The organism is Spirillospora sp. CA-142024, assembly GCF_050942325.1.
Lineage (GTDB): Bacteria > Actinomycetota > Actinomycetes > Streptosporangiales > Streptosporangiaceae > Spirillospora.
This window is the reverse complement of sequence record NZ_CP192077.1, coordinates 7,092,303-7,148,686: the sequence shown is the minus strand read 5'-3', so window position 1 is coordinate 7,148,686 and position 56,384 is coordinate 7,092,303. Positions and strand designations below refer to the sequence as shown.

The window sequence follows — 56,384 nt, the reverse complement described above, 5'->3', positions numbered from 1 at the left end:
GCCCCACATGAGGCGGCGGACGATCACGCGCTGGTAGTCGCTCAGCGACCGGTGCGGGAGGGCCCTCCGGGTCTTCAGCCTCGCGAAGAGCGAGATTCCCAGAGCGCCGACCGTAGCCATGATCAGCCCGCCCGCGAGCGGATCGATCACGGCGGTGAAGAGGTAACCGATCGTTTGGATGATCAGTTCCAACACCACAACCGCGTAGAACATCGGTTGCTCCTTTGGACACCCCCCCGCCCCGAGGACGGAGGGTGGTTGTGATCCCGTGGATCACGGCGTGCCCTGGCCGATCGCGCCAGGACACGCCGAAATCCAGTGGAATCCGGACATGTCCTGGCGCTGGGGCCAGAACAGTCAGGACCGTGTCGAGGCGCGCGCCATGCGCCGTACGACCGGTGAAGAAAAGACGAAGGTCACACGCGGGGCGGGCCGCTACCTTCGGTGTGCCGAGTGGACTGTGGTAGGAGACGTCACTGTCAGCGGGGGCAGGCGTGTGAGAGCCGTGACGGGCGGGGGCGCGAAGCCCCCGCCCGTCGATGACCTGCGGCTACGCCACCACAGATCCGCCTGCCGCCTGGGAGCCGCCGGTTCAGAGGCGGCGGGACTCCAGGACGCGGCTGAGGAACTCGCGGGTGCGCGGCTCGGTGGGCTCCTCGAAGATCTGCTCCGCCGGGCCGTGTTCCAGGAGGACGCCGTCGTGGAGGAAGCAGACCGTGTCGGCGATGTCGCGGGCGAATCCCATCTCGTGGGTCGCCAGGATCATCGTCATGCCGGAGTCCTTGAGCTCCCGGATGATGCCCATGACCTCGGTGACCAGTTCGGGGTCGAGCGCGGAGGTCACCTCGTCCAGCAGGAGCAGGCTCGGCCGGGTGGCCATGGCCCGGATGATCGCGACCCGTTGCTGCTGGCCGCCCGACAGCCGGTCGGGGTACTCGCCCGCCTTGTCGGACAGGCCGAACCGTTTCAGCAGTTCGTGCGCCTGTTCGGTGGCCTCCGCCTTCGGCCGCTTGTGCACCCGGAGGGGGGCGAGGGTGATGTTGTCCAGCACCGACATGTGCGGGAACAGGTTGTAGGACTGGAACACCATCCCGATCCGTTTGCGGACCTGGTCAGGGTCGGCGCCCGGGTCGGTGATGTCGTCGTCCTCCAGGAAGATCGCGCCGTCGTCGACGGTCTCCAGGACGTTCACGCAACGCAGCAGCGTCGACTTGCCCGATCCGGAGGCGCCGATGAGGCAGACGACCTCGTGCGGTGCGACGTCCAGGTCGACGCCGCGCAGCACCGGATGGGCGTGATAGGTCTTCCACACGCCCTCGATGCGCAGCAGAGGTTCGCTCATCGGCCGCCTCCAGGGGCGCGGCGGCGTTCGGCGCGCGCCGCGAGATGGTCGGTGAACCGGGCCATCGGCACCGTCAGCGCGACGAACAGCACCGCCGTGGCCAGGTAGGGGGTGTAATTGAAGGTGTCGGCCGAGTGGATCTGCGCCTGCCGCAGCGCCTCCAGCGGGCCGAGCACCGCGACCAGTGCGGTGTCCTTCTGCAGCGAGGCGAAGTCGTTGAGCAGCGGCGGGACGACCCGGCGCACGGCCTGCGGCAGCACCACGTACCGCAGACTCTGCGCCTTGCTGAGCCCCAGCGAGCGGGCCGCGGCGCGCTGGCTGGGGTGGATGGACTCGATGCCGGCCCGGAACACCTCCGCGACGTACGCCCCGTAGGAGAGGACGAGCGCGAACCCGCCCAGCACCGCCGGGCTCTCGGGGATGCCCTGCAACCGCAGCGCCGGGAGCCCGAACCCGACCAGGTACACCAGCAGGATCGTCGGGATGCCGCGGAACACGTCGGTGTAGGCGACGGCGAGCGCCCGTACCGGGAACAGCAGCGGGGTCCTCAGCCCCCGCGCGAGCGCGACCAGCAGCCCCAGCGCCAGGATCGCCACTTCGGCGATCAGGAAGATCCGCACGTTCAACCAGAAGCCGCGCAGCACGTCGGGGAACGACCCGGTGAGCTCGCCCCAGTTGAAGAACGTCTCGTGCACGCGCGGCCAGCCCGGCGAACCCACCACGACGACGACCACGATCGCGGCGCACAGCACCGTCGACGCGGCGGCCACCGATCCGGACCGGACGTCGGCGCGGCGCCGCCGGCGCTCCCGTTCGAGCTGCCGCTCGCTCTTGACCCAGGCGGTCTTCCCGCCCGCAGGCGCGGTCACTTCAGGACGGGCGCGCCGGCCGACGAGGTCAGCCATTGCTGCTGGATCTTCGCCAGCTCACCGGACGACTTCAGCTGCCCGATCGCCTGGTTCAGGCACCCGGCGAGCCCGCTGCCGCGCTCCATCAGCAACCCGAAATGCTCGGCGGCGCCGCCCTGGGACTGCGGCAGCTGACCGACGATCTTCGAGCCGTCGATCTGCGCGGCGGTGACGTAGAAGGCGGTCGGCAGGTCCACCACCAGCACGTCCACCTGCTTGTTCTTCAGCGCGTTCACCGCGTCGATCTGCGTGTTGAAGATCTTCGGCTCGTCCGCGGGCTTGATCTGGTTCTTCACCGCCTGCAGCGCCGTCGTCCCGACCTGCACCGCGATACGCGCCTTGCTCAACTCCGCGACGGTCGCCGCGTTCTCGTACTTGCCGCCCTTGAGCGTCACGACGCCCTGCTGCACGTCGTAGTAGCCGTCGCTGAACGCCACCGCCTTCTCACGCGCTGGGGTGACCGAGATCTGGTTGATGTCGAAGTCGAAGGTCTTCGGCCCCGGGGCGTACGACGACTCGAACGACTGGGTCTTCCACACCACCTGGTCCTTGCCGAATCCAAGCCGGCCGGCGACCGCGTAGGCGACGGCGCCCTCGAAACCCTGCCCGTTGGACGGGTCGTCGTTCTTGAACCACGGTTCGAACGCGGGCTTGTCGGTCGCGATCGTGAGCTTGCCGGCCGACTTCAGCGGCAGCTTGTCCTTGGCGCAGGAGGCGGGACTCTTGCTCGCCGAGGCGTTGGAGTCCTCATCCTGCGGGGCGCAGGCCGAGACTGCGAGGGCGAGCGCGGCGACACCGGCAAGCGTGGCCACGAGGGGACGGCGGATCACAGGAGATGCCTCCAGCAGTGAGGGTTTAGGAATCATGACCGCGGGACTGCGCGCAGGGTGAGACTCCGCGCTCCGGCCAGGCCGAGGACATCGGTGGCCCGTCCCTGATTGACGCCCAGGCCTAGCCAGCCGGACGAGTCGATCCACAGCAGGGGCTCTCCCACGGCGACGCTGCCGAAGGTGAGCTGGAACGGGACGCGGGCCGTGCGGGACGACCCGTCCGCACCGCTCCATTCCACATCGAGCGGAGTGCCCGGCTCCAGGGAGCCGAACGCCGCCGCCAGGTCGCCGCGCTCGGCGCCCAGCACTTGACTACCGAACCGGTCGGTGTAGAGCACCGGAACGGTCAACTTGTCATCCTCCGCCACCGCGGCCGGGACGTTCAACGGCAGCGGGTCGACGGCCGCACCGAGGTCCGCCACGTCCACACCGGCCGCGACGTGCGCGGCGGCGGGGGAGAAGACATCACGTCCATGGAAGGACGTCGAGACCCCCGGCAACCGGAAGGCGGGATTTTCCAGCGCATGGGCACCGACGATCCCGCCCAGCATTTCCGCCGCCGGCACCAGGAGCCCGTTGTCCGGCCCGACCAGTACGTCACCGCGCCCGGTAGCGATCGCCACCGGCCGGCGTGAGGTCCCCACCCCCGGATCCACGATCCCGACGTGCACCCCCACCGGCAGATACGGCAGTGCCTGCCGCAGCAGCATCGCCCCTTCACGCACGTCGAACGGGGTGATCTCGTCGCTGAGCACCAGCACGTTCGCGCTCGGCGCGATCGTGTACACCACCCCCGCGCAGATCGCCGTATAGGCCGCGCCGAAGTCGGTCGCCAGGCTGACGAACGGGCGACTTTCAGACATGGGCGACCTCGGCGGGAAACGACGGGGATGCGGAGAGTGAAGCAGAATCCTACCAAAACGATAGAGTAGCCAGGCCCCGCGGGTCGACCACTCTGGCGTCGGCGTCGGACGGCCCCCGCTGCCGGTACGGCGTTCTTGGCTGCCGCGGGGACGTGTGCACGTTCGCCTTGCCTGCCGATGAGGCTGAGGTACTCGACGGGACCGGCGCCGGTGGCGCCGAACCAATGCGGGGTGCGGGTGTCAGGGTGCGCAGGTCGGGTCCGGCGTCGTCGTCTCCTCTGGGGAGGACGAACTTGTAGGCCTGGATGCCTCCGGGTCTGCGGGGGCAACGGCAGGATGGTCGATCCGTCGCAGCCCGGCGTCGAGCGTGCGGTCCACCTCGTCCGCCGAATCCCCACCTCGCTCGTGAGATCGGTGAGCTGGTGCCGGGCACGGCGCTGGACGCCGGGTGCGGTGCCGGGGCCGAGGCGATCTGGCCGGCCGTTTCTGGAGGCTGAAGAAACGTCGAAGCCACGCGGTGACGTGGGAGAGAGACCGTAGTGTTCGGGGCGGTGACGTCCGGGATGGAGGCGGTCGATGTTACGCAAGGGGGAGAACGCCACGCTGGACGGCGGGCGCGTCACGGTCGCTGTGACTGCCGCGGGCGGGGCGATCGACGTGTCGGCGGTGCTGCTGGGCGATGACCGGCGAGTGCGGTCGGACGAGGATCTGGTCTTCTTCAACCACCCTGCCCAGGACGGGGTGCGGCTGGAGGGTGCGGAAGTCGTCATCGACCTGGACGCGGTGCCCGGTGACGTTTCGACCGTTGCGCTTGTCGCCAGCGTTGACGGGCCCGGGACGTTCGACGGCGTCACGGTGCGCGCCGATGTACACCGCGGTCCCGCGTTCGAGACCCCTGCGATGGCGGCGGGGGAGACGGTGGTCGTCATCGTCGAGGTGTACCGGCGCGCGCAGGCGTGGAAGATCCGGGCGGTGGGGCAGGGATGGGCGAGCGGCCTCGCCGGCCTGGCCACCGATTTCGGCGTGGACGTGACCGACGAGCGGCCCGCCGACGTGGACCTGCGGAAGCGGATCTCGTTGCGGAAGGAGGCCGTCCGCGTCTCGCTGGACAAGAAGGGCATCCGCGGGGTGCGGGCGAGGGTGGCCGTGGCGCTGGACGCCTCCGGCTCGATGCGCAGGCTGTACAAGGAAGGAGTGGTCGCCGAGATCGTGGAGCGGATGGCGGCGGTCGCGCTGCAGGTGGACGACGACGAGGCGCTGGACGCGTGGATCTTCGCGACGGAGTTCGCGCGGCTGCCGCCGCTGCGGGTCGCCGAGATCGAGGCGTGGACGCGGGACAACGTGCGCATGCACGAGGCCGTCGCCGCCGACGGGAGCCGGGTCGGCCTCGGTGGCCGCAACAACGAACCGCAGGTGATCGCGGACATCCTCGCGTACTACGACGCCCGCCCCGGAGAACCGGTCCTCGTGCTGTTCTTCTCCGACGGCGGCGTGGCCAAGGACGCCCAGATCGCCCGCCTGCTACGTGACGCGTCGAACCGTCCCGTCTTCTGGCAGTTCATCGGCCTCGGCCACGGCCGGTACGGCATTCTGGAGAAGCTCGACACCCTCGATGGACGCCTCGTCGACAATGCCGGGTTCTTCGCCGTGGACGACATCGGCCACATCACCGACACCGAGTTGTATGAGCGCATCCTCTCGGAGTTTCCCGATTGGCTGAGGTCTGCCAGAGCTCAAGGAATACCTCTCGGCTCGAACTGAAAGGCCGGTGGCGGAAGTGCACGTCCTTTCCGGGCACCGAACTTTTGGCTGCTTCAGGCCGGCGTCACTGCTGATCACGCCCGGCCCGGCGGCTCCCGAGCAGGGATGAAGCTCATCTGAAGCCGTTATGAAGCCGCCGGCTGTTTGGCTGAGTGCGGGTCCGGCGGAGGGGAGATCTCTCAGCGATCCGGGCCTCTCGTGTCAGGGCTCACCGAATCGGAGGCCAGGTAATGATCAAGACGGCCCGGAAGTCGAAGGGAAGATCGGCGGCGGTTCTCGTCGGAGCACTCGCCATGCTGCTGTCGACGGTCGCGTTCGCGCCGAGCGCTTTCGCCGACCCCTACATCGGTCCTTACGGCGAGCCGCGAGTCGAGGACATCAGCGGCCCGTGGCAGAAGATCGACCGGCCGCGCGGCGAGGAGTCGAGGAACTACCTGCCCGGATGCCCCAGGTACTACGTCTGCCTGTACGTTCTGTCGAACCAGACCAGCTCGCGGAACTACTGGTACGTCTTCCGGCTGTACGACGAGCGCGGCTACACCGTCTCCGACTTCAACTACAACACCAGCCTGCAGTGGATCATCAACAACCAGGTCGGCGGCTCAGACGGCAAGGTGGGCGCGGAAACGCTCGACTCGGGCATCATCATGGACAGGATCGCGTGCTATCCGGCCCCCGACACGGTGGTCGACCCTTCGCGGCAGTTCAGGTCCGCCAACTGGTACGACGTCTGGAACATAAGGACGAACGCCTACTGCTGAGCCATGGGCCGGTCCAGGGGATCGAGGACGGCGGAGGCGTGCCCCGCGGCGCTCTCGATCGGGCGCCGGCGCTGCGAGTGCGGTACGCCCTGGATCTGGGCGTACCGCCTGGCCGGTTCCCGGACGTCCCGATCACTCGGTGCCGGTGGCCGGACCGGTGGCGTGCCCCGGCGGGGTACCCGGCACGGTCGTCCAGGAGGGCGCGCACGAGGGCGCATGGCAGGCCGCGCCGAAGGGCGGGGACCGCTTCAGCTTCCGGTGGGTGTTCCGCAGGTGCCGACCGTTCCGGTGCGGGGATTGCGGTTGCACACGCGGAAGTGCACGTCGTCGTACCAGGCGTCGTCGACGGCGCTGAAACCGGCGCTGCCGTTGTCTTCGTTCCTCCGCAGCTCAGACCAGCCGACCGTCTCCCACACGAAACCGCCGCTGTGTTGGTACCTGATCTGAATGACACCGCCGTATCCGTCGCTGTAACAGGACGGCGAATCGTAGACGGTCCCGCTGTAGGTGATGGTGTAGCCGTACTTGCCTGCGACCAAGGTGCGGTTGCCGTAGGTGTAGCTGAACCGGGCCTGGGTGCAGCCGTTGGCGCTGGAGATGCTGAACGAGGTGGCGGACGCGGCGGGGGCGGTCGCGACCAGACCGCCGGTCAGCATGGCGGCCGCGGCGAGGACGGTGGGGACACGGCGGAGACTCATCGGCGGCTCCTTCGCGGAGTGAGCGGAGGACCTCAAGATCCGCGATCTTGAGGTCCTCGGCAAGCGCCGTCCCCGCGGGTGACCTGATCTGGTCATCGGCCGCACATTCCAGTACGCAGCCACACCTACCGAGATCAACTTCTCTCGGCGCATTCCCGGGTTATTTCGCTCTGGCTGACGGACGTATGTCAATCTCCGAATTTTCGCGATTCACGCCGCGCGTTACGGCGGACCAGTAACGACGCCGACGTCAACGCTCATCACGGGGGAGTGGCGAACAGCCGACGGCCGTGAAGTGACCGGGGATCGCGAGGCGGCGGGGCGGCTGGAGAAGCGGATGTTCTCGCTGACCCGGAGCCCGGACGATGAGCGCCGGAAGTGGTGCGGCCCCTTCGTCCACGCCAAGACGTGCCTCATCGACGACGAGTTCGCCGTTATCGGCACCGTCAACGTCGACGACCGCGGCTACACCTTCGACAGCGAGATCGTCGCGGGCATCACCGATGACATGGTCGGGAGGATGAGCGGTCGGCGCTTCGCCCGCGACTTGCGAGTGAACCTATGGCACAAGCATCTGGCCGTTCCGCGGCGCCCGGCTCGCCACCTGGGAGTCCGGCCTGAAGGTCTGGCAGAAGCCGCCTCCCGAGGCGATGGTCTTCGACAACAGCGCGTTGGAATACAGCCCGCTCCTCGGAGCGAAGGGGCTGGTGCGGGACGACTCCGTCACGGACAGGATGTGGGGGGCCATCGACCCGGACGCCGACCGGCTGCCGTGACCTCGCCGATGCCATCACCCGCTCTCTTTCAAGCACGGATCGCGACCCGCCGAGGTTCCGTCATGGCGAAGGCGTGGCCGCTTGATGGGGTGCCACGCATTCTTGTAATGATCTGATCTGATTACTGCTATGAGAGTGGCAATGCGTGGCGCCCGTCGTGGGATTCGTGTTCAAATGAATTCGGCAGGGAGATCACTTAGAATCCGAAAAGGGAGCGTCGAGATTGGGACGTGTGGCGCCTTGTTTCATCGCGCTGGTCGGAGTCGTGGCGGCCGTCGTGCCGGCCGGGTATGCCTCAGCGGCCCACCGGCGTCCGGGATCGGTACTGGTCAACGAGTCGTTCACCGGAGCCACCGCGGACTCGCGCTTGATCGGGTACGGGGCCGCCTGCCTGACGGGCGCGCGGCGTGGAGGCCGGCTCGTGGAGGGCGCAAATCACCCGCTCGGCGGATGCCACCCGAATCCGGCCGGTCCCGTCCCCCCGGCCGGTGCGGCGCCGCACGGATATCTCCAGCTCACCGATGCCCATTTCGAGGAGACCGGCGCGGTGCTGTTCGACTCGCCGGTTCCGGCGAAGGGCGGGCTGGAGGTGACCTTCGAGCAGTGGCAGTACGGCAACACCACGCGGACGCCGGCGGACGGGATCTCCTTCTTCCTCACCGACGGCGCCAGGCGGCTCACCACGCCGGGCGCGTTCGGCGGAAGCCTCGGCTACGCCCAGAAACTGCCGGACGGTGGATCAGGCCAGCTCATCCCGGGTGTCGACGGTGGATATCTCGGTATCGGGCTTGACGTCCTGGGCGACTACTTCGGCGATGGAGAAAAGCGCGGGAATGGCTGCCAGCGGCGATCCCCGGCCGGGACGAGGTTCCAGGCGCCTTCTCCGGGGCCCAACATCGTGACCGCCCGCGGTCCAGGAAACGGCGTCGAAGGATACTGTTATCTCGACGCCTCGACGAGCAACAAGGCGACCGTCGGCCCCTGGGCGTCCGCGCTTCCCGGACGACTGCACGGCAATCTGAGAAAGATGCCCGCCCGCGTCACACCGCCACGATCCGAAGCCCTGTTGGAACCGGCGAAGCGGGCCGTCCGTATCGTGATCCCACCTGGTCCACGCCCCGTGGCGACAGTCGACATCGACTTTCAGGACGGCGATGGCTTCCAGCGAGTGCTGCGATTTCGTGCTCCCGAGCCCGTCCCGAACACTTTCAAGTTCGGGTTCGCCGCCTCCACGGGACCGCACACCGACGTGCATCTCATCCGAAAGGTCACCCTGCGCTCCGTGACTCGACCCGCATGGGCGAACGGCCACAGGGCGGGAGGTAGTGAAGATTGACGTGGCCGCGGTCGCGGGTGAGAGGAAGTGGAATCAGCCGTCCACTGATTCGACGGATTGGATGCGGGAGTAGTGAAAGACCCTTTCCTCTTGGTGTCCCGTCTCTGCGCTACGCATCTCGCAGATCGCCTTGAGTAGCTTCTTCTTGTTCATCTGCACCAGCTCGTGGGGAGGGCCGATGACCCGAACGGTCTCCACGCCGTTCTGGTCGACGTAGGTGATCCGGACACGGCCGTTCTCGGCGACGGCGTGAGCGAGCAGCCGGATCTCATCGGACTTGAGCTCGCGGGCCTCGCGGGTGATGACGCGTTGCGCTCGTTCCAGAGCCGAACGCCCACGGGATGGGCGCGGAGGGCGGGGCGCGGCCGACCGGGTTCGAGCAGGGGAGCGCGGCGGGACGTGCGGAGCCTTGCGCAGCCGTTCGGCGAGTGCGTCGAAGTCGGCCGGCGGCTCGTCGGAGGCCAGAGGGGGAAGCGGCCCGGGAACAGGGTCTTCAGCCGCGGCGTACCCGGCGGCGCGCAGCGCCGCCAGCACGCTTTCGCGCGGGCTCGTGGCGATGAGGAGGCCGGGTGCGAGCAGTCGCACGCCGAGGTTTTGGAGTGCCGGATCCCGGACGGCCCGCGCGAGCAGTTCGGTGTCGGCACTGCGGAAGACACAGGTGGCCGGCACCTCCAGGAGCCGGGGCGACGGGACATGGCCGCGCGCCGCCTCCGCGATCTTGTGCCGCAGCAGTTGCGGGAGAGGCGCAGCGCTGATCGCGGCGAGGCCCGCTTCTAGGTCGTCGGCGCTCATGCCCGACTCCAGGGCCCGCCGGAGGCTCTGGTCGCCGATCCTCCAGACCGGTCCGATCAGACTCTCGGCGACCGCATCGAGTTCCTTCGCCAACTGCCTCGACGGTGTTCCTCGGACGGTCACCATGAGGTCCGAAGCGATCGTCGCGCGCTCGGTGAACGCCGGAAGCAGCGGGGACGCCTCTCGCACCAGACCGGCATGGTCTCCGGCGGCGAGGAGCACGCCGAACGAGGAGAGCACCCCGTGCGCGACCAGGCCGAGCAGTACGACCTCGTGCAGCGGCGCGCTGAGCGGCTCGTGGTCGCAGGCAAGCGGCCGATGCCAGCCGAGCGCCTTGGCGAGATCCTCGGGCGCCTGCACACCTTGCCCTTCAGGCACCCCCTTCAGGACTCTCACGAGTTCGTGCCGCACCTGGACGCAGCCGTCACAGACGGCCTTCGCGCTCAGGGGATACAACTGCTTGCCATCGTCCGAACGAGCATGCGTCGGTGCGGAAGGCAGCCTCCACCACTCGAACAGCAGCCGAGCGGCCTGTTCACCCGGCGGCAGTAGCGTGAACGCATCACCCGCCGGCGACAAGCGAATGTGCGTCCCGTCGCTGACGAACAGCCCAGCGCGCTGAGCACAGGCCAACGCGAGTCGCGCGGACGCACCGCTGCAGCGCGCGGCCCGCATCACCCGCTGAAGTGCTTTCGGCTGCACCCCGGCCACCTTGAAGACCTGCAACGGCCGCCTCGCGCACTCGGCGAGCACCCCCGCCGCATGCCCGACGAACTCTCCGAGCTGCGCAGCAGCCGTGCGTCTCACCCGTTCCGGACCGACCGGGACGGTCGGCAGCTCGGGCGGGAACGGGTCGAACGGCGCCCTCCCTGCCGGTCCGCGCGACCTGGGCCACCGTTCGCGAAGTGCTTCGGCAACGTGCAGTACCCCGCCCTGACCGGGCCACACGAGCGCATGCCGCTCCAACGTCGTCAACGCGTCGTCCACCACACCACCGGGCCCGCCCAGCAGCGCCGTGATCCTCGCCCTGGTCGCGTCCTGCCCGAGCGCCGCAGCCGTCTCCGCAACCTGAAGGCAGGGCCGCGTCAACCGCTTGAGCGCCCGCTCCACCGACTGCGGCTGCTGGAGCCGCTCGGCCAGCTCGCCCCACCCGCCCAGCTCACCCGTCCCGCAGACATCGGCCCGAACCGCCAGAACCTCCGCCAGCGCGCCCTGTTCGAGCGTGGCCAGCCAGTCCGGCAACGGCGTCCCCGTCATGCGCGTTCTCCCTCCACGGGCCACCGGATTCGGTAAGCAAACGAGCACCACCCAAGCGCACCCCCCCACCCGCCGCCACAAATCCGAGACGACAGCCATAACAATCGGATCCTGAGGCCGAGGCGATCGCCGGACGACGATGCCGGGCCGGGCGCTGCGCGGCACCATCCCGCGCCCCACGACGAAGTTGTTGATTCCCGGCCAGTCGGGCGTCCACGGAAGGTGTTCATGCCCGATGGCCACCACGATGTCGTCGTATTGGACGTCGCCGCCTGAGGTGGCGGCCACCCAGCGGTGGCCCGCGGAGGGTGCGACGCGGGTGACCTCCACCCTGAAGCGGACGTCGAGGCGGTGATGGGCGGCAAAAGCCTCAAGGTAGGCGACGTAGTCGTCCCGGCTCAGCGGTCTCTGCTCGCACCGTGTGAGGGGCGGGCGACGTGGAATTCGGGCTCGGCGAATCCGCGTCGCCGGAACGCGTCCGCCACGGCGGCCTCGACGGGTTTCCGGCCGGCCTGTTCGACCAGTGCGATCACCGACCCTCCGAAGCCGCCGCCGATCATCCGGGCGCCCAGCGCGCCGGCGGCGAGAGCGGCCTCGACGGTCACGTCGAGCTCGGGGACGGTGACCTCGTAGTCGTCGCGGAGCGAGGCGTGCGAGGCGGTGAGCAACGGGCCGAGTTCCCGCACCCGTCCCCCGCGGAGCAGTTCGACGGCGTCGAGGACCCTTGCGTTCTCGCGCACGACGTGCCGGACCCGTCGTACGGCCACCGGATCGGTGAGGCGGGCGAGGGCGTCGTCGAGGTCGGCCACGTCGCGGAGGTCCTTCATGCCGAGGGCCTCTGCCGCCTCGTGGCAGGTCCTGCGGCGGGCGCCGTACTCGCCGTCGGCGTGCCGGTGCCGTGACCGGGTGTCGACGATGACGAGATCGAGCCCGCTGGACGCGAAGTCGCAGGGCACCGGCTCGGCGGTCAGATGACGTGCGTCGACGAGGATCGCGCGGTCGGCCTCGCCGTAGAGGGAGGCCATCTGGTCCATGACCCCGGTGGGGGCGCCGACGTATTCGTTCTCTGCATGCTGCACGATACGGACCAGCTGGTCGCGGCCCAGGTCGAGGTCGTGCAGGCCGACCAGCGCCAGCGCGACGGCGCACTCGAGCGAGTGCGACGAGGACAAGCCCGCACCGTGTGGCACGGCGCTGTGGACACGAAGGTCGGCTCCGGACAGAGCGGCCCCCGATCGGCCCAGCGCCCACACCACGCCGGCGACATGGGCGCCCCAGCCGGTGATCTCGCCGGGGCGGGTCGCGACGGGGAACTCCACCTCGCCGTACCCGTCGGACGCCACCGTGATGCGGCCGTCGTCGCGGAGCCGGGCGTGTACCACGGTGCGCTGGGGGAGGGCGAAGGGCAGGGCCAAGCCGCCGCTGTAGTCAGTGTGCTCGCCGATGATGTTCACCCGCCCGGGCGCGGACCACGTTCCCGTGCGCACGGCTCAGACCTCGCGCAGGCGGTGGGCCACCTGCTCGGGGAGGGTGTCGGTGACGAAGGCGCCCATCCCCGACTCGGAGCCGGCGAGGTATTTCAGCTTGTCCGCGGAGCGCCGTATCGAGAAGAGCTGCAGGTGCAGGTAACCAAGGTCGTCAGGGTCGTCGACCGGCCCCTGGTGCCACGCCGAGACGTAGGGCAGCGGCCGGTCGTACAGCCGGTCGAGGCGCGCGAGCAGATCCAGGTAGATCGTCACCAGCGCGTCGCGTTCCGCGTCGTCGAGGTCGGGGATGGACTTCACCCTGCGGCGGGGGTAGAGGTGGACCTCCAGCGGCCAGCGTGCCGCCGCCGGTACGAACGCCGACCAGTGCTCGTTCTCGGCGACGATACGGATGCCGGATCGGCGTTCGGCGTCGAGCACGTCGGTGTGCAGGTCTCCGCCGGTACGCCGGCGATGGCGCGCGGCCGCCTGGAACATGCGCGACGTCCGCGGTGTCGTGAACGGGTACGCGTAGATCTGGCCGTGCGGGTGGGACAGGGTCACCCCGATCTCCTCTCCGCGGCTCTCGAAGCAGAACACCTGCTCGACGCCCTTGACACCGGACAGCGCCAGGGTGCGGTCCGCCCACGCGTCGATCACCAGCCGTGCGTGGCCGGGCGTGAGGTCGGCGAACCTCCGGGAGTGATCACTGGAGAAGCAGACCACCTCGCAGCGCCCCACGGCCGGGCGGACCTCGACCAGTGGGTGGCCGCCGCCGGCGTCGTCCAGAGCCGCGCCGGCCGACAGGCTCGGGAAGCGGTTCTCGAAGACCACGACGTCGTAGTCGTCCGCGGGGATCTCGGTTCTGTGCCCGTCCACCGAAGGGCACAACGGACACTCGTCGGCCGGAGGGAGGAAGGTGCGGTCCTGCCGGTGGGACGCGATCATGACCCACTCCTCCAGCAGCGGGTCCCAGCGCATCTGCGCGGTCGTGCTCACCGGCGGCAGCGACCGCGGGTCGGTCCTTCGCCGCCGTGCGCCGGCAGCGAGGTCGAAGTAGATCAGCTCCCGTCCGTCGGCGAGTGTCGTGGCGGTCTTGTGCGGCGTCATGCTTCCTCGGGGTGGGTGGTGGCGACCGTGCGGAATCCGGCGTTCCCCATGGACGAGTCCGGTGTGTTCGAGGAGCGGGCGGCGTTGCGGTAGCGGTTGCAGTAGGAGTCGTGGCAGAGGTAGGAGCCGCCACGGAGCACCCTCGTCGTGCCTCGGCCAGGGCCCTGCGGGTTATCGCTCGGCGAGGTCCGGTAGTAGGACGGGTCGAACCAGTCGGCGCACCACTCCCAGACGTTCCCGACCGTCTGCCAGAGCCCGTAGTGGTTGGGCGCGAAGGAGCGGACGGGCGCGGTGGTCACCCAGCCGTCCTCGGCGCTGTTGTGCACCGGGAAGTCGCCCTGCCAGATGTTGGTGCGCCACACGCCGTCCGGCTTCAGTTCGTCTCCCCAAGGGAACCGGGCACCGGTGAGGCCGCCCCGGGAGGCGAACTCCCACTCGGCCTCGGTGGGCAGCCGCCGCCCGCTCCACGTGCAGTAGGCGACCGCGTCGTCCCAGCTGACGTGGACCACCGGGTGGTCGTCCAGCCCCTCCAGGTCGCTGAACCGTCCGCCCGGGTTCCGCCAGGACGCGCCGCGCACGCCGAGCCACCAGGGTGCGCCGGCGGCCGGCCCCATCACGTCCGAGGGGTGAGCCGCGAGCGCCATGTGGAACACGGCGGAGAAACCGTGCGTCTCCGCGTCTGTGACGTAGCCGGTGGCATCGACGAACGCGGCGAAAGCGCCGTTCGTCACTGCGGTGGCGTCGATGGTGAACGGATCGACGTGGACCTCGTGCACCGGGACCTCGCCGTCGGCCGGGTCGCCGTCGCCGAAGCGGTCGCCCATGAGGAACCGGCCGCCCGGGACGAAGCACTGCTCGGCGGGCGAGATCGTGGGACCCGGCGTCGGATCGATCGGCCGGGGCCCGCGGGGGCCATCGTGCCGGAGGGTGGGTGAGCAGCACGGCTCCCGGCGGGCCCGCCCGGGATCCGCCCCGGGTGGTGCCGAGGCAGCGGCCTTGGTGCCCTCGGTCATTGGTCGAGCTTCTGATAGGTGGCTTCGTCCAGACCGCTCAGCGTGGGGTCGTACGCCACCTCGCCGACGTCGTACATGGACGTCATCCAGTGATAGAAGTTGTCGCCTCGCTCACGCAGCACGGTGTAGAGGCGGCGCATCATGTACGTGCGGATGTCCTGCATTTCAGGGTGCTCGTAGCGGTTCAGCAGCTCGTCCGGGTCCGTCTCCAGGTCGTAGAGCTCGTTGATCGAGTCGGGGTTCACCACCAGCTTGAACCGGTCCGTGCGGAGCATCCGCTGGGGATAGGGGAAGTGGTGGCCGTGGAACTCGCACACGATGTCGTCGTCCCATTCGGCCTCCTCACCGCCGAGCAGGGGCAGCAGACTGCGCGAGTCGACCGCCGTCTTGGGATCGAGGCCGGCGAGCTCGAGGATCGTCGCGGTGCAGTCGAGCAGACTCACGAACTCGTCCCGGATCACACCGCCGGGCCGGCCGGGCACGCGAAGCAGCCCCGGCGTGCGGTAGATGTCCTCGTACATCGCCGGGCCCTTGTCGTGCAGCCGGTGCGCACCGGTGAACTCGCCGTGGTCGCAGGTGAAGAAGACCGCGGTGTCGTCGACGAGCCCGAGCCGCTCCATGGCGTCCACGACCCGGCCGATCTGCCGGTCGATGAGCGCGACGTATCCCCAGTAGACGGCGATCAGCTTGCGCGTGGTCTCGATCGGCATGGTGTCGAACGTCCAGTGGGCGCTGTAGTTCTTCTGTACCGGAGGCTTGCCTTGGAAGGTCTCCGCGACCGACCGAGGCAGTTCGATGTCGGCCGGGTCGAAGAGGTCGAAGTACTCGTCCGGCAGGATGTACGGCAGGTGGGGTCCGAAGAAGTGCAGGGCCAGGAAGAACGGCTTCTCCCGGTTCCGCGCGTCGGCGGCGTACCGTTCGAGCGTCTCGATCGCCCGGGTCGCGAGGTAGTGCTCGAACGTCGCCTCCACGGGCTGGTGCAGCCGGGCTGCGAGCAGGTTGCCGGGCCCGCCGTTGGGCAGCGTGCCGCGGATCCGGTCGGAGATCTCGTAGGCGGGCAGGTCGTGTTCGGCGAGATAGGCCAGGTAGTCGGGGTTGTCGACGGGGTTGTGCCAGCCGGGCAGATCCGGCCCGTCGAAGCCGAAGTCGCGGGCGGTCTTCTCGGTGCCGACGTGCCACTTTCCGATGAGGCCGCAGTTGTAGCCCTTCTCCCGCAGCGCCTGCGAGAACGTGAACTGTCCCTCGGCGAGGTCCTCGATGTAGCCGACGTTGCGCTCGTGGTTGGCGAGCAGCTTGTGCCGGAACGGCGCCTGCCCGGTGAGCAGGCTGGCACGCGCCGGTGTGCAGATCGCCGTCGGCGTGTACCACCGCTCGAAGCGGGTGCCGCTTCTCGCCAGCTCGTCGAGGACGGGCGTCGCCGCCAGCCGGTTGCCGTACGCACCGAGGGTGTCCGCCCGGTGCTGGTCCGTCATGAAGAAAAGGATGTTCTTCGGATTCGTCACTTGATGCCCGCCGTGAACAGGTCGCCGGTGTAGTAGGTCTTCGGGTCGACAGGCGACTTGAGCTTGCCCGCGTCGACGAAATAGCCGTTCATCCCCGTGAGCCATTTGTCGATGGTGCCGTCCTTGGTCATCTTGTCGAGTTCGTCGACGGAGAGGACCTTGACGTTGGCCGCGTCGGCCTTCACCTGTTCGACCGGCACGTTGAGCATCTCGGCGGTGAGCTCGATCGACTTGTCCATGTGGGCGGTGCGGTACTCCATCGCCTCACGCAGCGCCGCGATCGTCTTCGCGGTCTTGTCCTTCTCGCCGGAGACGAACTTGTTGCCCGCGACGAATGCGGTCGGGAAGGCCATCTGCGACTCGAAGTCGGAGTTCTTGGCCAACTCGGTCAGGCCGGGGACCCGCTTCTTGATCGTCGCGATGGCCGGGTACCAGAATCCCGCGGCCTCGATCTTCTTGGAGGAGAAGGCCGACACGATGGTCGACGCGTCCATGTTGACGACCTTGATGTCCTTCTTCGTGAGGCCCGCCTTCTTGAGGGCGAGGGTGAGGATCATGTCGCCCGAGGTTCCCTCGGGAACCCCCACGGTCTTGCCTCTGAGCTGCGCCAGTGAGGCGGTGCCGCTCTGCGCGATGACCCGGTCGGCGTTGCCGAGGGTGTTGATCGCGATGATCTTCGACTGGCCGGAGGCCGGAAGCCAGAACGCGCCGGGGCCGATGTAGCCGACGTCGAGATCGCCCGTGCCGAGCGCCTGGATCTGCAGCGGACCGTTGGTGAACACCTTGGCGTTGACCTTGAGACCGTGCTTCTCCCAGATCTTCTGGTCCTCGGCGATGGCGAGCAGGCTGGTGCCGTTGTAGTCGGCGATGTAGCCGAAGTCGACCTTCTGCTCGTCTCCTCCGCCTCCCGAGCCGGTGCCGCAGGCGGAGAGCATCATTACGGCGGCCAAGCCGAAGGAGGCCGCGGCTGAGAGCGTGCGTGGCAGTGACATGTCCGTCCCTCGGGGTCAGGCCGTTGTCGATGACGGCATGGGGTGCTTCGAATCGGCGGCGGTGCGGCCGTCCTGGTGGTACACGGAGTGCCAGACGCGGTTGCGCAGTGCTGCGAACTCCGTGCTGAGCCGGAACTCCTCGGACCGCGGGTAAGGAAGGTCGACCTCGACCACGTCGTAGATGCGGCCGGGGTCGGCGGCCATCACGATGACGCGATTGGCCAGGAAGACCGCCTCGTCGACGTCATGGGTGATGAACAGAACGGTGCGCTGCTCCTTGCTCCAGGTGTCGAGCAACTGCTCCTGGAGCTTCACCCTGGTGAGCGCGTCGAGGGCGCCGAAAGGCTCGTCCATCAGGAGGATCGAAGGGTTCACGGCGTACGCGCGGGCGATCGCGCAACGCTGCCGCATTCCGCCGGACAGCATCTTGGGCAGCGCGTCGGCGAACTGCTCCAGCCCGACCATCTCGATGAAGTGCTGGGCCCGGTCGCGGCGCTCCGCCTTGGGCACGCGCGCCGTCTTCAGCCCGAACTCGATGTTCTTGCGGACGGTCAGCCAGGGGAAGAGCGCGTACTGCTGGAAGATGACGCCGCGCTCGGGACCGGGACCGGAGACCGCCGAGCCGTCCACGAGCGCCTGGCCCTCCGTGGGCTCCTCAAGGCCGGCGAGGATGTTGAGCAGCGTGCTCTTGCCGCATCCGGACGGGCCCACGACCGTGACGAACTCGTTGTCCGCGATGTCGAGTGAGACGTGGTCCAGCGCGGTGAAGGAATCCTTGCCGAGCACGAAGGTCTTGGTGATGCCCTTGACCGAGATCTTCGGTGGGGTGGTCATCGGCGCTCCTGCCATCCGGTGAGTTTGCGTTCGGCCAGCAGGAGCACCCGGTCCATGAGCAGGCCGAGGATCCCGATGGTGATGAGTCCGACGAAGATCGTGGGCAGGTCGTAGTAGAGCTGCGCGTTCTGCATCCGGAACCCGAGGCCCTCCTGGGCGGCGATGAGTTCGGCGGCGACCAGCGTCGCCCACGCCGAGCCGAGCCCGACCCGCATGCCGACCAGGATGAACGGGGTCGAGGCCGGCACCACCACGCGCAGGAAGATGCCGGCGTCCCTGGCGCCGAGCACGCGGGCGGCGTTGATCAGGGTCCGGTCGACGTCCACCACGCCCTGGAACGTCGAGATGACGCAGACGAGGAACGCCGCCAGGAAGATGACGAAGATCTTCGGTGTCTCGCCGATGCCCATCAGCACGATGGCCAGCGGGATGATGGCCAGCGGCGGGATGGTGCGGAAGAACTGCACCCAGGGTTCGACGAGGCCGCGGACGAAGCCGTACCACCCCATGAGGAAGCCCACCGGGATCGCGAGCGCGGTCCCGAGGGCGAAGCCGGCGAGTACCCGGCCCATGCTGGCGAGGATGTCCTTCTGGAGTGTCCCGTCCGAGAGGAGCGTGCCCGCCTTCGACACCACCTCGCTCGGCGTCGGGAGAGTGAAGCCCGCCGCGGCCAGCCCCCACCACAGGGCGATGCCGAACCCGACGGACACGGCGTTCAGCAGCAGGGAGAGTCCCCTCCGGCGCGGGCCCGCCGACCTGCTCGAACGACCCCCGCCGGCTGATGCGGTCGAGCCGCCCCGGCCGATGCGGCTCGCTTGGGGGCCCTGGTCACTGAGCACGGCCATAACCCACTCCTCTGTTCGTTGCCTTGCGTGCACGCTCGATCGACGCGGAACCGGCGGGGTTCGCCTCGGGGGCCTCCGGATAGGCCGCCAGCAGCGGTGAGCTGTGAAAGAGCGCGGCGAGGGCGCCGAGCGCGCCGTCGTCGTCGGAGAGCTCGGCTCGACGCACGACGGGCTTGGGCGCGCCTGGGAAATGCTCGGGCGCGATGGTGGCGGCGGCCGCCTGGAGCAGGGCGGGCGCCACTCGGGTGATCTCTCCGCCGATGACGATGTCCGCGGGATTGAGGATGAGGGACGCGTCGCCCAGCACCCGGCCGATGGCCGATCCGGCCGATCGCAGCACCCGGTCGGCGATCGGGTCGGAACGCTCGACCGCGGCGGCCAGGTCGCCGAGATCCTCGAGTGCGAGGCCCTGCTCCCGGCAGGCTCTCAGGATGGCGGGAACCGACGCCAGAGTCTCGACGCAGCCCTTCTTGCCGCACCGGCATTCCAGCCCGTTCGGGTCCGCCGTGATGTGCCCCAGTTCGCCGGCCAGCCCTGACGACCCGGTGACCAGGCGTCCGCCGACGACCAGCCCTCCGCCGACGCCATCGGAGATCCGCAGGTAGAGAAGGTCGTCGACGGAGCCGTGGCCGAAGACGACCTCCGCGAGCGCGGCCAGCCGGGTGTTGTTGTCGACGATGACGGGTGCCCCGAACCGCGTCGCGAACGCGGCCTGCGCCGCCGCCTCGGGGGCGTCGGCCGCCGCCGGTTCGCGCGGCGCCGTGACGAGGACGCCCGGAGTCGCGCAGTACGGCCCGGGGACCCCGATGCCGATGCCCTGCAACGCGCCGTAGTGCACTCCGGATTCGGCGCCGAGGCGGTCGATGAGCCGGAACGCCATGTCGAGCCGGACCGGCCACGAGGCGTCGTCGTACCGGTCCGACCCGGACACGACGATCTCGTGTGAGGCGTCCGCGACCGCCACCTGCACCCGGCGATGACCGAAGTCGACGCCCATGAACTGCCCGGAGGCGGGGTCCAGGGCGAGCCGCTCGGCGGGCCGGCCGCTGCCCTCCCGCTTGGCCGCGTCGGTGTCGACCACCACGATGGCGCCGCGCTGCAGCAGGCTGCCGGTGATCTCGGAAAGGGTGGTGCGGGACAGGCCCACGGCGAGGGCGATCTGTCCGCGGCTCAAGGCGCCGTGCTCACGCAGGACGCGCAGGACGCGTTCTTCGTGAGTGCGTCTTACCAGCGCATGCACTCCGGCCGACGTTGTCATGGGGCAACGCTGACAGTGGCGGATTTTTCCGTCAACACTCCGACAGAAAGATCCTGCGTTTTCCGAACCGGTGCCGTAACCGGTCTCATCACGCGTTCAATGACCTTTCTGCCGTGTGTTCACCGACGGAATGAGTCTCTATAACGTCTCCTCCCAGGCAGGGCACGGGCGTCCTGCGCGACGAAGGAGGAGTGAGTGATGACCAGCTCCGATCACGGCCTGCACCTCGGCCGGCGGTCCTTGTTGATCGGTGTCGCCGGCTCCCTGGCCGGGGCGGTACTGCCCGCCGCCGCGCAGGCGTCCTCGACGGAGGCCGCGTCGATGCGGAGGTACCCGTCGAATTGGCCCGACCTCAAGCCCTACGGTCTCGCCGACACCCGGCAAGACCTGTGGCCGCGCAGTGACAACTCCTTCATCCTCCCGCTGGAGTTGCGCCCCCGCGACCGGGAACGCGGCCTGGTCTGGATGCGCGACACCTACGTCAACTGCTTCGTCGTCAAGGGACGTCCGCTCTACGTCGCCACCGGGACCACCCGCGTGCCCGGACTCGACCGAGCCGCCCCGTGGAACGACGGCATCTTCGTGTGGGTGTCACCGTCACTGCGGGGGCCGTGGCGGCTGGTCGACACGACCAAGGTCCGGCCCGGCGCCGAGAAGGGGAAGGTGTGGTCCCCTGAGTTCGTCGGCGAGAACCGGTCCGGGCGCACGGTCGTCGCTCCGTGGCAGGAGTACTGGTACGACGACCAGTTCGGGAAGCGCGGCGAGGTCTGGGCGCCGGAGCTGCACCACTTCCGCGGGACGTGGTACATCGTCGCGTGCATGGGCGACCACTCCCGCAAGGTCGGCTCGTTCATGCTGGTGAGCGAGGGCGGGATCGAAGGCCCGTACCGGCTCGTCGAGGGCAACCACGACAAGCCGTTCGGTGACCCGGTCACGGGCGGACCGAGCTTCATCGAGCCCGGCGCCTACCACCACATCGACGGCGGCCTTTTCGCCGAGAACGACGACGCGTGGCTCGTGCTGCACAACGATCTGTACGCGAAGTTCCGCGACGACATGGAAGACATCGTCCCCACGACGAACCTGCCGAAGTTCCAGCAAACGCCCTACTCGCCCGAGCCGTACCTCGAAGGCGCCTACGTCTTCAAGTTCGGTGGCAAGTACTACCTCATGCACGCCGCATGGGACCGGACGTCGACCGATTCCGGCGGCGGTACGCGCTACGCCTACGATCCGCCCGGTCCCGGCCGCGCGCAGTACCAATACGACGTGATCGCCGCCGTGTCGGACACCTTCGAGGGCCCGTACTCGGAGCGGTGGACCGCGGGTGTCGGCGCCGGCCACAACAACTTCTTCACCGACGGCAGCGGGCGGCCGTGGTCGACGTTCTTCCGCAACCCGAACGCCGGCTACTGGGCCGACCCGTCGCGGATCGCCGACGCCGCCGTGCCCGGGGTCGTCCGGCTGGAATGGACCGGCCGCGAGGGCGACCGCCTGTACGTCCAGCGCCGGAACCAAGGCCGTTCGACCAATGGCTGACGATCACTCGCGGACTCGGAGCCGACGCATCACACGCCGCCCCACCACCCGGATCTTCACCATCGCCGGCGTCCTCGCCGCCCTGACCGCCTGTTCCCTCGGGTCTCCCGCAGCCGGTGACGCGGGCGGCGGCCAGGTCGAGCCGCTCCCCGCGCTGGGCGCGCTCGGTGCCAACTACAACGAGAACCTCGACCAGCTGAACTATCGGGAACTGCGCGAGGCACGCGCCGGCTGGGTCCGCGGCTTCTACATCCTGCCGGAGGCAGACCAGGTCCCGCCGGCGCAGAGCGACACGATCCGGGTGATTCGCGGGGCCCATGACCGGGGGTTTCACACTCTGCTCAGCCTGAAGTTCCCCAAAACCGACGCCCCCTTCCCCCAGCCCGGCAGTGCAGAGATGGCCGCCGAGCTCAAGCGACTTGACCGCGTGCTGCCGCTTGTGCTCGGGACGGTCGACGTCATCACCATCGGCAACGAGCCGTTCATCGAGAGCATGCCGGCCCAGCGCGACGAGCGGCTCAACCGGTTCTACGAGACCGTCGCGCGCCATGTCATCGAGACCCGGGCCGAACACTGCGGCAGGGACTGCCCCACCCACCTGTTCATGGGGGCACTGAACCGGCTGGATCTTCCCCAGAACCGGACCCCCGCCGTCGAGCGGTACCTTGCCTTCGTGCGCGAGACGCCCGAGATCGAGGGCGTCGACCTTCATCCACACGTTCCCGACGAGGCTCGGATCCAGGACTTCCTGGACTACACCCTGCCGCGGCTCCGCCCTGGCCAGACCTTTCTGGTCACCGAGTTCTCGCTGGTCTGGTACTGGCAGCAGCACATGACCGACCGGATACCGGCCGCATTCGCCCAGCGCTATGGCTACACCTCCGACACTCAGGTGTGGCAAGTCATCGGCGAAGCGATCGAACATCCCTTCCCCGCGCGCAAGTGGAACGAATTTCTCTCGCAGAGCCCCTGGTTCGAGTCCAAGAAACACATGCTGCGGGACGAGGTTGAGCGATTCCGTCGTACAGGCCGGCTGGCCGTGGCGACGTACGGCTTCCGGCAGATTCCGTCCATGACGGCCGCCTGGAGCGCGACCAAGCCGCCCTGGCTGCTCAACAGCGTGTTCGCCACGCTGACGGTGCGGCAGCGCGACCAGGCCATGTCGACGCCGAACTACGCCTGGATCGGCGACTTCCGCCGACTGCAATGACAGGCCGGTTGCGGCGCGGAAAGGCGGCGCAGCTCGTGTTCCTGGTTTCAGGACCCCGTTCCGACTTTGCGGACGAAGGCTTCGGTGGAGTCGAGGACGCGGCCGGTGGCGTCTTTGACTTCTAGTCTTCGGAGGGGTTTCTCGGTCCTGGTGTCGAGGAGCACCGAGTGCGGCTCGGCTTCGTTGAAGAGGTGGTCCTCGCCCCACTGCCGAAGGCTGACCAGGATGGCGAAGAGTTCCCGGCCCTTCCGGGTCAACGCGTACTCGTGATAGGCGCTCCCGTCTGCGGCCGGGACGACCTCAAGGATGTCGTGCGCGACGAGTTCGCGCAGGCGCGACGACAGGATGTTCTTCGCCAGGCCGAGGTTCCGCTGGAACTCGCCGAACCGGGTGATGCCGTCGAAGGCGTCCCGGACGATGAGCAGCGACCAGCGATCCCCGATGACGTCGACCGCCCGGGCGACCGGGCACTCTGCTCGCTCGTGCGTCACGCGCTGCGGCATCGGCGTCCCCTTCGGTGATGCGACCGGATCGAACCGGGCCAAGTGGTTGCAAGTATAAACCGGATTCCCCTACGCTCCCACCCAAGCTGGTTTTAACTTGAAACCAGATTTCGCGGACGGCGGAGGAGGCCACGTCATGGCGACACAGGCGAAGGACAGCGCGGATCCGGGGGTGAGCCCGGTGGGGGTCGCGGTCGTGCAGTTCGAACCGCGGGTCGGGGTCGAGAACCTCAAGACCAACGCCCTGGCGGTCGAGCGGCGGCTGACGGCGGCGGCGGACGCGGGAGCCGGCCTGATCGTGCTTCCCGAGCTCGCGACCACCGGTTACGTCTTCGCGAGCCGCGAAGAGGCGTACGCCCACGCCGAACCGGTTCCGGACGGGCCGACCGTGGAGTCGTTCGCGCGGATCGCCGCCGCGCGGAACGTGTACATCGTCGGCTGCGTGGCCGAACTCGACGGCGTGAAGCTCTACGACACCGCCGTACTGGTCGGCCCGGAGGGCTACATCGGCAGGTACCGCAAGACCCACCTGTGGAACACCGAGAAGCTCTGGTTCACCCCGGGTGACGAAGGGTTCTCGGTGTTCGACACCAGGATCGGCCGGATCGGGCTGCTCGTGTGCTGGGACATCTGGTTCCCGGAGACGGCGCGGATCGTGGCTCAGCTGGGTGCGGACATCATCTGCGTGCCCACGGGCTGGGTGTGGACGCCACCACCCCTGTACGACGCGAGCGGTGTGTGCATGGCGGCGTACCTGACCATCACGGCGGCGCACGCCAACAACGTCTTCATCGCCACCGCGGACCGGATCGGCCAGGAGCGCGGTGCGGGCTTCATGGGCAACTCGTTGATCGCCGGGACGAACGGGTGGCCGATCGACCGGATCGCCGGTCCGGACGAGGACACCGTCATCTACGCGGACATCGATCTGACGGCCGCCCGAACGGCTCCGATCTGGAATCAGCTGAACGATCTCCATCGGGACCGTCGCACCGACCTGTACGACCAGATGCTCGGCTACCGCGACCGCGCTCCGCTCCCGAGGTGACGTGATGACGACGGTCATGACCATTGCAGAATTCGCTCAAGCCCTTCGTCGACGGGAGATCTCTGCCCGCGAATTGACCGAGACGGCGTTGCGCCGTACGCGTGAGCTGAATCCCAGCCTGAACGCGTTCGTCCTCATCGACGACGAAGGAGCTCGCGCGGCGGCGCGGGCGGCCGACGAACAACGTGCCGCGGGCATAGACCTGGGGCCGCTGCACGGCATTCCGGTGGCGGTGAAGGACCTCATTGACATGGCCGGTCTGCCGACCGGTTGTGGATCGGCCACAGCATTCGGCGGCACGGCGACACAGGACGCGGAGGTCGTACGACGGTTGCGCGACGCCGGAGCCGTGATCATCGGAAAGACGACCCTGCACGAGTTCGCGTACGGCGCGACCGGCGATCGATCCGCCCACGGCGTCTCGCGCAATCCGAACGACCCCAGCCGGATGTCCGGCGGCAGTAGCGGAGGCAGCGCCGTCGCGGTGGCCGCCGGAATGGTGCCCCTCACTCTGGGCACCGACACGGCCGGATCGGTCCGGGTGCCCGCGGCGCTCTGCGGTGTCGTCGGTTTCGAGCCCGCCTACGACGCCGTCTCCAGCGCAGGCGTGTACCCGTTGGCTCCGTCCCTGGACCACGTCGGGCTCTTCGCGGCCACGTCCGAGGACGCGCTGATCGGCTACCAGGCACTGAGCGACCGGCCTGTGAACTCCCCGGCCGCCGCTGATGACCGCATCGCCGTCGGTTGGATTCCGCCCGGGCGCATCGCCGTGACGGATCGGCGGATCGAAAAGTTGACGCGACGGCTCGTGGACAGGGCCTTCGACGTCGACATCGTCGAGGGTTTCTCCAAATGGGAACTGTTCGAAATCTTCTCCACCCTCCAGGGCAAGGAAGCGTTCCAGGTGCATGAGCACCATCTGGCCGCAGACGAGGACCTCATCGATCCAGAGGTGCGCGCTCGACTCCACAAGGGCCGTGAGATCTCTGATCGGCTCTACGCCCAAGCCGAGGAGGCCCGCCAGGAGCTCCGGGCCATGGTCGATGAGTTGCTGTCGACGTACGACGTCCTGGCTCTGCCGACCGTACCGATCGTGGCGCCGCCTGTCGGCGATCGCAGCGTCTCGATCGACGGCACCGACCTCGAAGTCCGTGCGGCACTGCTCTCACTGACCAGTCCGTGGAACATGACGGGTTCGCCGGCGATCAGCGTCCCCGCGGGCCGGCTGGACGGACTGCCGATCGCCGCACAACTCGTCACCGCGCCGGGCAACGAAGGGCTTCTCTTCGCCGCTGCCCGGACGCTCGAGATCACCCGGCACTCAACCGAATAGCCCGAAGGGAGCTTTCACTCGCATCTAGGCGGATTCAACAAGGACTGGCAAGGCGACGAACGGCCCTCAAACCGTTATGGCGGATCCTGTTGACATTATTCTGTTTGGCCCGTGTGATCCTTAGTTGTACGTATGTACCGTGCGGCTCGTTCTTAGACGGCGGTCTGGATCCGAGGCGGGATGAGCAGGAGACGCGAGGTCGACTCGCTGGCCGAGAGATACGTTCTCGGCAGTCCGGGGTGTCTTGCCGTCGTCCGGCTGTTCGTGGGCATCGTCCTGCTGATGGTCGGGAACTTCGCCTTGAGCGCCACGGTGGACGAGGTCGAGGCCACCCGGCACGCCGCCCGAGGCGACGGTGTCCTGGGGGTGTTCACCGCCCACTCCAGGTCGTGCTCGCGAGGCGAATGTTCCTGGAACGGCACGTTTCGGGCCAGCGGAGACCGACGCGTGATCGTCGACCGGACTCAGTTGCGGGGCGATGATCACCGTTCCGTCTCCGCCGGGGATGCGGTTCCCGCCCTCGACGTCGGCTCGCGGGACTTCGTCCACATGGTCGGCGGAACACCAGAGTGGGACGAGGCATTCGGCGCGGGATTCGCCGCCATCCTCATCGGGGGCATGGGGGCGGGTTTGATCGCCTGGGTGCTGTGGGGTGTGCAGCGAACCCGGCCTGCTCGCTCGGCGCGTCGGGAGATGAGAGGCCAAGGCCGTTCCGCGGTGCGCGACCCTGTCGGCCGAGACCGGTGGGGGTGGTCGGCCTGGCCTGGCAGGTCCACGGTCCGGACGAAGATGGCCAGGTCCTGGGGGAGGACCGTGGCGGTGGCGGCCACCCTGATCCCGCTGGGTGCGGTGACGCCGCTTCTATATGCGGTTTGGATCACCGGCCAGGAGAGGACCACATTGGTCGAGTCGATCGCCCGTTCGTGGTCGCTGGTCCTCATGGCCGTCATGGTGACCGTCGTGATCCAGACGCTCCGACTGGTTCTGGTGCGGCCGCGGATGTGGGTGACCGAAGACGAGATCGTCATCTGGGACGGGCTGCTGCTGTGGAAGGTGCTGCGGATTCCACGTACCAGCGTCGTGGAGGTCCGCCATGACAGTGAGCCAGGTCGATGGCAAGAGGAGGAAGAGGCGGCCCATCTGACGCCGTTCGGGGCGGAGGTCAACCTCGTCCTGCGGACGCGGGACCTCGTCCGGCTCCCCGCGCGGCGGCTGCGGTGGGGGAACTGGTTCTGGGTCATGCTGTGCTCGAACGGCCCGGGGTCGCGTCCGACGATCCCTCAGCGAGGTCGTCCGGTCCGCTCGCTGTGGCTTCGGGTCAAGGAGCCGCGCAGGGTGGCCACCGACCTCGATCGCTGGCTGGTGGACGAGGAGACGACACCATCGCCGCAGCTCGCATCGGTCGATCACGCCTATTACGGCAGGCTTCGCACGCACCACGGCGTCGGGAGCAAGCGCCTCAAGATCAAGGGACGGCTCGCCCAGCCGGTGCTCGCCGAGTTCGCGACCGAGGGCCCCGGCTCGCTGAGGGTCTCCCTTCGGCGTACCGAGTTCGGCGCTGGAACCCCGGTGATCACGTGCCGTCCCGATACTCCGCCCGCCACCGCCGTCCTGGACGACCGCTGGGTGGCGGAGGAGGTGCTCACCAACCGGTTCCTTCATGTCGAGGCCGAAGGGCCCTGGACCATCACGATCGGCGGCCCGGAGCGGTCGCGCTCGTTCGCCCGCTCGGCCACGGGTTACGGGGCCGAAGTGCTCACGTACAAGGGCCCACCTGGGATTGCTGTTCTGACGTGCCCGGGCGGAGAGTTTCACGAGGTCCATCTGCGCGGACCCGACCTGGCCGGGCTCTACGGCCGCAGGCCGGTGGTGTCCGCGGGTGCGCTCGGGCCGAAGCCGGGAGATGGGTGCTCGGCGCCGAATCGGAGCACGTTCGCCGTTCCGTCGGGGGCGGTGCTCCAGGTCAGGACCGACAGGGCCGAGTGGCGGATCGACGTGGCGCCACTGGAGCAGGCCGATGTGGGTTCCCTGGGGCATTCCAGGGGCGAGGACGGCATACCTGTGCCTCTCACCGGCCATGTCAGGCCGTTCGAGGGATCCATCGCGGGCGATCGTGCCGCAGTCGTCCGTTACCTGGGACCACCGGGGCGCGTGCTGTTCCGCGGAGGGGGCGGCTGCGGCCTCGTGCACCTCGGCGCCACTCTCGTCCCCTTGCAGACGCTCGTGCTCCCGCCCAGAGACCAGGAGTTGGAACTCAGGTCCCACAGGCTCCTCCAGATCACCGGGGGCTCCGGCACCTGGTCCATGGAAGAAGCCCACGCCGGACCGGTGGACGCCGCAAGCGGCGCCGACCGGGCCCGTTGAAGCGCCCCGCTTCGCACTGATCTCTATTCGGCCGTGGCGAGGATCTCCGCGAGGGCGCGGACGGCCGCCTCGGCGTCAGGGCCTTCGGCCTGGAGGGTGACCGTGGAGCCGGCGGTCGCGCCGAGGCCCAGGAGAGCGAGGATCCCGGCGGCGTCGACGGTGCGGTCCTGGTGGCGGAGGGTCACCGAGGAGAGGAACCGCGCGGCGGCCTGGGCCAGGTGGCCGGCGGGCCGGGCATGCAGATGGGCGGGCAGCACGACGTCCGCGGCGGACGTGGTCACGGTGGGGTCAGAGCTTGCCGGCATGGCGGGCCTCCTCGGCGGCGGTGACGACGGTCTTGAGATCGGCCGTGGCCGCCAGGACCGCGGCGGCGACGGCGCCCTCCACGAAGGGCGCGTCGGCCATGATCACGGTCGGGGCGGAATGGTCGGTCAGGACGGCGCGCGTGGTGAGCACCGAACTGCCCAGGTCGGCCAGCACCGCGACGCCGGCCCCCCGGTCGGCCGCGGCGATCGCCTTGCGGACCTTCTCGTAACTCGTGCCGATCCTGCCGTCGTCGGTGCCGCCGGCGGGCTGGACGGGCACGTCCTCCGGTGCGACCTGGCGGACGAGGTCCGCCAGCCCGTCGGCGAGTTGGGCGCTGTGCGACACGAGTACGATGCCAACTGGTTGCTGCATGAACAGAGACTCTAGATTCCGGAACGCCGTTCAGCAATACCGAACAAGTGGGTAGTTGATGATCCAGTCTGTGCAACGGGCCGTGGCCATCCTCCGGGAGCTGGCGGGCGGAGGCCGGCGGCTGGGCGTCACCGAGCTGGCCGACCGGCTCGGGGTCGCCAAGCCGACCGTGCACGCGATGCTGCGCACGCTGGAGGCGGAAGGCCTGGTCGTGCAGGACCGCGAGTCCAGCCGCTATGCCCTCGGCCCGGGGCTGGTACTGCTCGGCAACGCCTACCTGGACGGGCACGAACTGCGCACCCGCTCCCTCACCTGGGCCGACCGGCTGGCCGTGCAGACCGGTGAGGCGGTGTGGGTCGGCGTGCTGGCCAGCGACCACGTCCTGATCGTCCATCACGCGTTCCGGCCCGAGGGGGCCGTGCAGATTCTGGAGGTCGGGGCCAGCATCCCCTGGAACACGTGCGCGCTGGGCAAGGCCATCGTCGCCTTCGAGGCCGAGGCCGTCGAATCCGGGTTGCTCGGCGGCGAGCTCGCCGTGCTGACCGGCGCCAGTGTGACCTCGCCCGAGCTGCTCGCCGAGCAGCTCGCGGACGTCCGGCAGCGGGGATACGCAGTGGAGGACCAGGAGTCCGCGCTGGGCGAAGCGGCGATCGCCGCCCCGGTCGTGGACCGGTCGGGGCAGATCGCGGGCGCCATCGGCGTGGTCGGACCGGTCGAGCGGCTGCTGGCCGAGGGGCGGCTGGAGGAGTCCGCGGTGGCGGTCCGGGAGACCGCGCGCAACCTGTCCCGTGACCTGGGCGCGGGCCGCGGCCTGCTCCGGCGCGCCGCAGGCTGAGCGTCCTCCCCTCCATGTGACCCTTGACACACCCTCCCGCCTCCTTTAAGTTCCGTTCAACGTTCATCAATGATGAACGCTGTTCCGACCTGTCTTGAGGAGGTGAGCCGCCGGGCGGCACCGTCGGCCGGCGGGGGAACCATGGAAGAGAACAGTCGCCCGCAGAAACTCCTCGCAGAGGTGCTCGGCACCGGGATGCTCGTGTTCATCGGGGTCGGCTCGGTGCCGGCCACCCTCATCTTGGGCGGCGACGCGCCGTTCACCATGGCCCAGCTCGGGATGATCTCCCTGGCCTTCGCCACCGCCGTCATCGCGGCCGTCTACATGATCGGCCACATCTCCGGCTGCCAGATCAACCCGGCGATCACACTCGCCCTCGCCGCGACCGGGCGGATGCCGTGGCGCGAGGTGCCCGGCTACCTGCTCGCCCAGCTCGCCGGGGCGGTGCTCGGCAGTGCGGCCATCGTCGGCGTGCTCGGGCACAAGGCGATCGACACCGGCCTCGGCATCGCCGCGTACGGCACGGGCGTCGGCCCCGGCCAGGCCTTCACCGCCGAGGCCATCGGGACGTTCCTGCTCGCCCTGGTCGTGTTCGGCGCGATCGACCGCCGCGCACCCGGCGGGTTCGCGGGCATGGCGATCGGCCTGGCGGTCTTCGCCATCATCATCCCGGTCGCCCCGGCCACCGGCGCCTCGATCAACCCGGCCCGCACCCTGGGCCCGATGCTGGTCGGCCAGGCCGGCGGCACGACCGTCCACTGGGACCAGCTGCCCGTCTACCTGGCCGCGGAGATCGTCGGCGCGGTCGTCGCCGGGCTCGTCTACGTCGCCGTGCTCAACCGGCCGCCACGCCCGCGGCACGTCCGGCAGACCGCGGCCGACAAGGAGGCACTGGCGTCATGAAGAAGTTCATCAACGCTCCCGACACCGTTCTGAAGGACGCACTGGCCGGGGTGGCCGCCGCGCATCCCTCGCTGTCGGTGGACACCGTCAACCGGGTGATCATCAGGGCGGAGGCGCCCCGCGCCGGCAAGGTCGCGCTGATCTCCGGCGGCGGCTCCGGCCACGAGCCCCTGCACGGCGGTTTCGTCGGCACGGGGATGCTCGACGCCGCCTGCCCCGGCGAGGTCTTCACCTCCCCGGTGCCCGATCAGATGCACACCGCGGTCAAGGCCACCGACGCCGGCGGCGGGGCGGTGTTCATCGTCAAGAACTACACCGGCGATGTGCTGAACTTCCAGCTCGCCACCGAGCTCGCCGAAGACGACGGCATCGAGGTCCAGACGGTGCTCGTCGACGACGACGTGGCCGTGCAGGACTCCACCTGGACCGCGGGACGGCGCGGTACCGGCGCCACCCTGTTCGTCGAGAAGATCGCAGGAGCGGCCGCCGAGCAGGGCGCCGACCTCGCCGCGGTCGCCGACCTCGGCCGCCGGGTCAACGCCGCCTCCCGCTCCTTCGCCGTCGCCCTGACCGCCTGCACCACCCCCGGTGCGGGCAGGCCCGGCTTCGACCTGCCCGACGACGAGATGGAGGTCGGCGTCGGCATCCACGGCGAACCGGGCCGCAGCCGGGAGAAGGTGCGCCCCGCCCGCGAGATCGTCGCCTCCGCCCTCGACGCCATCCTCGGCGACCTCCCGCCCAGGAGCGGCACACCGGCCATCGTCATGGTCAACGGCCTGGGCGGCACACCGCTGATCGAGCTCTACCTGCTGTACGGCGAGGTCGCCGCGCAACTCGCCGAGCGCGGCGTGCACATCGCCCGCAGCCTCGTCGGCGACTACGTCACCAGCCTCGACATGGCCGGTGCGTCCTTCACCATCTGCCAGGCCGACGGGCGGATGCTGGATCTCTGGGACGCCCCGGTGAACACCCCGGCCCTGCGCTGGGGCACCTGACCCGATGACCCCGGTGGGGTGCGGCCCGTCCCAGCGGGCCGCACCCCGCCTCGCCGCCCCAGCCGCTGCACGAAGCCGTGCCGGCTCCCCACACCAAGGAACCATCGTGGACACCCTTTTCGACAGCGACACCGCCCTCACCTGGGTGCGGGCCATCGCCGCGGCGATCGAGCGCGACGCCGACCACCTGACCCAGCTCGACTCGGCCATCGGCGACGCCGATCACGGGATCAACATGCGGCGCGGCTTCGACGCCGTCCTCGCCGCCCTCGACGGGCCGGACTTCGGCACACCCGGCGAGGTGCTGGTGAAGACCGGAACGACCCTGATGTCCACCGTCGGCGGGGCGGCCGGTCCGCTGTACGGCTCGGCGTTCCGCGCGGCCGGCAAGCAGCTCACCACGCCCGACGTGACGGCCGACCGGCTCCTCGCCGGCCTGCGCGCGGGCGCGGAGGCCCTGCAGCGGCTCGGCGTCGCCCGGCCCGGCGACAAGACCATGATCGACGCATACCTCCCCGCCGTCGACGCCTTCGCGAAGGCCACCGAGGGCGGCTCCACCCTGGCCGAGACAGCGAGCGCGGCCGCCGACGCGGCCGAGGAGGGAATGCACGCCACCATCCCGATGATCGCCCGCAAGGGCCGCGCGTCCTACCTCGGCCCCCGCAGCGAGGGCCACCAGGACCCAGGGGCCACGTCCATGGCCCTCGTCTTCCGCGCCCTCGCCCAGGCGGTGAGGCCATGACGACGGGGACGACGACGCTCATCGGCGAAGTCGCGGCGCCGGGGACGGCACTCGGATTCGCGCACCGCACCGACCGGCCGGCCGAGGCGTCCCTGCCGCGGCGCGGAGCGGGCGATCCGGTACGGCGCATCACCGACGCGTTCGCGGCCGTCGCCGCGGACCTCGCCCGGCTGGCGGAACGGCTGCGCACCCGCGGCCGGCCGCACGACGCCGACATCATGGAGGTCACCGGGTACATCGCCCGCGACCCCGATCTCCTCGCGGCGGCGGTACGGCGGGCCGAGCAGGGCGTCCCGGCGACCGTGGCGATCAGGCAGGCCGTCACCTGGCACGCCGACGCGATCGCCGCACTCGACGATCCGATCCTCGCCGAACGGGCCGCCGACGTTCGCCAGGTCGGCCGGCGGGCGCTCGCCTGGCTCGACGGCCGCGCGTCGCACATCACGGCGGGACCACTCGTGCTCGTCGCGCAGGAGATCGGCGCAGCCGACCTGCTCGACGCCGACGCGCCGATCGTCGCCGCTCTCTCGGTGACCGGTGGTCCGAACTCGCACGCCGCCATCGTCGCCCGGTCGCTGTGCATCCCCCTCCTGGTCGGCATCGATCCCGCCGTCCTGGATCTGGAAGACGGCGTCGAACTGCTCATCGATGGCGAACACGGACGCATACAGCTCGACCCGCCCGCCGCAGAGCGGGAGGCCGTGCTGGCGCAACTGGCGCACGTCCGGGCCCTGCAAGAGGCCTACGCCTCCGAACGTGACCAGCCCTGCCGCACCGCCGACGGCCACGAGGTGACACTGCGGGCCAACATCGCCACCCCCGACGAAGCGCGGGCAGCGCTTGAAGTCAAGGCCGACGGCATCGGACTGCTCCGCACCGAACTGCCCTTCCTCGACGCGACCCGGTGGCCGACACAAACCCTCCACACCCGGGCCCTGCTACCGATCCTCGCCAAGCTCGCGGGCGAGCCGGTGACCGTGCGCACGCTCGACTTCGCCGACGACAAGCTGCCGCCCTTCCTCGCCCACGAGCGCGAAGGGGAACGGATCGCCCGGTGGCTGCCGGAGATGCTCGCCGTCCCGGACGCCCTCGGCGCCCAGTTCCGCGCCATCCTCAGCGCCGCGCCCGCCGGCACCGAGCTGCGCATCATGATCCCCATGGTCGCCGACCTCGCCGAACTGCACGCCTGCCGGCGTCTCCTGCACGAAGCCGCCGCGGCCATCGCCGTGCCGCCGCCCCCGCTCGGGATCATGATCGAACTCCCGCAGGCCGTCGAGCGCGCCCACGAGCTGACGGCGGCCTCGGAGTTCGTCTCGATCGGCACCAACGACCTCACCGGCCAGATCCTCGGCCTCGACCGCCGCGACCCCGCCGCCGGGCCCGCGATGACGGCCCATCCGCGGGTGCTGACGGCGATCGCCCGTGCCGTCCGGGCAGCCCACGGCCATGGCCGCACGGTGTCGGTCTGCGGTGACGCCGCCGCGCACCCGCTGGTCTTCCCGCTGCTGCTCGGCCTCGGCGTCGACATCCTCTCAGCGGCCCCCGCCGGCGTTGACGAGATCCGCCACCGCATCCGCCGGCTCCGCATCGCCGACTGCATGGACATGGCCAAAGCAGCGCTGGAGTGCGACACCGTCCAGCAGGCATGGACCCTGGTCCGCGAACGCACTCAGGACGGGGCCTAGCGACGGGAGAACTCGGCCCTGACCTTGCTCGACCAGATGAACGGCTGGGTGCCGAGCCAGATCAGGCCCAGGAGCATGAGAGGGGCGATGAGGGGGGCGTTGTGGTCCGAGTCCAGGTCCAGGCCCGACCCTGCCAGCTCGTAGACGGGCACGATCCAGACCAGGGCCACCAGGCCTTCGACGAGCACGACCACGGTGAGCAGGGCATGGCGGGCGGGCGGGTTCGTCACCCGTCGGGCGAGCGACGGGTTCACCGCGGCGAAGGCGAGCATGAACGCGAGCGTGCTCAGCACCCAGGAGATCTCGAATCCGACGTTGGGCTCGATGACCGAGACCCTGCCGGACCGTCGGTACGCGAACAGGACGAGGGCTTCCACGTGCAGGCCGCCGAGGATCGCGGACACCAGGGCGAGGACGAGCGCCGGCCTGTGCGGCAGGAACCACAGCCCGCACATGAGGATGAACGCCACGACCACGGGCAGCAGCACTATGAGCACGTCGTTCGTGTACAGCTCGATGGGTGGCTCTTCGCTGGTCCCCTTCCACGGCCCGGCCAGGAAGGCCAGGGCGGCGAGCGCGGTGCACAGGAGGGCGGCTCTGACGAGGGCCGTCCGATAGCGCGGCGGCGGGACGTCGCTGGTGGGCGGGTGGAGCAGCGCGGTGCGGGGCGGCCGTTGAGGGACGCGCGGTCCGGCGTCGGCAGCGGTCTCGGCGGTGGGGTCCAGGACGGCGTTGAGCAGGTCGCGGACCTGGGCGGGGGAGAGCCGTTCGTCCGGGTCCTTGCGCAGCAGGCCGTTCAGGGCCTGGGCCAGCGGGCCTCCGCACCGGGGCGGGGGCGGCTGCCGGGTGGCGATCGCGACGAAGACGGCCCCATGGCTGGGCCCGTCGAACGGACGGCGGCCCTCGACCGCCGCGTACAGGGTGGCGGCCAAGGACCACAGGTCCGAGGCCGGGGTGACGGCCTTGCCCTCCACCTGTTCGGGCGACATGTAGGCGGGCGTGCCCAGCACCATGCCCGAACGGGTGATGGTGACGTCGCCTTCCAGCGCCGCGATGCCGAAGTCGGTGAGGAGGACCCGGTCGCCTTCGAGGAGCACGTTGGCGGGCTTGACGTCGCGGTGGACGACGCCCTGCGCGTGGGCGGCCGAGAGGGCGTCCAGCATCGCGAGCCCGATCGCGGCGACCTGGCTCTGGGGGATCGCCTTCCGCTCGGCCAGCAGCTGTTCGAGGGAACGGCCGCGGACCAGCTCCATGACGATCCAGGGACGGCCGTCGTCGCCCATCACCCGGTCATAGACGGTGACGATGCCGGTGTGCCTCAGCCGGGCGGCGGCGCGGGCCTCGCGTTCCATCCGGGCGTACCAGACGCGCCGCTCCTGGTCGGTGACCTGTTCGGGCACCCGGAGCTCCTTGACGGCGACCTCGCGGTCGAGGTCGACGTCATGGGCGCGCCACACCGAGCCCATGCCGCCCTGGCCGATCCGGCCGAGATTCCTGTACCGGCCCGCCAGTACCCCGTCACCGTCCCAGCCCATGATCGGAATCTATCGGTGCGGAACGCCCGGGAGAAGGCGATCCCGACAACTGTCAGACATCTGTGTCTGTATGGCCGCTTGGTGTGCCCTTCCCTGAGGTGCCGGGGTCAGGCCGGGCGCAGGAGCATCACGTCGTGGGCGGCGAGGCGCAGGGTGGTGAACGGGCCGGCGCCGGACAGCTCGTCGCGCATCGGCCCCGGCAGTTCGACCGCGGCCTCGGTGGACCCGTGGTTCAGGACGACGTAGCGAAGGCCGTCCGCCGACCGCCGGGCCCGCGCCTGGACGCCCTCGGGGAGTCCCGGCAGGACGGGGCCCACGCCGGCCTCCTCGCGGACACGGTCGAGGAGGGCGCGCATCGTCTCCGGGGCGGGGCTGGTGGCGAGGTACCAGGCGGTGCCCCGGCCCAGGCGGTTCCGGGTGACGGCCGGCCCGCCGGCGAGGGCGCCGGTGGTGAAGGACGCGACGGCCTCGGCGCCCTCCAGGACGACCTCCTCGGTCCAGACGCCGCCCGCGCCCTCGGACAGCCCGACCTGCTCGTCCTCGGCGAGCGGCCAGAACTCCTCGACGCGCAGGCCGAGCGTCCGCCGGAAGGGCGCCGGGTAGCCGCCCAGGTGGACGCGGTCGCAGGGGTCGACGATCCCGGAGAAGAACGACATGACCAGGGTGCCGCCCTCCTCGACGTACCGTTCCAGGTTGCGCCCGGCCTCCTCGGAGACCAGGTAGAGGTTCGGCAAGAGGACGAGCGGGTAACCGGACAGGTCCGCGTCGGGACGCACGACGTCGCAGGCCACGCCGGCGTCGTACAGCGGACGGTGGCAGGCCCAGGCCGCGTCGAGGAAGCGCAGGTCCGAGCTCGGGTGGGCCTCGCCTTCGAGCGCCCACCAGCTCGGCCAGTCCAGCACGATCGCGGCACCGGCCCGGGGCGCCCGCGCGCCGGCCAGGACGCGGGCGGCGGCCAGTTCCCGGCCCAGCCCGCGCACCTCGCGGAAGGTCCGGGTGGACGGGCCGCCGTGCGGGACCATGGCGGAGTGGAACTTCTCCGCGCCGCCCCGGGACTGCCGCCATTGGAAGAACATGATCGCGTCCGCGCCGTGCGCCACGGCCTGCCAGCTCCACAGCCGCATCGTCCCAGGCGGCTTGGCCGCGTTGCGGGGCCGCCAGTTGACCGCGCTCGGCGCCTGCTCCATCAGCAGCCACGGCTGCCCGCCGCGCAGTGAGCGCATGACGTCGTAGTTGAAGGCGACCTTGGCCGCCGCGTCCGGATCGGCCGGGTCGGGGTAGGCGTCGTAGGCGACGGCGTCGACGTGCGGCGCCCACGTCCACAGGTCGACCGGACGCAGCGACGGCGGGAAGTTGGTCGTCACCGGGACGTGCGGCGTGACGCGTTCCAGGACCTCCTTCTCGACGAGGTAGCAGGCGAGCAGTTCGTCGGAGGTGAACCTGGCGTAGTCGAGGTTGTGCGCGGGGTTGCGGAACGGCGCCGGCGAGCGGGGCGGCAGCACCTCCTCGAACGAGCCGTACCGCTGCGCCCAGAAACTCGTCGACCAGGCGTCGTTGAGCTCCTCGACGGAGCCGTACCGGGCTTCCAGCCACCGCCGGAAGGCCGCCGCGGACACCTCGCAGTGGCACGGGATGACGTTGCCGTACTCGTTGCCGACGTGCCACATCGCCAGCGCCGGATGCCCCCCGTAGCGGACGGCGACCTCTTCGGCCAGGCGGGCGGCGTGCTCCCGGTAGACCGGGCTGGACGGGCAGTAGTGCTGCCGCCCGCCCGGCGTGATCGTCCGCCCGTCCGCCCGGACGGTGAGCATCTCCGGATGGCGGGCGGTCAGCCAGGGCGGCGGCGACGCCGTCATGGTCGCCAGGCAGGCCGCGACGCCGCCGCCCGCCAGCCGGTCCAGGACGCGGTCGAGCCATCCGAAGTCGTACTCCCCGGGCCGTGGCTCGACCGACGCCCACGAGAAGATGCCGACGCTGACCAGGGAGACGCCGGCCTCCTTCATCAGCCGGACGTCGTCCTCCCAGACCTCCTCCGGCCACTGCTCGGGGTTGTAGTCGCCGCCGTAGGCGATGCCGAGGCGGTCCCGCAGCCGGGTGATCATGTCCATTCCGTGCTTCTCCTTGGCGTGGTCCGGAGGAGGGGCGGTCATCGCTGCGGGTCGATCCTCTCCAGCGGCAGCCAGAGCCGCAGCCCGCCGCGCTGGGTCGCGATGCCGGCGTCCGGCACCGCGCGGCCGTAGACCCGGACGTCGGAGATGGATCCGTGGAAGCGGTAGACGCCGTCGAGGCGCTGGCCGACGTGGATCCCGTCGATGGTGAACTGCTTTCCGAGGGTCACCGACCCGCCGGGGTCGGCCGCGGACGCGGCCTGCCCGTCGACGCTCAGGGTGAGCTTCCCGCCGGAGCGCCGCAGGACGACCTCGTGCCACTGACCGTCGTTGTAGGCCTGCGCCGTGTCGACCACGACCTGGCCCCGCTCGGTCTGGATCACGCCGCGGATGCGGTGGCTCGCCGGCTCGGCCCGCAGCCAGATCTGCGGCGCGCCGCCGCCGACCCGGTACGCCCACAGGATCGTGCGGGTCCCGCCGGTGTCGGCGTAGCGGACGCGCGCCGCCCAGGTGAAGTCGCCGTCGTCCAGGTCCAGCGACCTGTTCCATGGCACCTGGACGAAGTCGTCGACGCCGTCGAACTCGCCCGGCGTGTTCATACCGCCCCGGACGTATCCGTTGTTCTCGTGCCCGGACCAGTCGGGTGTCGTCGGGCCGGGCTCCGGCGGCTTCGGCAGCCCCGGAGGAGTCCCGTTGGGCGTGTCCAGGTAGACCTGGTTGAACTCGGCGAAGCGGATCGACTCGTAGGGGGACGTCCGCCCGGCCTCGTACATCAGGCCGATGCGGCCGCCGCCGAGGTCGGCCATGTCGGAGTAGGCGGACGGACCCCAGTAGATGACCTTGCCGACCTTCTGCCAGTTCCGCCCCTCGTCGGACGACGAGCGGACCGCCATGACCTCGCGGGTGACGGGGTGGGCCGGGACCGACAGCAGGAGCCTGCGCCCGACCGGGAGCACCGAGCCCTGCACCTTGGGCGCGTCCAGCCTCGGCAGGGTGCGGAACGGCGCGTCGAAGGTCGCGCCGCCGTCGCTGCTGGTCGCGGTGTTCCGGTTGCCCGGGTCGGTTCCGGTGTTGTCGCGCGCGTTGACGTAGATCCGGCCGTCGGGCAGCTCGGCGGCGCTCAGCTCGCCGGGGCTGACGTCGTTGGACGTACGCGTGTCGTCCGCGCCGATCTTCCAGGTGACGCCGCCGTCGTCGCTGTAGTTGAGGTGGCCGCCCTGTGGTCCGCCCTTGGGGGCGCCGCCGTCGCCCTCGTGGTTGGCCGGGAGGATGAGGCGCCCCGCGTGCGGGCCGTGCCGCAACTGGATGGCGTGCCCGGGCCCGGTGGCGTACCAGGAGTTCCACTCCGGCTTGACGATCTGGTCGGTGAGCTCGCGCGCCGCCGACCAGGTGGCGCCTTCGTCGTCGCTGTACTGCACGAACGGGTGCCGGACGGTGTCGTCGGCGCCGGGGTTGTAGGTCGTCACGAGGACGATCCGGCCGGTGCGGCGGTCCACGACGGGGGCGGGGTTGCCGCGGGTGTCGCCGTCGCCGGGCAGCACGACCTGGAGCGGCCCCCATGTGCGGCCGCCGTCGGTGGAGCGCCGCAGCACCAGGTCGATGTCGCCGGCGTCGCCGCAGCCGTTCACTCGCCCTTCGGCGAAGGCGAGCAGGGTGCCGTCGAGTGCCTTGACGATCGCGGGAATGCGGAAGCAGAAGTAGCCCTCGGTGCGCTGGGCGAAGATCACCTGTTCGGAGAACTCCGGTGCGGTCGGGGACGCTTCCGCCGCCGTGCCGGTGGCGGTGCACGCGAGCGCGGTGACGACCGCCGCCGCGGCGGCGGTCGTCCGGCGCAGGGACATGCTGAAGGGGGCCATGCCGGCCTCGCAATCGAAGGGGGGTGCCCGGCGGATTCCACGCCGTTCGTGGGTCAGATGAGGGCGGCTTCGGAGAGGTAGGTCTTGACGCGGGAGATGTCGTCGTCGTCGAGCGGGATCTGCGGGAGGGCGGTCGTCGGATGGTCGATGACGCCGCGCAGGAAGAGCGCGGCCTTGAAGGCGCCGAGCGCCGAGGAGCTGCGGCCCATGTGCGGGCCGCCGACGTGCACCAGCCGGAAGAGGCGGAACAGGCGCTCCTGCTCGGCGCGCGCGGTCTCCCAGTCGCCGCGCGCGGCGGCCTCGTAGAGCCGGACATAGCCGTGCGGGTCCACGTTGCCGAGGCCGGGGACGACGCCGTCCGCGCCCATCCAGAGGGCCGCGTCGACGGTGAGCTCCGAGCCGGTCAGCACCGCGAACGACCGCAGGCCGCGGTCGCGGCGGCCGATGATCACCTCGCGGAGACCGGCCTCGTCACCGCTGGAGTCCTTGAGGCCCGCGAGCACGCCCTCGGCGGCCAGGTCCAGCAGCAGGTCCGCGGTGAGCTTGCTGTGCACCGACACCGGCAGGTCGTAGGCGTACAGCGGAACGTCCGCGGCCTCCGCGACCGTCCGGAAGTGGACGGCGATCTCGGCGGGATGGGTGCGGGTGTAGAACGGCGCGGTGGCCACGACGGCGTCCGCGCCCGCCTCGGCCGCCGCGCGCGCGTGGTCGGCGACCCGGGGCGCGGTCATGTCGATCACTCCGGCCAGCACCGGCACCCGTCCCGCGACATGGCCGAGCACGGTGTCCAGGGCGGTCCTGCGGTGCCGGTCGGGCAGGAACGCGGTCTCCGACGAGGAACCGAGCACGAACAGCCCGTGCACCCCGCCGGCGAGCAGATGGTCGACCAGCCGGGTCAGCGACGCGGTGTCCACCTCCCGGTCGGGGGTGAGCGGGGTGCACACCGGGGGGACGACGCCGGACAGCGGTACCGCGTTGGTCATGAACGCTCCTGTGCTTGGTGGATCAGTTCGCGGTCCGTCGCACCGGCGCGGACCGGGTGATGGCAGCGGAAGAGGCCGTCATCGTCCCGCTCCGCCGCGGGCATCTCGGCGGCGCAGCGGTCGTCGGCCTTCCAGCACCGGGTGCGGAAGGGGCAGCCGCTGGGCGGGCGGGTCGCGGACGGCACCGGGCCGGCCAGGGGGATCGGGTCGATGGGGGAGAGCAGGCCGGGCGTGGCGGAGAACAGCGCCCGGGTGTAGGGGTGGCGCGCGGCGTCCGGGACCGCCTCGGCCGCGGACTGCTCCACGATCCGCCCGAGGTACATCGTCACGACCCGGTCGCTCATCCGGCGCACCGTCTGGATGTCGTGCGAGACGAACACCATCGCCAGCCCGAACCGCCGCTTCAGGTCCTCCAGCAGGTTGAGGATCTGCGCGCGGACCGACACGTCCAGCGCGCTGGTCGGCTCGTCGGCGACCAGCAGCCGCGGCCGCAGCGCGAGCGCGCGGGCGATCGCGACGCGCTGGCGCTGCCCGCCGGACAGCTGCCCGGGCAGCAGGTCGGCGGTGCTCGCGGGCAGCCCGACCAGGTCGAGCAGCTCGCGGACCCGCTCGTCGCGCTCGTCCCGGGTGCCGGCGCGGTGGACGTCGAGCGGGTCGCGCAGCACCTGCCGGACCGGCAGCCTGCGATTCAGCGCGGTGGACGGGTCCTGGAAGACCATGCCGACGTTCGTGCCGATGGCGGTGCGGCGCTCGCCGCCCGGCATCGCCCAGACGTCCCGGCCCTCGAACCGGACCGCGCCCGCGGTCGGGCGCTGGAGCCCGACCAGGACCTTGGCCAGCGTGGACTTCCCGCAGCCCGACTCGCCGACGATGCCGACGGTCTCGCCGGGCGCCACGGTGAGGTCCGCCCCGGTGAGCGCGTACACGCGGTCGCGGGCGAGCAGGCCGCCGGAGCGCGCCTTGTGGACGACGTGCACGTCCGCCAGCTCGACCAGCGCGTTCGTCGTCATGATGCCTCCGGGGGGTCGGCCGGCGCGAGGGCCGCGCCGGCGGGCGCGGGAGCGGTGATGTCGGCCGCCGGGTGGTGGCAGGCCACCGCGTGCCGGTCCTCCCGCCCCTCCAGCGCGGGCGTCCGGGTGCGGCAGATCCCGGTCGCGGCCGGGCACCGGTCGGCGAACCGGCAGCCGGACGGGAAGTCGGCGGGGGAGGGCACCACACCGCGGATCTGGGCCAGCCGCTCGGCTCCGGACTCCATCGACAGCACCGAGCCCAGCAGGCCGCGGGCGTAGTGGTGCGCGGGCGCGCCCACCAGCGCGGACGTCACCCCGGTCTCCACGATCCGGCCGCCGTACATCACCGCGACGCGGTCGGTCACGTCGGCGACCAGGGCCAGGTCGTGCGAGACGAGGATCAGCGCGAAGTCCAGCTCGGCGCGCAGCCGCAGCAGCAGCTCGATCACCTGGGCCTGCACGGTGACGTCGAGCGCGGTGGTCGGCTCGTCCGCGATGATCAGCTTGGGGTCGCGGGAGAGGGCCATCGCGATGAGGACGCGCTGGCGCTGGCCGCCGGACAGCTCGTGCGGGTAGGACGAGAGCGTGCGGCCGGGGTCGAGCCCGACCAGCTCCAGCAGCTCCGCCGGGCTGCGCCGCCCGCCGCGCCGGACGACCTGCTTGAGCTGGGCCCTGATGGTCATCGCCGGGTTCAGCGAGGACAGCGCGTCCTGGTAGATCATCGCCATCTCGTGGCCCAGCAGCCGCCGCCGCGCGGACCGCGGCAACCGCAGCAGGTCCTTGCCGGCGAACCGCACCTGGCCGCCGACGCGGGCGCCGCGCGGCTGCAGGCCCATGATGGTCAGCGCGGTCAGCGACTTGCCGCAGCCGGACTCGCCGACCAGCCCGAGCACCTCGCCCGGGCGGACCTCGAAGGTGACTCCGTCGACGACGTTCACGCCGTCGTGGCGGCCTTCGAAGCCGATGGTGAGGTTCTCCACGCTGAGGGCCGGGCGGCCCTCGGGAAGCGGACGGGCCCGCTCCGCCAGGCGCCGGGCGGCCTCCGCGAGGCCGGGCAGCTCGGTCACCCGGCCGGTGGCCGGCGCGTCCGGGGCCGTGTCGTCCCCGCCGGGCTTCGGCTCCGCGCGCTCGGAACGCCCGGCGCCCCGTTCGGCGGGCGCGGCCCACGCGTCGGAGATCCGCTCGGCGAGGATGTTGAGGGCGAGGACCGTGACCAGGATCAGCAGGCCGGGGAAGACGGTGCCCCACCAGCCGCCGAGGAGCACCAGGCTCCGGCCGTCGGCGATGACGCTGCCCCACGAGGGGTCGGGCGGGCGCACGCCGGCGCCGATGAAGGACAGGGACGCCTCGAAGACGATCGCGTCGGCCACCATCACCGTGCAGAACACCAGCACCGGGGCGGCGCAGTTGATCGCCACGTGCCGGCTCAGGATGTGCGGCGCGCGGGCGCCGATGACCCGCTCGGCGGCGACGTAGTCCTCCCCGTACTGGGACAGCACGTTCGCGCGGACGACGCGGGCCACGGCCGGGGTGTTGAGGAAGGCGATCGCCAGCACCAGCACCGGGATGCCGCCGCCGAACACCGCGACCAGCACGGCGGCCAGCGCGATGCCGGGGAAGGCCAGGATCACGTCCAGCACCCGCATGATCGTCTCGTCCGCCCACCGGGGCGAGGTCGCGGCGACGGCGCCGACGACGGCCCCGCACGCCAGGGCGACGGAGGTGGCGCCGAGGCCGATGACGAGGGACCAGCGCGCCCCGTACAGCAGGCGCGAGAAGATGTCGCGGTTGGCGCTGTCCAGGCCCATCCAGTGGGACGGGCTCGGGCCGCCGCCCGCGGCCTCCTGTACGTACGGCGAGTGCGGCGCCAGCACCGGCGCGAGCACCGCGGCGATCGCGATCACGACGATGATGCCCAGGGAGACCCAGGCGGCCGGGCCGAGCCGGCGGAAGCCGACGCGTCGGCTCGACAGTCTTTCCGCAAGTCCGCGGCGCATCAGGCGGCGCTCCTCAGCCGGGGGTTGACCAGGAGGTAGAGCAGGTCGATGACGAGGTTGACCACGACGAACCCGGTCGCGATGGTGAGCACGACGCCCTGGACGACGGCCGGGTCGCCGTTGCGCACCGCGTTGATCATGAGCTGGCCCATGCCGGGCAGCGCGAAGATCGTCTCGATCACGACCGCGCCGCCGAGCAGGTAGCCGATCCGCAGGCCGAGGACGGTGAGCGGGGTGATCAGCGCGTTGCGCAGCACGTTGCGGCCGACCACGACGATCGGCGGCAGCCCGCTGCCGATCGCCGTGCGCACGTAGTCCTTGTCGAGCTCCTCCACCATCGAGGTGCGGATGATCCGGGTGAGGTACGCGGCCACCGGCAGTGACAGCGCCAGCGCCGGCAGGGTGAGCGAGCGCAGCCAGCCGCCCGGCGAGTCGGCCGGGTTGACGTAGCCGCTGGTGGGGAACCAGCCGCGGTCGACCGCCAGGTACTGGATCATCAGCAGCGCCAGCCAGAACGCCGGCGCGGCCACGCCGACCAGCGACACCAGCCGGACGAGCTGGTCCGGCCAGCGGTCCCGGAAGAGCGCCGCGGTCACGCCGAACACCACGGCCAGCCCGATCGCGATCAGCACGCCGAACGCGGTGAGCTGGAGCGTCAGCGGCATCGCCGTGCTGATCGAGGTGCGCACCGGCGCCTTCGTCAGCGCGCTCGTCCCCATGTCACCGTGGAGAAGGTCGCCGACGAACCGGATGTAGCGCAGCGGCAGCGGGTCGAGCAGCCCGTTCTCCACCTGGAACTGGTGGATCTGCGCTTGGGTGGGGTTGGCGCCCTGGAAGTAGGCGTACTCCGGCTTGTTGTCGGAGAACCGCATGACGATGAACACGAACAGGACGACGCCCAGCAGCAGCGGTACGAGTATGAGGACGCGGCGCACCAGCATTCTGGCGATCGATGCCACGGAGGCCTCCTGGGAGTCGGGCGGGACGCCTGGAAGGGGCGTCGAGAGGGCTCGTCCGGACGCGGGCGTCCGGACGCCGGTCGCGGATGCGGCGCGCGGTCAGACCCGCTTCGCCTGGAGCAGGGTGACCCCGGGGTAGGCCTGCGCCCGGACCCCGGTGAGCTTCTTGGGGTTCCACGCGGTCATCAACTCGGTGTGCACGACCGGGTAGAGCACGGCCTGCTCGGCGATGACGTCGATGTACCGGTGCACGAGCGCCAGCTTCTTGTCGCGGTCCGGCTCCTGGATGGCCTTGTCCATCTGCTCGAAGAGCGACTTGGCCTGCGAGCTCTTGTCCCACTTGGTGTACTTCATCCAGGTGCCGCCGGGCGTGTAGTTGTACCGCAGGATCAGGTCGGCGTCGAGGCCGAACTGGTTGGGGTTCGAGGCGGCCGCGACCACCTGGTACGACTGCGACTGGTCCATCTTCGTGAACAGCGCGCTGGTGTCCTGCGGCTCCAGCGAGGTCTTCACACCGATCGCGTTCCAGGAGTTGGCGATCGTCGGCAGGCAGTCGGCGACCCAGCTCACGTTGACCGCCATGAGGTTCACCGACAGGTTCTTGACGCCCGCCTCGGCGAGGAGCGATTTGGCCTTGTCCGGGTTGTACTCGTAGACCGTCTTGGCCTTGGCGTACGACGGGTTCTCCTGGTTGAGGAAGCTGGTGGCCGGGGCGCCGTGCCCCTTCAGCGCGACGTCGATCATCTTCTGCGTGTCGATCGCGTAGAACAGGGCCTGGCGGACCCGCACGTCGTCGAACGGCTTCTGGGCGGTGTTGAACATCAGGAACATGTGGTTCATGCCCTTGCCGCCGCTCACGGTCAGCCCCTGCTTGCTCAGCTGGTCGATGTTGGCGTACGGCACGTTGTCGGCGATCTGGGCCTCGGCGCCGCCGCCGGAGATCTTCGCGACGCGGGCGGAGGCCTCCACGATGGACAGCCAGTTCATCTTCTTGATCGCCGGCTTGCGCGGGCCGTTGTAGCCGGCGAACGCCTCGAAGGTGGTGTTGGACTTCGGGTGGTGCGCGGTCATCTTGTACGGCCCGGAGCCGACCGCCTTGCCGTTCTTCGCCGCGTCCCAGGCGCCCGGGGCGCCGAAGACGTGCTTGGGCATGATCTTGGCGATGGTCAGCCGCGGCAGCGCGTCCGGGAAGGGGAACTTGAAGACGAGCTCGACGCTGGTGTCGTCGACCTTGCGGACCTCCTTCAGCCAGCTCCGGAAGAAGGAGGAGGCCAGGGTCGAGGGGTCGAGCGCGCGGTCGAAGGAGAACAGCACGTCGTCCACCGTGACCGGCTTCCCGTCGTGCCACTTGGCGCCCTGCCGCAGCGTGAACTTCCACGTGGTGGCCGAGGTGTCGGCCGGGAGCGCGGTGGCCAGCGCAGGGTACGGCGCGCGGGTGATGGGGTCGGTGTCCACCAGCCCCTCGTAGATGTGGTTGTTGCCGGCCATCGCGAAGGCCGACGCGGTCATGCTCGGGTCCCAGGTCTGGTCGTTGCCGTAGCCGATGACCACGGTGACGAGGTCGCTGTCGCCGCCGGCGCCGGCCGAGCCGGTCGAGGCGGGTCCGCTGCAGGCGGCGATCGTGCTGGAGATAACGGCCGCAGCGCTCAACGTCCCGCTGTAGCGCAGGAAGTCACGGCGGCTGAGGGGTGGGCGACGGGCACTCACGGTGTCTCCTGATGGGTGCGGCCGGGCTCGGGGTGGAATCGGAGGGAGGACGTCCCACGTCCTATAACCTGCTAGCGTTGGACATTAGAAGTCCGTTCGGCGCGAAGTCAAGAGCTGATGAGCAGGAGAACCCCCGTGACGCTGCGAGACGATCGCCGCGGCCCCGCCGCGCCCGCCACGCCCGCTCCCGCCCGGAGACGGCGCCCGAGCCGGGCACTGGAGGTGCAGGAGGCGGTCAAAGAGATCATCGTCCGGCGCGGACTGGCCGCCGGGGACCCGCTGCCGACCGAGACCGAGCTCATGGAGGAGCTCGACACCGGGCGCAACTCGGTGCGCGAGGCGCTGAAGGCGCTCCAGGCGGTCGGCATCGTCGACATCCGCCACGGCTTCGGCATGTTCGTCGGCCAGATGTCGCTCAGCGGCCTGGTCGACGAGCTGGCCTTCCACAGCCGGATCTCCCCGCAGGACGAGCCGAACCACCTCGCCCACCTCACCGAGATCCGCGAGGTCCTGGAGAACGGGCTCGCCTCCCGCCTGATCGACCGGCACGGCGGCGCCCTGGAGGAGCTGCTCGGGCCGGTCCGCGAGGTGGTCGAGCAGATGGAGGCCGAGTCGCTGGTCGGCGCGGTCGCGCCCGAGACCGACCGGCGGTTCCACGACCTGCTGTACCGCCCGCTCGGCAATCCGCTGGTCGGCCGGCTGCTCGGCGCGTTCTGGCAGGTCTACTACCAGCTCAGCGACGACCTGGGCACCCCCGACGAGAGCCCCGAGTACGTCGCCCGCAAGCACCGCGACATCTACACCGCCGTGATCGAGCAGGACCGGGCGGCCGTCGAGGCGGCGATGAGCGCGCACTTCGCCGGCATCCGGACCCGGCTCGACCGGCTCCGCGGCGCCTGAGCCCCCGGCGGGGAGGCCCTCTTTCCCACCCCGGAAGGGAGATCATGCCGATCGATCCCGTCGTCCGCGCGAGACTCGGCTCGGTCACCGCCGACGTGCCGCTGCACGCGGCCCTCCAGGATGTGACGGCCGGGTACCGGATGCCCGAAGTGAAGATCGAGGAGACGGCGATCGACGGCCCGCGGGGTCCGATCCGCATCCGCCTCTACCGTCCGGACGGCGCCGCGTCCCCCTGTCCCGGGCTGCTGTGGCTGCACGGCGGCGGCTGGGCCCGAGGCGACCTGGACATGCCGGAGGCGCATGTCGTGGCCGCCGAGCTGGCCGCCCGCCCGGGCGCGGTCGTCGCCTCCGTCGAGTACCGGCTCGCCGCCGGGGCCAGCCGCTATCCGGTGCCGCTCGACGACGTCCACGCCGCGTGGCGGTGGTTCACCGGGGCCGCCGCGGAACTCGGCGCCGATCCGAGGCGCCTGGCGATCGGAGGCTGCAGTGCCGGCGGGAACCTCGCCGCCGGAGCCGCCGCCCGGGCCCGGGACGAAGCGGACACCCTGCCCTCGGCGCTCCTGCTCGCCTATCCCTTCCTGCATTTCCCCGTGCCCGCGCCCCCCGGCGGCCTCATCGACGACCTCGTGTCCCTGCCGGAACGGCTGCGGTTCACCGCCGAGACCGTCCTGTCCCTGACACACGGCTATGTGGGACGCGTGTCGGGCATCCCGGCCCACGCCATGCCCGGCAACGGCGCCGTCGGCGGACTGCCCCGCACCTTCATCGTGCTGAGCGAGATCGACGAACTGCGCCCGTCCGGGGAGCTGTTCGCCCGCCAGCTCCGAGAGTGCGGCATCCCCGTCGAGACCATGACCGCGCGGGGCCTGCCGCACGGGCACCTCAACCTGGCACCCGTCGACGCGCTGCCCGAGATCCGCCGTTCGATCGACTTCCTCGGGTCCGCGCTCGCCTGAGACCGCCGCCGCCGCACCGCGCCGAGACGGCCGGGCCGGTCGGGTTCCGCAGGGAAGAAGCTCGCTATCGCGACGCCGCCCACTCCTCGAAGGTGATCTCCCCGCTGCGGAACTCGCCGACCGGCAGCGCGCCACCGTTCGCCATCGCCTTGCCGACGGGCACCGTCAGCACCAGTTTGCCTTTGGCAAGGCGCCGCATCATCGACGCCATCTTCAGCACTTCGGGGCCTGCCAGCTCGGTCGCCCGGCCCTGGGCGGGGCCCTCGGCCAGGCGTACCAGCTCGGCGGCGACCTCGGAGGCCGCGACCGGCCGGCTCAACATCAACGGCGCCACCTTCACCGGGCCGGGCACCCTGTCGAGCATCTGCGCCGCGAACTCGTGGAACTGCGTCGCCCGCAGGAGCGTCACCGGGATCGGGCCGGCCAGCGCCAGCTCCTCCTGGCGGCGCTTGCCGATGTAGTAGCCCGAGCCGACCCGGTCGATCCCGACGATCGACAGGACCACATGGTGGCCCACGCCCGCCCGCTCCTCCGCCGCGAGCAGGTTGCGCGTCTCGCGCTCGAAGAACGCCACCGACGCCTTGCGGCTGAGCGTCGTCACGTTCGCCACGTCGATCACGACGTCCACACCCCGCAGCGCGTCGTCGAGACCGTCCCCCGTCATCAGGTCGACGCCGCTCGACCGGGAGATCACCACAACCTCGTGGCCCCGCTCCCGCGCCCGCTCGACCACCAGCCTTCCGACCCAGCCGGTTCCCCCGGCCACCGCCATCCTCATAGCGTCCCCCCGCCGTCGGGGTCCGCGAACGAGAAGTCGGCGGGCGCCGCTGCCTCGGGCCTGATCCGGCCAGCGGACCCCGTAATGGCACGGTGTTTCCCCAAGTCGGCCGAAAATACGCTGTTTCCCGCTGTGAGGTGACGAGCGTACGGAGGGATATGTTCTCCCACGGGCACGCCGATGATCCTGTGGCGATGCGGCGCGATCTGGTCAAGCAGCTGGCCCTCCTCCTCATCGACTGGGAGCACCGGCAGGGGCGGGCGGTGGACCGCGCGGACCTGGCCCGGCGGATCAATGTCTCCCGGAGCAGCCTCTACGCCTACCTGAACGGCACGACGCTGCCGTCCACAGCGGTCTTCGATCAGTTGCTCACCGCGCTGGGCGCGGGCGCCGAGTTGCAACGCCGGCTGAGCACGCTGCGAGACGCCATAGAGGTGGCGCCGCAGCGCGGAGCGCGCAGTGCCGTGCGTCCCGCACCGCGCCAGCTCCCGTGCGTGACGGAACGGTTCGCCGGGCGCGGCGCCGAACTCGACCGGCTTGCGCACCTCCTGGACAAGCCCGGCGGCGTGGCGACGGTCATCGTCGCCATCGATGGAGCGCCCGGGGTCGGGAAGACCACGTTGGCCCTGTGGTGGGCGCACCAGCTGAAGGAGCGCTACCCGGACGGCCAACTCCACGTCGACCTGCACGGTTTCGAGCCGGAGGGACCGCTCGACCCGGGCGAGGCGCTGCATCGGTTCCTGCACGCTCTGGGCGCGGCCCCGGAGTCGATTCCGGACGACCTGGACGGCAAGAGCGCGCTCTACCGCACCCTGCTGGCCGACCGGAAGATGCTGGTCGTGCTGGACGACGCGAGGTCGTCCGACCAGGTCCGGCCGCTGCTGCCCGGCGCCGGCCGCTGCCTGGTGATCGTCACCAGCCGGGACCGGCTCGACGGCCTGGTCGTCCGGGAGGGCGCGCATCGCGTCACCCTGCCGGTGCTGCCGCGGCGGGAGGCGCGCGACCTGCTGCGGAGGTGGCTCGGCGCGGAGCGGGTCGCCGCCGAGGCGGGCGCCGCGGACGAGCTCATCGGGCTGTGCGCGGGGCTGCCGCTCGCGCTCAGCATGGTCGCGGCCCGGGCGGCGGACCGCCCGGACTGGCGGCTCTCCGCACTCGTCTCCCGGTTGCGCGAGGCGCCCGATCGGCTCGGCGCGCTGGGGGAGGGCCCCGCCGACCTCGACCCGCGCACGGTGTTCCGCGCCTCCTACACGCTGCTCCCCGAGCGGGCGGCACGGCTGTTCCGCCTGATCGGCGGCGCCTACCCCGACATCGACGCGCACGCCTGCCGCGCGCTGCTGGACGCCGACGCGCCGCCCACCGCCGAGCTCGAAGCCCTGACCCGCGCCAACCTGCTCACCGAGCAGGTCATCGGCCGGTTCTCCGCGCACGACCTGCTGCGGGAGTTCGCTCGCGACCTGGCACGGCGCGGCGCTCCGGAGGAGGGCAGGAGCGCGACCGGGCGCGTCCTCGACTACTACCTGGGCACGGCGATTCGGGCGGCCCGGACGATCGAGCCATGCCGCGAGGCCGACCTGCCCCCCGCGGGACCCGGGCGGCCGGGCCCCGTGCTCCGCGACCGGCCGGAAGCGATGGCGTGGTTCGCCGTCGAGATGCCCGCGCTGCAGGCGGCGATGAACCAGGCCGCCGCCGCGGGCTTCGACCAGCACGTCTGGCGGCTCGCCTGGGCCGCGACCGTCTTCCTGCGCCGTAGCGGGCGGCACACCGAGCGGGTGGCGTTGCACCGGATCGGGCTGGACGCCGCGCGACGCGCCGGGGACCGTGCCGTCCAGGCCACGTCGATGCGGCTGCTCGGCGACGGCCTGAACCGGCTGGGACGGCAGGAGGACGCGCTGCCGCTGCTGCGGACGTCGCTGGCGGAGTGCGAGAGCATCGACGACGCGAGGGGCGTGTTCCAGACTCACCTGTCGCTCACCCGCCTGTACGACTCCCTCGGGAGCAACGCCGAGGCGCTCGCGCATGCGGAACGGGCACTGAGCGCGTCCGCCGCGGTCGGCGATCCACTCGCCCGTGCGGACGGGATGATCCAGGTCACCAAGCAGCGGGAACGGCTCGGTTTCCATGACGAGGCGCTGCCGCTGGGCCGCCGGGCGCTCGGCCTCTACCGGCGGATCGGCTACGCGGAGGGCGAGGCCGACGCGCTCCGTTCGCTGGGGCGGATCGAGCAGCGGCTGGGCCGTCTGGAGCAGGCGATCGTGCGGTTCGAACGGTCGCTGGAGCTCGACCGGCTGCTCGGCGACCGCTTCTGGACCGCGCATGTCCTCCGGGATCTCGCCGCGGCCCACCGGAAGGCCGGGAACCTGGGACGCGCCCGCACGTGCCGCGCGGAGTCCCTCGCGATGTTCGAGGCGATGCGCTACCCGGTCACGGACCTGGTCCGGGCGGAGGCTCACTAGCGTCCCGACCGGCTCGGTCAGCCCGCCCGAGGTCGCCCGGATTCTGGAAGACGCCGGAGGAAGGCGGGCGCTGAATGGCGCAGGTGCGCCATACCCGCGGGTAATCCGGTCGTCCGGACCGGTCGCTCCTTCTCCGGGCCGGCCATTCCAAGATCAGTGATCAATTGACTGGCCTGCGGCTTCTCGAAGGCGGGTGGAAATTGACGAGTCCTGGCCAGAGCCGGGGCACATCCTTTCCGCCGAGCCTTGGCCGCTCGCTGCCGGAGAAGACCAAGATGAAGGCGTTTCGGACGTCTTTCGAGGAGCGCCCCGCGACGCCGGGGCCGACACGGGACACAGCGCAACACAAACGGGAGGTTGCCCGGTCATGACCGAGTACTCGCAGATCGCGGTCATCGTGGTCGCCGATATGGAGGGCAGCGCGTCTCGCAACGACATGGAAAAGCGCCGCGCGCGGAAGGAGATGTACGCCTGGCTGGAACGGACGCTCGGCCCCGAGTGGTCTCGGTGCGTTCGCGGAGACCGCGGCGACGGCCTCCTCATGCTCTGGCCGCTGTCGGTGCCGGACCCGGTGCCCCCGAAGGTCATCGTGTCCCGGCTGCTGCAGTTGCCCGAGACGGCCCCCGCCGGTCCGGGTCGTCCGCGCCTGCGCGTCGCGATCCACATCGGGCAGACGTTCAAGGACGACCAGGGCTTCGTCGGCGCCAGCATCGATGAGACGTTCCGGCTGAACGAGGCCGGCACCCTGAAGGCGTCGCTCGCCGAGGCGCGCGGTCCGGTCGCCTATCTGCTCTCCGAAGACATCCACAAGGCCGTGGTCCGGTACGGCTATGAAGACTTCGACCCGTCCGGCTTCCACCCCACCGTCGTGAAGGTCAAGGAATCGACGCTGGAGGCCTGGCTTCACCTGCCGGCCGAGGACGGACTCGCGGCGAGGCTGGCCGCACAGGGCACCGCGCCCGCCGACCACCGCAGCGAACCCGCCGACCACCGCAGCGAACCCGCCGACCACCGCAGCGAACCCGCCGACCACCGCACTGCGGCCGCCGACCACCCCACCGGTGAGCCGCGGCAGACCAATGGGGTCCATATCAACATCGGCGGGAACGCGCAGATCTCCGATACCTCCATCTCGGGGAGGGACCTGTACCTATGACGACAAGGGCCCGCGCGGGCAAGGGCGCGGAAGTGGAGGCGTCCATGGGCGAGCCCGGAGGCGGCCGGGCGCGGCGTGCGCTGCTGAGGATCCTGCTGATCCTGCTGGCCTGCGCGGCCGCCGGTGCGGCAGGGCGGATCTTCGGCGGCGACTGGGTCTGGGGCGGGTTCGCCGCCGCCCTGATGCTGACCACGATGATCGTCCTGCGCGGCGCATGGCAACCGGCCGGCCGCGGGACCGTCAACGCGCAGGCGGCCACGCGGGACGCGTACATGACCAACAACCGCAGCTTCACCCTGAACGCGGGCGGGTTGAGCGCCGTCGTGGGCGCGGCGCTCATCATGGCGGTCAACGGCCTGCTGGTCGCGCACGTGTCGACGGATGTGCCCGGCGGGCGGTTCTACCGGCCGACAAGCCCGGAACCCGGAGCCGATCGGACGAGCCCGCCCGCCACCGCGGTCACACCGGTCTTTCTGCGCGACCTGCCCGAGGAGCAGATCAGGCGCGCGGCGGGGGCGTTCGTCCAGGCCGGCGCCCGCATCACTGGAAGGCAGTGCTCCCGCAGCATCTATCAGCCGGTGTCCACGATCGGCTTGGCCCACCTCATCACCCTCACCCCCACCACGAGGTACCAGCGGTTCATGGCGCTGGCCGGGATGCCTGACGACGAGGACCCGAAGGCGAGCGTCGAGTTCGTCCTGCTCGGGGACGAGCAGCGGGTGATCGGCCGCAAGACCGCGAGCCCCGGCAAGCCGGCCGAGTTCGACCAGGACATCTCGGCCTACACGACCCTCTACCTTCGGGTCACCCTGATCACATCGAAGAACGGCACCGAGTACGGCGGCGACTACCGGGCGGTCTGGGGGGACGCGCAGCTCCTCCCCGCGAACGGACAGCCCAGCGTCTGTCCGACCGGCGCCGGGAACTAGGCAGAGGAGATGAGCATGCCGGCGGAGAAGCTTGCGTCCGACGCGGTCGAGGTCCTCGCCACGGCCATCCTGGACCCGGCGGCCGTGGCGCGCCCCACCGAGCTCCACGACCTGGTGCGGCGGTGGTTCCGGCTGAACGGCCGGCTCCCGGCGTTCGAGGCGTTCGCCGCGAATCCGGGGAACGACGCGTGGATGCGCGACCTGCTCCGGCAGGCCGTCGAACGCGATGCGGCCTTCGCACGCTCCCTGTCCGCCGCGGTCGAACGGGCCCGCGCCGCCGCGCCTTCCCAGAGCAACGGCGTGCACCTGTACGCCGACGGGGCACGCGGCGGGACGTTCCAGGTGGCCGGACGCGACTCCCATCGCAAGGTCGCCATCGACATAGGCGGCAGTGGCTTCGCCCTCCTCGCGGTGATCCTGGTTATCGGGATCGTCGTCTTGGCCGTCCTCGCGCTACAGCACTGACGGCGGTTCAACGGAACAATTGTCAGCCACTCCCTCCCCGTTGGAAACTCGCGTCGCAAATCCGACAAATTGGCCGAGTTCATAAGCGGCGGCGGCGGGCAGTTTTAGCGCATTCCAGAGTTGTCCAGCTTTGTACGTGCTCGGAGGAGCCTTCGGTAACCCTGGTGTGGCTTCCCCGCACCACCCCAGACAGGGAGCCGACCATGTCCGAGCAGAATGTCCCGTACCGGCGCGCCGACGGCGGGCCGGGCGACACCTCCAACAGAAGGCCGACCTCGGAAGCTCCCCCGCAGCCGAGTCCTCCTCGCCCGCAGCCGGGCGCTTACCGGCAGCCTGTGCCGATGGCCCACCCGAAGACGACCTACATCGGTTTCTACTTCTGGTGGTGGCTGGGCGTGACCGCGCTCTTCCTGCTGGGGAGCATCGGCGTCTTCGCCGGCGGAGCCGTCGGAGCAGGGTTCATCGGACTCCTCCTCACGGGGCTCTCCGCCCTGTACGTCCGCTACCTCTTCCGGGGCGGCCGTTTCCGGATGATCTTCATCATCTTCTGACCGCGGGGGCCGGCCACCGGCCGAAGACGGCCGGGCCGGCCGATGCGTCACACGCTCGGCCGGTCCGGTGCCAGCCGGCCATCGCCCCGCCAGGCCGGGGCATTCCAGGGGACATGCGCAGTGAGCGACCCATGGACGAGGCGGCGCTATCCGTGTCCAAGGCGTCCGGAACGGCGGGATAGAGATGCGTATCGAAGAGAGCTTGAAAGCACACAACGGCGTAGCGCCGCACGTCCTTCCTGTGCGGCGGCCCGCGAGGCCTGCTACCCGCGGTCCGATGCGGCGCGGGCCCCGGCCGGACAGGGGGCCGGTGGACGACTTCTGGAGCCAGCTGCGCGCCGAGTGGCGCAATGCCCTTTCTGAGACGGGACGGCTACGGGCCTGCCGGGCGGGCACCGAACTGTGCGTCCAGGATCGCCGTAGCGATGCCGTCCTCATCCTCAGGTCGGTGCACGCGCGCGTCGTGCGCCGGACCGGACAGGGCGAGGTCTGGCTCGCGCACCGCGGGCCCGGCGACATCGTCGGCGAGATGTCGCTGGTGGACGGCGGGCCCCACTCGGCGACGGTCGTCACCGTGGACGCGGGCAACGTCCTGGCGCTCTCGCACGAGGCGTTCGACCGGGCCGTGCGGCGGTACGACGGGCTGGGCCGGGTGCTGCTGCGCGTGGCCGTCCAACGGCTCCGGGACGCCGACCTGCAGCGCGGCATCGGTGAGGAGGCGCCGCTCACGCGGCTCGCCCGGCTGCTCGACCAGGACCGGCGGAGCGGCGCGGCCGAATCCTCCCTGCCGCGCCTCCAGCGCGAGATCGCCGACCTTCTCGGAATGTCGCGCGCCTCGCTGGTACGCGCGCTGCACTCGCTGCGCCGGGACGGGATCGTCAAGACGGGCCGGGGCCGCATCACCGTCCTCGATCCGGCCGCGCTGGGCCTGCTGCTGTCGAAGAGCGAACGCGGCGCCACTCGCCCCACGACCGCGCGTCAGTCGCGTTGACCCGTCCCGTCCCGCTCCCCAGGGGCGGGCCGTCCGTTCAAGGGGGAATCGTCATGGAGCACACCAGACCGCCGGACTTCGAGGAATCCCGCCCCGGAGTTTCGCTCAACATGGGCGGGAACGCTCGCGTGAAGAACGGCCGTATCGCGGGCCGCGACCTGTTCTCGGTGGCGGGGAACAGCGTCGGCATCAACGGGACGAGCCTGATCAACAGTTCGCTCGTCATCCGCAACGGATCGCGTTCGTTCGCCTTGCCGATGCTCGCCGTCGTGGGCGTCGGGGCCGTGCTCCTGCTCGTTCTCGGCTTCGGCCTGTACGGCACCGTCGCCGCCGGTTCAGGGATCGACACGCGCGTGGTGTTCACCGAAGGCGCGTCGGGTGCGCGCAAGACCTTCGAGTCGCTGAAGAAGGCCGAAAGGTCCGGAAACGCGGAGGCCTGGTGCGAACTGGCTCAGCCAGGCCAGGAGAACTGCGCGCAGAAGATCTCTGCGGCGTTCGAGCGGGCTCCGGAGTCGTATCGCAAGGAGATCGACAAGGTGGACGCCGGCAGTGTCTCGGTCGGCGACGGCACCGCCACCGCGATGATGCGCTTCCGTGGCGAGCAGCAGGGCACCGCGCACCTGGAGTGGTCGCGGAACCGGTGGCAGTTGAACCCCGGCGAGTACACGGTCTTTCTTTGGGCGGGCGGCCTCTACCTGTCCATCGTGGCCGCGCACGGCAACGGCCCGTTCGATCATCTTTTCCCGGGGCTCGGCGGGAACTGACCGCTTTCCGGGGGAGCGCCTCACCTCTGTGTCGATGCCTCTGTGTCGACGGCTCCCATGTGACGCACGCACGCCCCCCGCCGCATCCACCGAAGAAAGGCAGGGGCTTC

General features: G+C 70.5%; 50 protein-coding genes and 1 pseudogene (1 of these 51 only partly in view). 24 read left to right on the top strand and 27 right to left on the bottom strand.

The genetic code is table 11. The features are described 5' to 3' along the window. From ACQPZP_RS33780 to ACQPZP_RS33760, 5 genes are all read right to left on the bottom strand, one after another. Positions 1 to 213: the 5' end (the start) of a hypothetical protein gene (locus ACQPZP_RS33780; protein ID WP_433473743.1), read on the bottom strand. It extends 732 nt beyond the left edge of the window; only the first 213 of its 945 coding nucleotides appear in the window; it begins with the start codon at positions 211 to 213; its stop codon lies beyond the left edge, outside the window. Positions 214 to 592: 379 nt separating this feature from the next. Further along, positions 593 to 1,342, bottom strand: coding sequence for an amino acid ABC transporter ATP-binding protein (locus tag ACQPZP_RS33775; RefSeq protein ID WP_433473742.1), 750 nt, complete (start codon positions 1,340 to 1,342; stop codon positions 593 to 595). Next, entirely contained in the window at positions 1,339 to 2,247 is a 909-nt protein-coding gene (locus tag ACQPZP_RS33770) for an amino acid ABC transporter permease (protein WP_433473741.1), read from the bottom strand. Before ACQPZP_RS33770 ends, ACQPZP_RS33775 begins: the two co-directional genes overlap by 4 nt. Then, entirely contained in the window at positions 2,208 to 3,062 is an 855-nt protein-coding gene (locus ACQPZP_RS33765) for an ABC transporter substrate-binding protein (protein WP_433473740.1), read from the bottom strand. Before ACQPZP_RS33765 ends, ACQPZP_RS33770 begins: the two co-directional genes overlap by 40 nt. A gap of 50 nt (positions 3,063 to 3,112) precedes the next feature. Next, on the bottom strand, positions 3,113 to 3,943 hold the full coding sequence (locus tag ACQPZP_RS33760; protein WP_433473739.1) for an SAM hydrolase/SAM-dependent halogenase family protein: 831 nt from the start codon (positions 3,941 to 3,943) through the stop codon (positions 3,113 to 3,115). 576 nt (positions 3,944 to 4,519) lie between these two features. Here ACQPZP_RS33760 and ACQPZP_RS33755 point away from each other — a divergent pair. Together ACQPZP_RS33755 and ACQPZP_RS33750 are read left to right on the top strand one after the other, a co-directional pair. Further along, a complete protein-coding gene (locus tag ACQPZP_RS33755; RefSeq protein WP_433473738.1) occupies positions 4,520 to 5,704 on the top strand; it encodes a VWA domain-containing protein in 1,185 nt (394 codons plus the stop codon). A gap of 230 nt (positions 5,705 to 5,934) precedes the next feature. After that, a complete protein-coding gene (locus ACQPZP_RS33750; RefSeq protein WP_433473737.1) occupies positions 5,935 to 6,465 on the top strand; it encodes a hypothetical protein in 531 nt (176 codons plus the stop codon). 248 nt (positions 6,466 to 6,713) lie between these two features. Here ACQPZP_RS33750 and ACQPZP_RS33745 read toward each other — a convergent pair whose 3' ends face one another. Further along, positions 6,714 to 7,163, bottom strand: a complete 450-nt coding sequence (locus ACQPZP_RS33745) for a hypothetical protein (RefSeq protein ID WP_433473736.1) — start codon at positions 7,161 to 7,163, stop codon at positions 6,714 to 6,716. Positions 7,164 to 7,500: 337 nt separating this feature from the next. Between ACQPZP_RS33745 and ACQPZP_RS33740 the strand changes: the two are divergent. From ACQPZP_RS33740 to ACQPZP_RS33730, 3 genes and pseudogenes are all read left to right on the top strand, one after another. After that, positions 7,501 to 7,662: pseudogene (locus tag ACQPZP_RS33740) on the top strand (phospholipase D-like domain-containing protein); the annotation flags it as partial. Between the two features lie 151 nt (positions 7,663 to 7,813). Continuing rightward, entirely contained in the window at positions 7,814 to 7,939 is a 126-nt protein-coding gene (locus ACQPZP_RS33735) for a hypothetical protein (RefSeq protein WP_433479782.1), read from the top strand. A 232-nt stretch (positions 7,940 to 8,171) separates the two neighbouring features. Then, on the top strand, positions 8,172 to 9,275 hold the full coding sequence (locus ACQPZP_RS33730; RefSeq protein WP_433473735.1) for a hypothetical protein: 1,104 nt from the start codon (positions 8,172 to 8,174) through the stop codon (positions 9,273 to 9,275). A gap of 33 nt (positions 9,276 to 9,308) precedes the next feature. Here ACQPZP_RS33730 and ACQPZP_RS33725 read toward each other — a convergent pair whose 3' ends face one another. From ACQPZP_RS33725 to ACQPZP_RS33685, 9 genes are read right to left on the bottom strand one after another with little or no spacing between them, the layout of a single operon-like run. Further along, entirely contained in the window at positions 9,309 to 11,726 is a 2,418-nt protein-coding gene (locus ACQPZP_RS33725; protein ID WP_433479718.1) for a helicase-associated domain-containing protein, read from the bottom strand. Next, on the bottom strand, positions 11,723 to 12,811 hold the full coding sequence (gene galK, locus ACQPZP_RS33720; RefSeq protein ID WP_433473734.1) for a galactokinase: 1,089 nt from the start codon (positions 12,809 to 12,811) through the stop codon (positions 11,723 to 11,725). The genes ACQPZP_RS33725 and galK overlap by 4 nt, the downstream gene beginning before the upstream one ends. A 3-nt stretch (positions 12,812 to 12,814) precedes the next feature. Beyond that, positions 12,815 to 13,897 carry a galactose-1-phosphate uridylyltransferase gene (gene galT, locus ACQPZP_RS33715; protein ID WP_433473733.1) on the bottom strand — a complete coding sequence of 361 codons (1,083 nt, stop codon included), beginning with the start codon at positions 13,895 to 13,897 and terminating at the stop codon, positions 12,815 to 12,817. Further along, positions 13,894 to 14,910, bottom strand: coding sequence for a formylglycine-generating enzyme family protein (locus ACQPZP_RS33710; RefSeq protein ID WP_433473732.1), 1,017 nt, complete (start codon positions 14,908 to 14,910; stop codon positions 13,894 to 13,896). Before ACQPZP_RS33710 ends, galT begins: the two co-directional genes overlap by 4 nt. After that, a complete protein-coding gene (locus ACQPZP_RS33705; RefSeq protein WP_433473731.1) occupies positions 14,907 to 16,412 on the bottom strand; it encodes a sulfatase-like hydrolase/transferase in 1,506 nt (501 codons plus the stop codon). Before ACQPZP_RS33705 ends, ACQPZP_RS33710 begins: the two co-directional genes overlap by 4 nt. After that, a complete protein-coding gene (locus tag ACQPZP_RS33700) occupies positions 16,409 to 17,404 on the bottom strand; it encodes an aliphatic sulfonate ABC transporter substrate-binding protein (protein WP_433473730.1) in 996 nt (331 codons plus the stop codon). The genes ACQPZP_RS33705 and ACQPZP_RS33700 overlap by 4 nt, the downstream gene beginning before the upstream one ends. 15 nt (positions 17,405 to 17,419) lie before the next feature. Beyond that, complete coding sequence (locus tag ACQPZP_RS33695) at positions 17,420 to 18,238, bottom strand: ABC transporter ATP-binding protein (protein ID WP_433463396.1); 819 nt, start codon at positions 18,236 to 18,238, stop codon at positions 17,420 to 17,422. Then, positions 18,235 to 19,083 carry an ABC transporter permease gene (locus ACQPZP_RS33690; RefSeq protein ID WP_433473729.1) on the bottom strand — a complete coding sequence of 283 codons (849 nt, stop codon included), beginning with the start codon at positions 19,081 to 19,083 and terminating at the stop codon, positions 18,235 to 18,237. The genes ACQPZP_RS33695 and ACQPZP_RS33690 overlap by 4 nt, the downstream gene beginning before the upstream one ends. Further along, positions 19,067 to 20,341, bottom strand: coding sequence for an ROK family transcriptional regulator (locus tag ACQPZP_RS33685; RefSeq protein ID WP_433473728.1), 1,275 nt, complete (start codon positions 20,339 to 20,341; stop codon positions 19,067 to 19,069). Before ACQPZP_RS33685 ends, ACQPZP_RS33690 begins: the two co-directional genes overlap by 17 nt. A gap of 198 nt (positions 20,342 to 20,539) precedes the next feature. Between ACQPZP_RS33685 and ACQPZP_RS33680 the strand changes: the two genes are divergently transcribed. Together ACQPZP_RS33680 and ACQPZP_RS33675 are read left to right on the top strand one after the other, a co-directional pair. Further along, a complete protein-coding gene (locus ACQPZP_RS33680) occupies positions 20,540 to 21,880 on the top strand; it encodes a family 43 glycosylhydrolase (RefSeq protein ID WP_433473727.1) in 1,341 nt (446 codons plus the stop codon). Then, entirely contained in the window at positions 21,873 to 23,090 is a 1,218-nt protein-coding gene (locus tag ACQPZP_RS33675) for a hypothetical protein (protein ID WP_433473726.1), read from the top strand. The genes ACQPZP_RS33680 and ACQPZP_RS33675 overlap by 8 nt, the downstream gene beginning before the upstream one ends. Before the next feature lie 47 nt (positions 23,091 to 23,137). Here ACQPZP_RS33675 and ACQPZP_RS33670 read toward each other — a convergent pair whose 3' ends face one another. Beyond that, positions 23,138 to 23,593, bottom strand: coding sequence for a winged helix-turn-helix transcriptional regulator (locus ACQPZP_RS33670; protein ID WP_433473725.1), 456 nt, complete (start codon positions 23,591 to 23,593; stop codon positions 23,138 to 23,140). A 136-nt stretch (positions 23,594 to 23,729) separates the two neighbouring features. Between ACQPZP_RS33670 and ACQPZP_RS33665 the strand changes: the two genes are divergently transcribed. From ACQPZP_RS33665 to ACQPZP_RS33655, 3 genes are all read left to right on the top strand, one after another. Next, positions 23,730 to 24,641: a nitrilase family protein gene (locus tag ACQPZP_RS33665; protein WP_433473724.1), complete on the top strand. Its 912-nt coding sequence runs from the start codon at positions 23,730 to 23,732 to the stop codon at positions 24,639 to 24,641. A 4-nt stretch (positions 24,642 to 24,645) separates the two neighbouring features. Beyond that, entirely contained in the window at positions 24,646 to 25,974 is a 1,329-nt protein-coding gene (locus tag ACQPZP_RS33660) for an amidase (RefSeq protein ID WP_433473723.1), read from the top strand. A 180-nt stretch (positions 25,975 to 26,154) separates the two neighbouring features. Then, positions 26,155 to 28,338, top strand: a complete 2,184-nt coding sequence (locus tag ACQPZP_RS33655; protein ID WP_433473722.1) for a hypothetical protein — start codon at positions 26,155 to 26,157, stop codon at positions 28,336 to 28,338. A gap of 23 nt (positions 28,339 to 28,361) precedes the next feature. Here ACQPZP_RS33655 and ACQPZP_RS33650 read toward each other — a convergent pair whose 3' ends face one another. Both ACQPZP_RS33650 and dhaM read right to left on the bottom strand, forming a co-directional pair. Continuing rightward, positions 28,362 to 28,643 carry an HPr family phosphocarrier protein gene (locus ACQPZP_RS33650; RefSeq protein ID WP_433473721.1) on the bottom strand — a complete coding sequence of 94 codons (282 nt, stop codon included), beginning with the start codon at positions 28,641 to 28,643 and terminating at the stop codon, positions 28,362 to 28,364. Continuing rightward, positions 28,627 to 29,016 (bottom strand): dihydroxyacetone kinase phosphoryl donor subunit DhaM, encoded by a 390-nt coding sequence (dhaM, locus tag ACQPZP_RS33645; RefSeq protein ID WP_433473720.1) that lies wholly within the window; start codon positions 29,014 to 29,016, stop codon positions 28,627 to 28,629. The genes ACQPZP_RS33650 and dhaM overlap by 17 nt, the downstream gene beginning before the upstream one ends. A 70-nt stretch (positions 29,017 to 29,086) precedes the next feature. On the opposite strand from dhaM, the gene ACQPZP_RS33640 reads away from it, so the two are divergent. The 5 genes from ACQPZP_RS33640 to ACQPZP_RS33620 all read left to right on the top strand — a co-directional run bounded on the left by ACQPZP_RS33640 (position 29,087) and on the right by ACQPZP_RS33620 (position 34,176). Further along, entirely contained in the window at positions 29,087 to 29,851 is a 765-nt protein-coding gene (locus ACQPZP_RS33640) for an IclR family transcriptional regulator (RefSeq protein ID WP_433473719.1), read from the top strand. A 141-nt stretch (positions 29,852 to 29,992) separates the two neighbouring features. Beyond that, positions 29,993 to 30,754: an MIP/aquaporin family protein gene (locus tag ACQPZP_RS33635; protein WP_433473718.1), complete on the top strand. Its 762-nt coding sequence runs from the start codon at positions 29,993 to 29,995 to the stop codon at positions 30,752 to 30,754. Further along, the gene (gene dhaK / locus ACQPZP_RS33630) at positions 30,751 to 31,749 is read left to right on the top strand and encodes a dihydroxyacetone kinase subunit DhaK (RefSeq protein WP_433473717.1); all 999 of its coding nucleotides are present in this window, start codon (positions 30,751 to 30,753) and stop codon (positions 31,747 to 31,749) included. The genes ACQPZP_RS33635 and dhaK overlap by 4 nt, the downstream gene beginning before the upstream one ends. A 106-nt stretch (positions 31,750 to 31,855) precedes the next feature. Then, positions 31,856 to 32,491, top strand: a complete 636-nt coding sequence (gene dhaL, locus ACQPZP_RS33625) for a dihydroxyacetone kinase subunit DhaL (protein ID WP_433473716.1) — start codon at positions 31,856 to 31,858, stop codon at positions 32,489 to 32,491. Then, positions 32,488 to 34,176 carry a putative PEP-binding protein gene (locus tag ACQPZP_RS33620; RefSeq protein ID WP_433473715.1) on the top strand — a complete coding sequence of 563 codons (1,689 nt, stop codon included), beginning with the start codon at positions 32,488 to 32,490 and terminating at the stop codon, positions 34,174 to 34,176. Before dhaL ends, ACQPZP_RS33620 begins: the two co-directional genes overlap by 4 nt. Here ACQPZP_RS33620 and ACQPZP_RS33615 read toward each other — a convergent pair. From ACQPZP_RS33615 to ACQPZP_RS33580, 8 genes are all read right to left on the bottom strand, one after another. Then, on the bottom strand, positions 34,173 to 35,711 hold the full coding sequence (locus tag ACQPZP_RS33615) for a serine/threonine-protein kinase (protein ID WP_433473714.1): 1,539 nt from the start codon (positions 35,709 to 35,711) through the stop codon (positions 34,173 to 34,175). The genes ACQPZP_RS33620 and ACQPZP_RS33615 overlap by 4 nt on opposite strands. Before the next feature lie 107 nt (positions 35,712 to 35,818). Further along, positions 35,819 to 37,861: a beta-galactosidase gene (locus ACQPZP_RS33610; RefSeq protein ID WP_433473713.1), complete on the bottom strand. Its 2,043-nt coding sequence runs from the start codon at positions 37,859 to 37,861 to the stop codon at positions 35,819 to 35,821. Continuing rightward, positions 37,858 to 39,675 (bottom strand): exo-alpha-sialidase, encoded by a 1,818-nt coding sequence (locus ACQPZP_RS33605; RefSeq protein WP_433473712.1) that lies wholly within the window; start codon positions 39,673 to 39,675, stop codon positions 37,858 to 37,860. Before ACQPZP_RS33605 ends, ACQPZP_RS33610 begins: the two co-directional genes overlap by 4 nt. A gap of 53 nt (positions 39,676 to 39,728) precedes the next feature. Further along, positions 39,729 to 40,658 carry a dihydrodipicolinate synthase family protein gene (locus ACQPZP_RS33600; protein ID WP_433473711.1) on the bottom strand — a complete coding sequence of 310 codons (930 nt, stop codon included), beginning with the start codon at positions 40,656 to 40,658 and terminating at the stop codon, positions 39,729 to 39,731. Beyond that, positions 40,655 to 41,668: an oligopeptide/dipeptide ABC transporter ATP-binding protein gene (locus ACQPZP_RS33595; protein WP_433473710.1), complete on the bottom strand. Its 1,014-nt coding sequence runs from the start codon at positions 41,666 to 41,668 to the stop codon at positions 40,655 to 40,657. The genes ACQPZP_RS33600 and ACQPZP_RS33595 overlap by 4 nt, the downstream gene beginning before the upstream one ends. Further along, on the bottom strand, positions 41,665 to 43,665 hold the full coding sequence (locus ACQPZP_RS33590; protein ID WP_433473709.1) for a dipeptide/oligopeptide/nickel ABC transporter permease/ATP-binding protein: 2,001 nt from the start codon (positions 43,663 to 43,665) through the stop codon (positions 41,665 to 41,667). Before ACQPZP_RS33590 ends, ACQPZP_RS33595 begins: the two co-directional genes overlap by 4 nt. Further along, positions 43,665 to 44,624 carry an ABC transporter permease gene (locus tag ACQPZP_RS33585; RefSeq protein WP_433473708.1) on the bottom strand — a complete coding sequence of 320 codons (960 nt, stop codon included), beginning with the start codon at positions 44,622 to 44,624 and terminating at the stop codon, positions 43,665 to 43,667. The genes ACQPZP_RS33590 and ACQPZP_RS33585 overlap by 1 nt, the downstream gene beginning before the upstream one ends. Positions 44,625 to 44,723: 99 nt before the next feature. Then, a complete protein-coding gene (locus tag ACQPZP_RS33580) occupies positions 44,724 to 46,331 on the bottom strand; it encodes an ABC transporter substrate-binding protein (RefSeq protein ID WP_433473707.1) in 1,608 nt (535 codons plus the stop codon). A gap of 135 nt (positions 46,332 to 46,466) precedes the next feature. On the opposite strand from ACQPZP_RS33580, the gene ACQPZP_RS33575 reads away from it, so the two are divergent. Both ACQPZP_RS33575 and ACQPZP_RS33570 read left to right on the top strand, forming a co-directional pair. Next, positions 46,467 to 47,231 (top strand): FadR/GntR family transcriptional regulator, encoded by a 765-nt coding sequence (locus ACQPZP_RS33575; protein ID WP_433473706.1) that lies wholly within the window; start codon positions 46,467 to 46,469, stop codon positions 47,229 to 47,231. A 44-nt stretch (positions 47,232 to 47,275) separates the two neighbouring features. Next, a complete protein-coding gene (locus ACQPZP_RS33570) occupies positions 47,276 to 48,187 on the top strand; it encodes an alpha/beta hydrolase (RefSeq protein WP_433473705.1) in 912 nt (303 codons plus the stop codon). 64 nt (positions 48,188 to 48,251) lie between these two features. Here ACQPZP_RS33570 and ACQPZP_RS33565 read toward each other — a convergent pair whose 3' ends face one another. Continuing rightward, complete coding sequence (locus ACQPZP_RS33565; protein WP_433479717.1) at positions 48,252 to 48,959, bottom strand: SDR family oxidoreductase; 708 nt, start codon at positions 48,957 to 48,959, stop codon at positions 48,252 to 48,254. Between the two features lie 200 nt (positions 48,960 to 49,159). Here ACQPZP_RS33565 and ACQPZP_RS33560 point away from each other — a divergent pair, with 200 nt between their 5' ends. The 7 genes from ACQPZP_RS33560 (at position 49,160) to ACQPZP_RS33530 (ending at position 56,274) form a co-directional block, all read left to right on the top strand. Then, complete coding sequence (locus ACQPZP_RS33560; protein WP_433473704.1) at positions 49,160 to 51,418, top strand: ATP-binding protein; 2,259 nt, start codon at positions 49,160 to 49,162, stop codon at positions 51,416 to 51,418. 367 nt (positions 51,419 to 51,785) lie between these two features. Continuing rightward, complete coding sequence (locus tag ACQPZP_RS33555; RefSeq protein WP_433473703.1) at positions 51,786 to 52,574, top strand: hypothetical protein; 789 nt, start codon at positions 51,786 to 51,788, stop codon at positions 52,572 to 52,574. After that, a complete protein-coding gene (locus ACQPZP_RS33550) occupies positions 52,571 to 53,503 on the top strand; it encodes an NPCBM/NEW2 domain-containing protein (RefSeq protein WP_433473702.1) in 933 nt (310 codons plus the stop codon). Before ACQPZP_RS33555 ends, ACQPZP_RS33550 begins: the two co-directional genes overlap by 4 nt. Positions 53,504 to 53,518: 15 nt before the next feature. After that, positions 53,519 to 53,968: a hypothetical protein gene (locus ACQPZP_RS33545; protein WP_433473701.1), complete on the top strand. Its 450-nt coding sequence runs from the start codon at positions 53,519 to 53,521 to the stop codon at positions 53,966 to 53,968. A 203-nt stretch (positions 53,969 to 54,171) separates the two neighbouring features. Further along, positions 54,172 to 54,519 carry a hypothetical protein gene (locus ACQPZP_RS33540; RefSeq protein WP_433473700.1) on the top strand — a complete coding sequence of 116 codons (348 nt, stop codon included), beginning with the start codon at positions 54,172 to 54,174 and terminating at the stop codon, positions 54,517 to 54,519. Between the two features lie 277 nt (positions 54,520 to 54,796). Further along, a complete protein-coding gene (locus ACQPZP_RS33535) occupies positions 54,797 to 55,510 on the top strand; it encodes a Crp/Fnr family transcriptional regulator (RefSeq protein WP_433473699.1) in 714 nt (237 codons plus the stop codon). A gap of 53 nt (positions 55,511 to 55,563) precedes the next feature. Next, complete coding sequence (locus tag ACQPZP_RS33530) at positions 55,564 to 56,274, top strand: hypothetical protein (RefSeq protein WP_433473698.1); 711 nt, start codon at positions 55,564 to 55,566, stop codon at positions 56,272 to 56,274. The last annotated feature ends 110 nt before the right edge of the window (positions 56,275 to 56,384 follow it).

Bases quoted from the DNA above. Each gene is read 5' to 3' on its own strand.
- ACQPZP_RS33670 (WP_433473725.1), bottom strand. From the start codon at position 23,593: ATGCCGCAGCGCGTGACGCACGAGCGAGCAGAGTGCCCGGTCGCCCGG.
- ACQPZP_RS33600 (WP_433473711.1), bottom strand. From the start codon at position 40,658: ATGACCAACGCGGTACCGCTGTCCGGCGTCGTCCCCCCGGTGTGCACC.
- ACQPZP_RS33605 (WP_433473712.1), bottom strand. From the start codon at position 39,675: ATGGCCCCCTTCAGCATGTCCCTGCGCCGGACGACCGCCGCCGCGGCG.
- ACQPZP_RS33655 (WP_433473722.1), top strand. From the start codon at position 26,155: ATGAGCAGGAGACGCGAGGTCGACTCGCTGGCCGAGAGATACGTTCTC.
- dhaM (WP_433473720.1), bottom strand. From the start codon at position 29,016: ATGCAGCAACCAGTTGGCATCGTACTCGTGTCGCACAGCGCCCAACTC.
- ACQPZP_RS33595 (WP_433473710.1), bottom strand. From the start codon at position 41,668: ATGACGACGAACGCGCTGGTCGAGCTGGCGGACGTGCACGTCGTCCAC.
- ACQPZP_RS33620 (WP_433473715.1), top strand. From the start codon at position 32,488: ATGACGACGGGGACGACGACGCTCATCGGCGAAGTCGCGGCGCCGGGG.
- ACQPZP_RS33550 (WP_433473702.1), top strand. From the start codon at position 52,571: ATGACGACAAGGGCCCGCGCGGGCAAGGGCGCGGAAGTGGAGGCGTCC.
- ACQPZP_RS33755 (WP_433473738.1), top strand. From the start codon at position 4,520: ATGTTACGCAAGGGGGAGAACGCCACGCTGGACGGCGGGCGCGTCACG.
- ACQPZP_RS33590 (WP_433473709.1), bottom strand. From the start codon at position 43,665: ATGCGCCGCGGACTTGCGGAAAGACTGTCGAGCCGACGCGTCGGCTTC.
- ACQPZP_RS33685 (WP_433473728.1), bottom strand. From the start codon at position 20,341: ATGACAACGTCGGCCGGAGTGCATGCGCTGGTAAGACGCACTCACGAA.
- ACQPZP_RS33615 (WP_433473714.1), bottom strand. From the start codon at position 35,711: ATGGGCTGGGACGGTGACGGGGTACTGGCGGGCCGGTACAGGAATCTC.
- ACQPZP_RS33545 (WP_433473701.1), top strand. From the start codon at position 53,519: ATGCCGGCGGAGAAGCTTGCGTCCGACGCGGTCGAGGTCCTCGCCACG.
- dhaK (WP_433473717.1), top strand. From the start codon at position 30,751: ATGAAGAAGTTCATCAACGCTCCCGACACCGTTCTGAAGGACGCACTG.
- ACQPZP_RS33650 (WP_433473721.1), bottom strand. From the start codon at position 28,643: ATGCCGGCAAGCTCTGACCCCACCGTGACCACGTCCGCCGCGGACGTC.
- galT (WP_433473733.1), bottom strand. From the start codon at position 13,897: ATGACGCCGCACAAGACCGCCACGACACTCGCCGACGGACGGGAGCTG.
- ACQPZP_RS33675 (WP_433473726.1), top strand. From the start codon at position 21,873: ATGGCTGACGATCACTCGCGGACTCGGAGCCGACGCATCACACGCCGC.
- ACQPZP_RS33750 (WP_433473737.1), top strand. From the start codon at position 5,935: ATGATCAAGACGGCCCGGAAGTCGAAGGGAAGATCGGCGGCGGTTCTC.
- ACQPZP_RS33735 (WP_433479782.1), top strand. From the start codon at position 7,814: ATGGTCTTCGACAACAGCGCGTTGGAATACAGCCCGCTCCTCGGAGCG.
- ACQPZP_RS33770 (WP_433473741.1), bottom strand. From the start codon at position 2,247: ATGGCTGACCTCGTCGGCCGGCGCGCCCGTCCTGAAGTGACCGCGCCT.
- ACQPZP_RS33540 (WP_433473700.1), top strand. From the start codon at position 54,172: ATGTCCGAGCAGAATGTCCCGTACCGGCGCGCCGACGGCGGGCCGGGC.
- ACQPZP_RS33560 (WP_433473704.1), top strand. From the start codon at position 49,160: ATGCGGCGCGATCTGGTCAAGCAGCTGGCCCTCCTCCTCATCGACTGG.
- ACQPZP_RS33710 (WP_433473732.1), bottom strand. From the start codon at position 14,910: ATGACCGAGGGCACCAAGGCCGCTGCCTCGGCACCACCCGGGGCGGAT.
- ACQPZP_RS33745 (WP_433473736.1), bottom strand. From the start codon at position 7,163: ATGAGTCTCCGCCGTGTCCCCACCGTCCTCGCCGCGGCCGCCATGCTG.
- ACQPZP_RS33610 (WP_433473713.1), bottom strand. From the start codon at position 37,861: ATGACCGCCCCTCCTCCGGACCACGCCAAGGAGAAGCACGGAATGGAC.
- ACQPZP_RS33760 (WP_433473739.1), bottom strand. From the start codon at position 3,943: ATGTCTGAAAGTCGCCCGTTCGTCAGCCTGGCGACCGACTTCGGCGCG.
- ACQPZP_RS33700 (WP_433473730.1), bottom strand. From the start codon at position 17,404: ATGTCACTGCCACGCACGCTCTCAGCCGCGGCCTCCTTCGGCTTGGCC.
- ACQPZP_RS33535 (WP_433473699.1), top strand. From the start codon at position 54,797: ATGCGGCGCGGGCCCCGGCCGGACAGGGGGCCGGTGGACGACTTCTGG.
- ACQPZP_RS33635 (WP_433473718.1), top strand. From the start codon at position 29,993: ATGGAAGAGAACAGTCGCCCGCAGAAACTCCTCGCAGAGGTGCTCGGC.
- ACQPZP_RS33555 (WP_433473703.1), top strand. From the start codon at position 51,786: ATGACCGAGTACTCGCAGATCGCGGTCATCGTGGTCGCCGATATGGAG.
- ACQPZP_RS33660 (WP_433473723.1), top strand. From the start codon at position 24,646: ATGACGACGGTCATGACCATTGCAGAATTCGCTCAAGCCCTTCGTCGA.
- ACQPZP_RS33775 (WP_433473742.1), bottom strand. From the start codon at position 1,342: ATGAGCGAACCTCTGCTGCGCATCGAGGGCGTGTGGAAGACCTATCAC.
- ACQPZP_RS33565 (WP_433479717.1), bottom strand. From the start codon at position 48,959: ATGGCGGTGGCCGGGGGAACCGGCTGGGTCGGAAGGCTGGTGGTCGAG.
- ACQPZP_RS33665 (WP_433473724.1), top strand. From the start codon at position 23,730: ATGGCGACACAGGCGAAGGACAGCGCGGATCCGGGGGTGAGCCCGGTG.
- ACQPZP_RS33680 (WP_433473727.1), top strand. From the start codon at position 20,540: ATGACCAGCTCCGATCACGGCCTGCACCTCGGCCGGCGGTCCTTGTTG.
- ACQPZP_RS33570 (WP_433473705.1), top strand. From the start codon at position 47,276: ATGCCGATCGATCCCGTCGTCCGCGCGAGACTCGGCTCGGTCACCGCC.
- ACQPZP_RS33695 (WP_433463396.1), bottom strand. From the start codon at position 18,238: ATGACCACCCCACCGAAGATCTCGGTCAAGGGCATCACCAAGACCTTC.
- ACQPZP_RS33530 (WP_433473698.1), top strand. From the start codon at position 55,564: ATGGAGCACACCAGACCGCCGGACTTCGAGGAATCCCGCCCCGGAGTT.
- ACQPZP_RS33690 (WP_433473729.1), bottom strand. From the start codon at position 19,083: ATGGCCGTGCTCAGTGACCAGGGCCCCCAAGCGAGCCGCATCGGCCGG.